At 53.6% G+C, this 57,671-nt stretch carries 35 protein-coding genes (2 of these 35 only partly in view); 10 read left to right on the top strand and 25 right to left on the bottom strand.

From position 1 onward, the window contains the following. From KK078_RS04390 to KK078_RS04410, 5 genes are all read right to left on the bottom strand, one after another. On the bottom strand, positions 1-1,035 hold the 5' portion of the coding sequence (locus tag KK078_RS04390) for a glycoside hydrolase family 9 protein (protein ID WP_254089033.1). The gene continues 777 nt to the left of window position 1, outside the view; 1,035 of the gene's 1,812 nt are visible here — the first part of the coding sequence; the start codon lies at positions 1,033-1,035; its stop codon lies off the left edge, out of view. A 91-nt stretch (positions 1,036-1,126) separates the two neighbouring features. Next, positions 1,127-2,440 (bottom strand): MFS transporter, encoded by a 1,314-nt coding sequence (locus KK078_RS04395; RefSeq protein WP_254089034.1) that lies wholly within the window; start codon positions 2,438-2,440, stop codon positions 1,127-1,129. Between the two features lie 64 nt (positions 2,441-2,504). Further along, complete coding sequence (locus KK078_RS04400; RefSeq protein WP_254089035.1) at positions 2,505-3,173, bottom strand: bifunctional 4-hydroxy-2-oxoglutarate aldolase/2-dehydro-3-deoxy-phosphogluconate aldolase; 669 nt, start codon at positions 3,171-3,173, stop codon at positions 2,505-2,507. A 4-nt stretch (positions 3,174-3,177) separates the two neighbouring features. After that, complete coding sequence (locus tag KK078_RS04405; RefSeq protein WP_254089036.1) at positions 3,178-4,176, bottom strand: sugar kinase; 999 nt, start codon at positions 4,174-4,176, stop codon at positions 3,178-3,180. Between the two features lie 26 nt (positions 4,177-4,202). Next, positions 4,203-5,258: a Gfo/Idh/MocA family oxidoreductase gene (locus KK078_RS04410; protein WP_254089037.1), complete on the bottom strand. Its 1,056-nt coding sequence runs from the start codon at positions 5,256-5,258 to the stop codon at positions 4,203-4,205. A 229-nt stretch (positions 5,259-5,487) separates the two neighbouring features. Here KK078_RS04410 and KK078_RS04415 point away from each other — a divergent pair, with 229 nt between their 5' ends. The 5 genes from KK078_RS04415 to KK078_RS04435 all read left to right on the top strand — a co-directional run bounded on the left by KK078_RS04415 (position 5,488) and on the right by KK078_RS04435 (position 11,718). Beyond that, positions 5,488-7,137, top strand: coding sequence for a UxaA family hydrolase (locus KK078_RS04415; protein WP_254089038.1), 1,650 nt, complete (start codon positions 5,488-5,490; stop codon positions 7,135-7,137). A 197-nt stretch (positions 7,138-7,334) separates the two neighbouring features. Further along, on the top strand, positions 7,335-8,783 hold the full coding sequence (locus tag KK078_RS04420; protein ID WP_254089039.1) for a hypothetical protein: 1,449 nt from the start codon (positions 7,335-7,337) through the stop codon (positions 8,781-8,783). Between the two features lie 30 nt (positions 8,784-8,813). Beyond that, positions 8,814-9,896, top strand: coding sequence for a sensor histidine kinase (locus tag KK078_RS04425; protein ID WP_254089040.1), 1,083 nt, complete (start codon positions 8,814-8,816; stop codon positions 9,894-9,896). Beyond that, positions 9,893-10,948 (top strand): histidine kinase, encoded by a 1,056-nt coding sequence (locus KK078_RS04430; RefSeq protein WP_254089041.1) that lies wholly within the window; start codon positions 9,893-9,895, stop codon positions 10,946-10,948. The genes KK078_RS04425 and KK078_RS04430 overlap by 4 nt, the downstream gene beginning before the upstream one ends. Then, on the top strand, positions 10,945-11,718 hold the full coding sequence (locus KK078_RS04435; protein WP_254089042.1) for a LytR/AlgR family response regulator transcription factor: 774 nt from the start codon (positions 10,945-10,947) through the stop codon (positions 11,716-11,718). The genes KK078_RS04430 and KK078_RS04435 overlap by 4 nt, the downstream gene beginning before the upstream one ends. Before the next feature lie 256 nt (positions 11,719-11,974). Here KK078_RS04435 and KK078_RS04440 read toward each other — a convergent pair whose 3' ends face one another. From KK078_RS04440 to KK078_RS04475, 8 genes are all read right to left on the bottom strand, one after another. Beyond that, the gene (locus tag KK078_RS04440) at positions 11,975-12,310 is read right to left on the bottom strand and encodes a cupin domain-containing protein (RefSeq protein WP_254089043.1); all 336 of its coding nucleotides are present in this window, start codon (positions 12,308-12,310) and stop codon (positions 11,975-11,977) included. Between the two features lie 24 nt (positions 12,311-12,334). Further along, positions 12,335-13,321, bottom strand: coding sequence for a pectinesterase family protein (locus KK078_RS04445; RefSeq protein WP_254089044.1), 987 nt, complete (start codon positions 13,319-13,321; stop codon positions 12,335-12,337). Positions 13,322-13,324: 3 nt separating this feature from the next. After that, on the bottom strand, positions 13,325-14,938 hold the full coding sequence (locus KK078_RS04450; protein WP_254089045.1) for a glycoside hydrolase family 43 protein: 1,614 nt from the start codon (positions 14,936-14,938) through the stop codon (positions 13,325-13,327). Positions 14,939-14,952: 14 nt separating this feature from the next. Next, the gene (locus KK078_RS04455) at positions 14,953-16,200 is read right to left on the bottom strand and encodes a DUF4861 domain-containing protein (protein ID WP_254089046.1); all 1,248 of its coding nucleotides are present in this window, start codon (positions 16,198-16,200) and stop codon (positions 14,953-14,955) included. Between the two features lies 1 nt (position 16,201). Then, positions 16,202-17,407 (bottom strand): glycoside hydrolase family 88/105 protein, encoded by a 1,206-nt coding sequence (locus KK078_RS04460; protein ID WP_254089047.1) that lies wholly within the window; start codon positions 17,405-17,407, stop codon positions 16,202-16,204. Positions 17,408-17,437: 30 nt separating this feature from the next. Beyond that, a complete protein-coding gene (locus KK078_RS04465) occupies positions 17,438-19,771 on the bottom strand; it encodes a glycosyl hydrolase family 28 protein (RefSeq protein ID WP_254089048.1) in 2,334 nt (777 codons plus the stop codon). 86 nt (positions 19,772-19,857) lie between these two features. After that, complete coding sequence (locus KK078_RS04470; protein ID WP_254089049.1) at positions 19,858-21,534, bottom strand: RagB/SusD family nutrient uptake outer membrane protein; 1,677 nt, start codon at positions 21,532-21,534, stop codon at positions 19,858-19,860. Continuing rightward, positions 21,534-24,650 (bottom strand): SusC/RagA family TonB-linked outer membrane protein, encoded by a 3,117-nt coding sequence (locus KK078_RS04475; RefSeq protein WP_254089050.1) that lies wholly within the window; start codon positions 24,648-24,650, stop codon positions 21,534-21,536. The genes KK078_RS04470 and KK078_RS04475 overlap by 1 nt, the downstream gene beginning before the upstream one ends. A 309-nt stretch (positions 24,651-24,959) precedes the next feature. Here KK078_RS04475 and kduI point away from each other — a divergent pair, with 309 nt between their 5' ends. From kduI to KK078_RS04500, 5 genes are read left to right on the top strand one after another with little or no spacing between them, the layout of a single operon-like run. After that, entirely contained in the window at positions 24,960-25,790 is an 831-nt protein-coding gene (gene kduI, locus KK078_RS04480; protein ID WP_254089051.1) for a 5-dehydro-4-deoxy-D-glucuronate isomerase, read from the top strand. Continuing rightward, positions 25,787-26,575, top strand: a complete 789-nt coding sequence (locus KK078_RS04485) for a gluconate 5-dehydrogenase (protein ID WP_254089052.1) — start codon at positions 25,787-25,789, stop codon at positions 26,573-26,575. Before kduI ends, KK078_RS04485 begins: the two co-directional genes overlap by 4 nt. A gap of 26 nt (positions 26,576-26,601) precedes the next feature. Then, positions 26,602-27,627 carry a LacI family DNA-binding transcriptional regulator gene (locus KK078_RS04490; protein WP_254089053.1) on the top strand — a complete coding sequence of 342 codons (1,026 nt, stop codon included), beginning with the start codon at positions 26,602-26,604 and terminating at the stop codon, positions 27,625-27,627. Positions 27,628-27,662: 35 nt separating this feature from the next. Next, positions 27,663-29,066: a glucuronate isomerase gene (uxaC, locus tag KK078_RS04495; RefSeq protein WP_254089054.1), complete on the top strand. Its 1,404-nt coding sequence runs from the start codon at positions 27,663-27,665 to the stop codon at positions 29,064-29,066. 11 nt (positions 29,067-29,077) lie between these two features. Continuing rightward, on the top strand, positions 29,078-30,472 hold the full coding sequence (locus tag KK078_RS04500; RefSeq protein WP_254089055.1) for a tagaturonate reductase: 1,395 nt from the start codon (positions 29,078-29,080) through the stop codon (positions 30,470-30,472). 109 nt (positions 30,473-30,581) lie between these two features. Here the strand turns inward: KK078_RS04500 and KK078_RS04505 are convergent, their stop codons facing one another. The 12 genes from KK078_RS04505 to KK078_RS04560 all read right to left on the bottom strand — a co-directional run. After that, complete coding sequence (locus KK078_RS04505; RefSeq protein WP_254089056.1) at positions 30,582-31,127, bottom strand: hypothetical protein; 546 nt, start codon at positions 31,125-31,127, stop codon at positions 30,582-30,584. Then, positions 31,105-37,071, bottom strand: coding sequence for a DUF6443 domain-containing protein (locus KK078_RS04510; protein ID WP_254089057.1), 5,967 nt, complete (start codon positions 37,069-37,071; stop codon positions 31,105-31,107). Before KK078_RS04510 ends, KK078_RS04505 begins: the two co-directional genes overlap by 23 nt. An 8-nt stretch (positions 37,072-37,079) precedes the next feature. After that, complete coding sequence (locus KK078_RS04515) at positions 37,080-40,673, bottom strand: hypothetical protein (protein WP_254089058.1); 3,594 nt, start codon at positions 40,671-40,673, stop codon at positions 37,080-37,082. Positions 40,674-40,968: 295 nt separating this feature from the next. Then, the gene (locus KK078_RS04520; RefSeq protein ID WP_254089059.1) at positions 40,969-43,188 is read right to left on the bottom strand and encodes a glycoside hydrolase family 3 N-terminal domain-containing protein; all 2,220 of its coding nucleotides are present in this window, start codon (positions 43,186-43,188) and stop codon (positions 40,969-40,971) included. A 97-nt stretch (positions 43,189-43,285) separates the two neighbouring features. Continuing rightward, complete coding sequence (locus KK078_RS04525; protein ID WP_254089060.1) at positions 43,286-45,295, bottom strand: glucoamylase family protein; 2,010 nt, start codon at positions 45,293-45,295, stop codon at positions 43,286-43,288. A gap of 90 nt (positions 45,296-45,385) precedes the next feature. After that, positions 45,386-46,627, bottom strand: coding sequence for a LamG-like jellyroll fold domain-containing protein (locus KK078_RS04530; RefSeq protein ID WP_254089061.1), 1,242 nt, complete (start codon positions 46,625-46,627; stop codon positions 45,386-45,388). Positions 46,628-46,676: 49 nt separating this feature from the next. Continuing rightward, on the bottom strand, positions 46,677-48,191 hold the full coding sequence (locus KK078_RS04535; protein WP_254089062.1) for a RagB/SusD family nutrient uptake outer membrane protein: 1,515 nt from the start codon (positions 48,189-48,191) through the stop codon (positions 46,677-46,679). Positions 48,192-48,203: 12 nt separating this feature from the next. Beyond that, positions 48,204-51,185, bottom strand: coding sequence for a SusC/RagA family TonB-linked outer membrane protein (locus tag KK078_RS04540; protein WP_254089063.1), 2,982 nt, complete (start codon positions 51,183-51,185; stop codon positions 48,204-48,206). 295 nt (positions 51,186-51,480) lie between these two features. Continuing rightward, complete coding sequence (locus KK078_RS04545; protein WP_254089064.1) at positions 51,481-53,379, bottom strand: 7TM diverse intracellular signaling domain-containing protein; 1,899 nt, start codon at positions 53,377-53,379, stop codon at positions 51,481-51,483. A gap of 7 nt (positions 53,380-53,386) precedes the next feature. Beyond that, positions 53,387-54,766, bottom strand: coding sequence for a glucoamylase family protein (locus KK078_RS04550; protein WP_254089065.1), 1,380 nt, complete (start codon positions 54,764-54,766; stop codon positions 53,387-53,389). 117 nt (positions 54,767-54,883) lie between these two features. Next, complete coding sequence (locus KK078_RS04555; RefSeq protein WP_254089066.1) at positions 54,884-57,259, bottom strand: TonB-dependent receptor; 2,376 nt, start codon at positions 57,257-57,259, stop codon at positions 54,884-54,886. 141 nt (positions 57,260-57,400) lie between these two features. Beyond that, a protein-coding gene (locus KK078_RS04560; protein WP_254089067.1) for a glycoside hydrolase family 95 protein crosses the window boundary here: on the bottom strand, positions 57,401-57,671 show its 3' portion. It continues 2,051 nt past the right edge of the window; 271 of the gene's 2,322 nt are visible here — the last part of the coding sequence; its start codon lies off the right edge, out of view; it ends in the stop codon at positions 57,401-57,403.

Raw genomic sequence — 57,671 nt, forward strand, 5'->3', positions numbered from 1 at the left:
CTGATCGTATATTTCCCGTGGATGTTGTTGTGCCCATTGCCAGGCCTGCTCGGCCGCCTGCAGACAGGAGTCGGCCAGCCCGGGCAGTTGTTTGAACGGACGTAGTACGCGACTGGCCTGGGCCATGACCGCGGCAAAGTCGAGTGTGGCGGCGGTGCCTTTTTGCACGACATACCGTGGGGCGTGGGCCGCCCCGGGCATGATCATGCCGTCAAACTTTGCATTGGTGAGTTTATGGTATACGCCGCCGTCGCCGGGATCTTGCATCGTGAGCATCCACCGAAGGTTCCAGAGGATCTCATCGAGGGCGTCGGGCAGGGTGTTGGCTTGTTCGGGAATGTCGAGCGCGAGTATGTCGAGCAAAGCTGCATAGTCTTCATACGCCGAAAGCAACGTGCCCATCGTGATGCCACTGTTGACAATATATTTATTATAGTCGCCCGCGTCGTACCAGCCGCGTGGGGATCGGATGACGGTGCCCGCGGGGCGGGCAGGTGATGCCGCCGATGGATGTACCACGACGCTGTCGTCGGGATGGCCTGCAGGGCGGTGCCAGGCTTTTGCATAACGCTCGGGCAATGCGATCGATGCGCGTTGGTAATAGAAGCCTTTCCAGACGGCTCTGGTTAAGCTGCGGTGGACATCGGCGGCAATGGTGAAGGCGTAGGATGTGCCGACGCCGGGTACTATCAGGCGGTACGTGCCCGGGGTTTGGAAGGTGGTGAAGTCTGCGGCGCGCGTAGGTTCTTTGGAGAGCTCGGTAGGACGTGTCGCGGCCAGGCTCGATTCGAAGACCTTTGCTTCATCGCGAAGGCGAACGATATAAAAACTCGCGACGGGCTTCGACGTTACGACAATCGCGACTTTTGGGGCGGCAGGGTAAAAACCCATCTGGTTGAGACGGATGTTCTGGTCGCCGGTGTCGGGGAGCCCGATCGCCGGGGAGACGGTGTACCCCGGGTCTTCGCTCGTTTGGGCGAGGATGGGGGTAGCGAAAAGTAACAGTAGCTTGAAAATTACGTTCATCCGAATCATACACAGTGGGTATGAGGATGAAATTAGTAGTTGTAGGGTAATAAAGAAAACGCGGCCGTTTTATCTGCCGCGTTTTCTTTGATGTTTGATCTTATACTTTGATCCGCTCCATGCGCGGCACCAACAAATGCATGATCAGCCATGCCAGCAAGTATGTAGTGCCACAAATGGCAAACATGATATAATACGCCGTTTCAATTTGCCCGATCCCACGATAGTATACGAACATATCTTTCTGAACGAACAGCGTCAGAAAAATCCCGCCAATACCACCACACATGCCACCGATACCCGTCACAGAGCCCACGGCCCGCTTCGGAAACATATCGGATACGGTCGTAAAAATATTCGCGCTCCAGGCCTGGTGTGCCGATGTAGCAAGCCCTATGATAAGCACAGCAAACCACATATTCATCGAGCCCAGCAGCTGCGCAAAAACAATGGGCATGACCAGGAAAGCATAGATCAGCATCGACGTCTTACGAGCTTTGAAGGTAGCCATTCCCCCACGAATGAAGCGCAGTGGCAGCCATCCGCCCCAAACGCTACCCACGGTGGAGATCATATATACCACGGCTACCGGTACGGCGACATCCGTACCCGTAAGGCCGTACTCGCTGTTGAGGAAGTCGGGCAGCCAGAAGAGGTAGAACCACCAGATGGGATCGGTCAGGAACTTGCCGATCACGAAGGCCCACGTCTGACGGTATTGCAATAATTTAAACCAGGATATGCGCGGCGCGTTATCATCGGAGGCTTCTACGACGCCGGCTTCTTCGTCGGTCTGGATATACGTACGCTCGGCTTCTGTCAGTTTCTTGTTGCGTGCCGGCACCTCGTATAACAGAAACCAGGCGACCACCCAGATAAACCCGAAGGAGCCTGTGATCACAAAGGCCCATTCCCAGCCCCACGCGGCGGCGATGAACGGCACGGTGAGCGGCGCAACGATCGCCCCGATGTTGGCCCCCGAGTTGAAGATACCGGTGGCGAGGGCCCGCTCTTTCCTGGGGAACCACTCTGCCACGGTTTTGATCGCCGCTGGAAAGTTGCCGGATTCTGTCACACCCAGCGCGGCGCGGGCGACCATAAATCCAAACGTGCTTTGTACAATGGCGTGTCCAACGGCGGCAAGGCTCCACAGGAAGGTCGCCAGGAGGTAGCCGATCTTGGTGCCGAGCTTGTCGATGACGCGGCCGGCGCCGAGCATACCCAGCGCATAGGCAACCTTGAAGGCGATCTCGATATCGGCGTAGTCGCCGTCGTTCCAATGAAACTCGCTGGCCAACTCCATCTTCAGCAGGCTTATCACCGACCGGTCGAGGTAGTTGATGGTAGTAGCAAAAAATACCAGGGAGCAGATCGTCCATCGGTATTTCCCTACGGTTTGGTTTAGGTTTTCCACGGGGTTAAAGGGATTTGGTTGTTCAGTATTTTTTATGATAACGAGAGGGTATCTGTGCATTGCGTCATCGCTGCCGGATCTTCCGGATGATGCCTAACGCAGCCGCTACCTGTTGTTCGAGCTGCGCCCAGTTCCTTCCGGCGATGATGTCTTTGGTGAAGAGCTGTGACCCCAGCCCTACACACATGGCTCCGGCCTGGAGCCAGGCCGACATGTTTGCTTCCGTGGGCTCCACCCCACCTGTGATCATGAGCTTCAGGTCGGGCACCACCGGGGTGATGGCCGATACAAAACCCGGGCCGAGCACCGAGCCGGGAAATACTTTGATCACCCCCGCGCCCAGCTCTTTGGCCGTAACGATCTCGGTCAGCGTCGCGCAGCCGGGGATCCACAGCATGTTGTGCTCGCGGCATACGGCGGCCATCTCGGGTTTGAGAATGGGCGATATGATGAAGTGCGCACCCGCGTCGATAAACTTACGCGTGGTGGCGGCATCCATGACGGTGCCGATCCCCAGCATCAGGTCGGGGTATTTTTCAAAATACTTCAGCGCGGACTGGAAGACCTCAAACGAGTTGGGACGGCGGTTGGTAAATTCAAATACGCGTACACCTCCTTTATAGGCGGCTTCGATCACTTCCTGCGCGAGGGTGGCGTCGTCATGCGTAAACAAGGGCACCAGGCCGGATTGGCCCATGGCGTCTATGATCTGTTGTTGGGTGAATTTCTTCATGCGCTTAGCGTAATAGTTTTCCTACATTCTCGCCCTTGACGAGGGCCTCTACTTCTTCTGCCGTTACCAGGTTCACATCACCTTCGATGCTATGCTTGAGCGCGCTGGCGGCGGTGGCGAACTCCACCGTGTCGGCATCACTCTTCTGCGTCAGCATGCCGTAGATCAGTCCCGCCATATAGGCATCGCCGCCGCCGACGCGGTCGACAATGTGCGTGAGCTCGTACGGCTGCGACGACACGAGGGTCTGTCCGTTCCACACGATCCCCGTGAGGCGGTTATGCGATGAGCTGACGGAGTCACGGATCGTGGTGGTGATTTTTTTTACCTGCGGAAATGCCTGCATGAACGCGCGGCATGCATCTTCGAATGTCGCACCGGTAACACCGGCGCAGTTCTCCATATCGGCGATGCCGGCCACCACGATGTCCGTGCCGGCAATGAGCGCGGGCATAATGTCTTGTGCCGTTTTACCATACTGCCAGAGATTGCGGCGGTAGTTGATGTCGCCCGATACGGTCAGGCCTTTACGGCGCGCGACGGAGATGGCATCCCAGCACACGTCGGCAGCGCCTTGTGAGAGGGCCGGGGTGATGCCTGTCCAGTGAAACCAGGTGGCACCGGCAAAGACGTTGTCCCAATCGATCATACCGCGCTCGATGTGCGCGAAGGCCGAGTCGAAACGATCGTATATCACCCGCGAGGCGCGTTGCATCGATCCGTTTTCGAGAAAGTATATCGCCATGCGGCCGGGACCGAAGACGATGTGCTGCGTGTCGACGCCGTAACGGCGCAGCGTTTGTACAGCGGCCTTGCCCAGATCGTTGTCGGGGAAGCGGGTGACGTGCGCCGACGGTATCCCAAAGTGGCTGAGCGATGCCGCCACGTTGGCCTCCGAGCCGGCATAGAGCGCCTGAAAGCTGCCGGCTTGCGTAAACCGGGCAAATCCCGGCGTGGACAGCCGCAACAGGATCTCACCGAGTGTAATGACTTTGTTCTTCATGTATCTGTATGCTTTGCGAAGTGATGTTATGACAGGCGCACCGCCTGGCGCAGCCTGTTACTCTCATAGCACGCTTCGATCAATTTTATCCCTTCGAGCGATTCCTGCGGCAACACCGGCGGTTCTTTGCCTTCGCGGATCGCGTTGTATACACCGTGATAGAACTGCAGGTAGTTGCCGGGCTGCGTTTCCACCTGGCCGGTGATGTGCAGCCCCTGCAGCGTCGTGTTCAGTTTACCCCACTGGCCGGCGTCTTCGACGCCCCACCCCGCGCTGCCCGGTGTCTTGCCGTCCTTGAGGGCTTGCTCCTGCGGGTCGAGGCCATATTTTATGTACGAGCCTTCCGTGCCATGCACGCTATAGCGCGGGCCCCCCTCCCGCACGAGGTAGCTCGACTTGACAATAGCCTGGTGGCCGTCGTACTGCAGCCGGATGTCATAAAAATCTTCTACCCGGCCGCCGGGGCGCTGTATGCCGAGCCGCGCGTCTACCGCGCGGGGCATGCCAAAGAGGGTAGTGACCTGGTCCAGCATGTGCGAGCCCAGGTTGTACAGTATACCCGTGCCGGGGCCGCTCTCTTCCTTCCAGGTGTTAGCCTCGATGTAATTGCGGAAGCGGTCATAATGTGCTTCCAGCTCGACGACGGTGCCAACGGCCCGGCTGTTGACGATCTGTTGCAGCGTGAGAAAGTCGCCGTCCCAGCGGCGGTTCTGGAATACGGTCAGCATGCGCTGGTGTTTTTGCGCCAGGGCGATCAGCTGGCCGGCTTCGCCCGAGGTAACGGTAAAGGGTTTTTCGACTACCACATGTTTGCCTGCTTCGAGGGCAGCGGTAACAAATTCGGCGTGCGTAGCATTGGGTGTATTGACAATGACCAGCTCGACGGCAGAATCCTGCAACACCTCGGCTACACTGCCGGCGATCCGTACCTGCGGATAGCGCCGCTGCGCCGTGCGTGCACGACGTTGCACGATGGCCTGCAAGGCAAAGCCGGGATGCGCTTCCAGCAACGGCGCATGAAACACCTCGCCCGACATACCGTAGGACAGGATTGCAGTTGCGATGGGTGTTGTAGAGGCCATAATGGTGTTTCTTTTTTTTAACCTACCAGTTTTTTTCCAGTATCATACAGGTACAGGACGAAAAATAGTAGTCCATGCCCTGAAACGACGGTATGAAAAAGGTATGGCGAGGTAAGTGGAAAAGCATCCTGGATTTGTCGTTATTTGTAATGCGCAACATTAAATTTTGTTGTTATTGAAAAGTATGTAAATTGCGCAATCGATTGCGCAAGATACGTGAATAATTAATATGTCAAACAGATTTCTGAAAATTCATCCCGCCGACAATGTTTATGTGGCGTTGACAGACCTGAAGGCCGGTGAAACACTTACGGTAGACGGCGGCAGGCCGCTGACACTCGTAGACGATGTTCCTGCCAAACACAAATTTACCGAGACGGCCCTGCAGCCCGATGACGAAGTGCTGATGTACGGCACGCTCGTAGGCAAGGCGGTGCAGCCCATTCGCCAGGGTGGCGTGATCGGCACGCATAACCTCAAACACAAAGCCGCCCCCTACTCGGGTCGCACCAAGGCGTATAGCTGGGCGCCACCCGACGTATCGGCCTTTAAAGACAAAACATTTATGGGCTACCACCGCGCCGATGGGCAGGTGGGCACCGCCAATTACTGGCTTATCGTGCCGCTGGTGTTTTGTGAGAACCGGAACGTGGAAGTGGTTACAGAAGCATTTACGACCGAGCTGGGCTTTGGCAAACCGGAAGCCTATAAGGACTATGTTCACGAGCTTGTGCAGGCATACCGCAACGGTGGTACCGCCACGCTCGACACCGTGCCGTTCCAACCGGCGGGCGCGGCGACAGACAACCGCCTTTTCAAAAATATTGACGGTGTAAAATTCCTCACGCACCAGGGCGGCTGTGGCGGCACGAGGCAGGATGCACAAACCCTGTGCAAGCTCCTCGCAGGCTATATTCACCATCCGAACGTGGCCGGCGCTACCGTGCTGAGCCTCGGGTGTCAGAACGCCGAGATCAAAACATTGCAAGAGCGTTTGAAAGAGCTGGACCCGAAGGGTGCCAAACCGGTATTCATCCTCGACCAGCAACAAAGCGGAACCGAGCAAGAGCTGTTGACACAAGCCATTCGCCAGACCTTTGCGGCACTGGTGGAAGCCAATAAGATCGAGCGCAAGCCTGCTCCTCTCAGCAAGCTGGTGGTAGGCCTGAAGTGCGGTGGATCTGATGGATTCTCGGGGATCTCTGCTAACCCGGCCATCGGTCATACATCCGACCTGCTGGTGACGCTGGGCGGCAGCACGATCCTGTCCGAGTTTCCCGAGCTGTGCGGTGTGGAGCAAGAGCTCATCAACCGCTGCGAAGAAGATTCTGCCGGCGAGCTGTTCATTAAACTGATGCGTACGTACTCCAACGCTGCCGAAGCCGTGGGCTCGGGCTTTGATATGAACCCCTCTCCGGGCAACATCAAAGACGGTTTGATCACGGACGCGATCAAATCGGCAGGAGCGGCCAAGAAAGGCGGCACCGCGCCGGTAGCCGATGTGTTGCAATACGCCGAGTATATCAAAAAGCCCGGCCTCAACCTGCTGTGTACGCCTGGTAACGACGTAGAAAGCACCACCGGCACAACCGGCTCGGGCGCACAGATCATTCTGTTTACCACCGGCCTGGGCACGCCTACGGGCAACCCCGTATCGCAGGTCGTAAAGCTCTCGACCAACACCAAGCTGGCCGAGCGCATGCCCGACATCATCGACTTCAACACCGGTTCGATTATATCAGGCGAAAAAACCATCGACCAGGTCGGCGAGGAGATTCTCGACTTCATCATCGAAGTGGCCAGCGGCCGCGTTACCGCCAAATCGGTAGCCCTCGGCCAGGACGACTTCATCCCCTGGAAACGGGGTGTTTCGCTGTAACCTCCTGCCCTAGTATCTGGCGCCGGTCTTCGCCCGTTTCGGGTGGCGACCGGTGCCCGGTATGATGGCTGTCTCCCGACCGCCGTGAAGCTACAGTTCACTACACCCGTTCAACACTTCACGACACATCTCTTTAATAGCCTGAATCTTCTTACCATCCTTGTACCGTTAATCACGGCATAAACTCATTCAGGCATATGAAAACGCGCATCCTGTTGTCATCCTTTATCCTGGCGGTGCTCATTCCGCTGCTGCACCCGGTATCCGGTCAGACCGTATCTGCCAATACCAAAACACAAACCTCTGTCCACATCGACAACGATCGTTACCGCTGGTCGCAGAAAACCAACGGCAGCGAGTTCAACGTGGAGCTGCGCGGCCGCGTGGAAGTGACCGACGACGATCGCGATATCAAGTCGCTGTCAGACGGCGGCTACCTCGAGATCAGCAAGACCGTCTTTGGCAGCAAGCGCTCGGTGGTGATCGAATCGCAGGGCGGCGGCAAGCTGAAACGTTCCTATTACGAGGGCCGCACGCTGGCGTCGTGGGAGGATGGCGGCAAAGCCTGGCTGGCAGACATTCTGCCCACCGTGGTACGCACCACGGGAATCTCCGCCGAGGCCCGCGTGGAGCGCTTCTTCCGGAAGGGCGGCGCAACGGCCGTGCTAAACGAAATCAACCGGTTGGAGGGCGACGGTGTGCGGGCGCAATATGCGGCGCTGCTCATGAAGCAGCCGGTGCCGGTGGCGGAATATGCCGGCATCATCCGCTCCGTTAGCAGCAAGATCGACTCCGATCATTATAAGGCCGAGTTCCTCCGCAACAACATCGGCAAATTCATTCAGACGAAGGAAGCTTCGGCGGCGGTATTCAGCGCCACGTTGCAGATCGAATCAGACCACTACCGTGCCGGGGTGATCAAAGAGGCGCTGCGGGGCGATAACGTTACACAAGAAAATATTACCACCGCATTGCAAGCCGCATCCGAGATCGAGTCGGACCATTATATTACCGAAGTGCTGACAGCGCTCTTACAAAAACCTAACCTGAGCGACGTCGCCATGGAAAAGCTGATCGAAACGACGACGGCCATCGAGTCCGATCACTACAAAACGGAAATTCTCAAACGTGCGCTGAACAAGCCCAACCTGTCGAAGCGTTCGTACGAAAACCTGATCGAGTCGACACGCCACGTGGAGTCGGATCACTACCTGTCGGAGATCATCAAGGAAATGCTGTCGAAGAAGCTGACACCGGAGGTCATCGCCAGCACGGCGCAGATCCTGGGGTCGATCGAGTCGGATCACTACCGGTCGGAAGTGTTGGGTCGGTTGTTAAAACAGGAGTCGCTGAACGACGATCTGCTGGCCACGACACTAGACCTCTGCAAGGCGATGGATAGCGACCACTACAAATCACAGGTACTGCAACAGGCCGTGGCCGAAGTCAAAACCGACGGGCAGCTGGCCTCGGTGTTGCAGGTGGTGCATAGCATGGACTCCGATCACTATAAGACCGAGGTCATGACACGTGCCGCCAACCGGGTGAAGGCCGGTGGTACGCCGCTGAAAGATACCTATCGCGAGGTGGCGCGTTCGATCTCGTCGGAGACCTACTACGGACGGGTTTTACGGGCGCTCGATTGATTTGACCACGCGATTTCGTAATTTACCCCTATGCGCCATCCGCTCCGCCGATTTACCTGGATCATCCTGCTGGCCGTTGTGTTTTTCTTCATGCTCTTCGTGTACCTGCACGTGAGCGAGACGGGAACGTTTCCCGACCTGCAGCGCAGCGGCTCCGGTATACTTTTCAGCATCCTGACCGGAAGTATACTGGCCGTGACCCTATACTTCGCCAACAGCGCGCTGGACCGGTGGATCCCCTGGCGCACGTACTTCACCTCGCGGCTGCTGGTCGGCTATGGCACCGATGTGCTGCTGGCGCTGGGCGTGACCGTTGCTGCCGGTGCGGCATTCCTTTCGGTGGCCGGTGGCAATGTGCTGTGGCCGGGCTTCTCGGCGCGCGATGCGGATCTGTACTGGAAGCTGACGATCCTCTACCTGGCCGCGTTGTTCATGTACAATGTCATCTACGCGCTGCTCTTTTCGTACCAGCACTACACGGTCACGCAGATCGAAAAGCTGCAACGGGAGCGCCGCCAGCTGGAGCTGCAGTTCGAGGCGCTCAAAAGCCAGATCAGCCCGCACTACCTTTTTAACAGCCTGAACACCATCTCGTCGTTGTTGTATAAAGACCTACCGTCGGCCGAACAATTTATCCGCCGCCTGGCGCAGACATACCAGTTTATCCTGACGACGCGCAGCAAACCGTATGTATCGTTGCAAGAAGAGATCAGCTTTGTCGAGTCGTATTATTACCTGCTCCGTATCCGCTTTCAGCAACAGCTGCACGTGGAGATCAACCTGCCGCCCAACATCATGAACAGCAAGATCCCCCCGCTCACCCTGCAGATGCTGATCGAGAACGCGGTGAAGCATAATCCCATGCATACCGACAAGAAGCTGTTCATTTACATTACCGCGCAAGACAACACCCGGCTGAAAGTCATCAACACCAAAACCGGCACAGCCAACGGTGTTACGTCGTTCCAGATCGGCCTGGACAATATCCAAAAGCGCTACCGTTTCTTTACCGACAAGAAGATCGAGATCCGTGACGATGAGAAATTCACCGTATCGCTTCCGCTCATACTCTTTCCGCCCAAGCTGAAACCTCAACTGAACGGCCACGCATGAAACGGTATTTTATTCATCACCCCGTCTTCCGCATCCTGGCGCCCGCTTTTTATGGCGCGTTGGTCTACTTGTTGGTCCTGATGATCAACGACACCGTGGCCCAGATCAACGACCTGTTCAACAGCCAGGAGCTGTACCTGTGCATCGGGCTTACGTACCTGGCCTTTGAATCGTGTCGCTTAGTGATCGTGCTGCAGCATCGCTTTCAACGCGATAAACGTACCGCGCGGCTGATCATGACGCAGGCGCTGGCTACGCTGATCTTGTCCACAGGCCTTGTCATGGTCGGACTGCACTTGTATTTTCAATACGTGATCGGCTTTGGCATGACGAACGAGCAGTTCGCGGTCTTCTTTTCCATCTTTGCCGTAACGGCGGCGCTATACAACCTGCTTTACATCAGCGACTATTATCTCCACCAGGAAAATACGCTCAAGCTACAAGCAGAAATGCAAAACAAAGCAACCCTGGAAGTAGAGATGCAGGAGTTCCAGCACGACATCAATCCGGAGCTTTTGTACGAGAGCCTCGAAAGCCTGATCGGCATTATGTACCGCGACGTAGAGAAGGCGGAAGCATACATCGACTCGCTGGCCACCGCCTACCGGTATGTGCTGACGAACCGGCACCACGAGCTGATCGCGGCAGAAACTGAAATTGACGCGGCACGAAACCTGGTGCGGCTGTTGAATGAGCGGTACTTCGGCCAGCTCACACTCGAAGTAACCGACGACGAAGGCCTGACAGACGCGATGCTGATACCCGGGTCGCTGCCCATCCTGGTAGAGTACATCGTGCGCAACACGATCGTGACGCGTTTCGAGCCGTTGTCCATTACCTGCTACACAGAAGACAACTACCTGGTGCTACAAAGCAAGCTGAACGACCGGTTGATACCGTACGCAGACAGCGAGGTGGCTTTCATGCGGTTACAACGCTCGTACTCGCTCTACAGCGACCTGCCGCTGATCAAGGTAAAGGCGTACCAGGAAAATTATATTAAATTACCGCTGCTTCGTGTAGAGGAAGCTACCCCTTTGGAGGCCCTATGAAAGTTGCAATCATTGAAGATGAACTGCCGGCGGCGGAGAAACTGGAACGCTATCTCGCGAAGTACGATCCATCTATCGTCGTAACGGCCCGGCTGGATTCGGTGGCTGCAGCCGTACCGTGGCTGCAACAGCACCAGGATGAGGTCGACCTGATCTTTGTGGACATTCAACTGATCGACGGCCTGAGCTTCCAGATCTTTCAAGCCGTGCAGGTGCGCAAACCGGTGATCTTTACGACCGCCTATAACGAATTTGCACTCGATGCCTTTAAGGTGAACAGCATCGACTACCTGCTGAAGCCCGTGACGTTTACAGACCTGGCTGCCAGCTTAAAGAAAATGGAATCCCTGCGGCAACAGCTGCAATTTCCGGCCGTGCAGGCACAACGCATCAGCCAGGTGGCGACGGCATCGCCGGGCACGATACACAAGCGCCGGTTTATGGTGAAGGTCGGCGAGCATATCCGCTCCATTACCGCCGACCAGATCAGCCTACTCTACGCCGACGGCCGCGACGTATACCTGGTTACCGGGCAGAACAAAAAGTTCATCATCGACTATACGCTGGAAGCGCTGGAAGACATGCTCGACCCCCAGGTATTCTTCCGGATCAACCGCACCTATATCATCAACATCAACGCGATCAAAGACGTGCTGATCTATTCCAACAGCCGACTAAAGATCACCATGATCCAGGAATTCGACAAAGAGATCATCGTCAGCCGCGAGAAAGTGGGCGATTTCAAGACCTGGTTTGACGGCGCCCAGTAGACAGTGGAGTGTGAATTGTGAGCGCGAACACACCTCAGCTGGCATAAGTGCGCCGCACAAGGAGTGCAGTTGCCGCAAGCGTCAACAACATTCCAGTCGGAGTTGAAGCATAGATAAAGCAGCGCCTATAGAGCTGCTTCAACTGTGCCGCAACCCTGCCGTAACAGTGCCACATCTCTGCTGCAACCCCGACGTTGCCCCGGGATTGCTGGGCGCCAGGAATCCTCCTATGGGCTAGCATGCACCGTACCCTCCTTTAAAGAAAATCGGCACGCAACGGCGTAAAGCTATCAATCAACCGCACATGCTTCGTCAATACCTGAATAGTATGCGGCTTGTTTGACGGAACGCAAAACATGTCGCCGGCCTTCAAGTATGCATCCGGCTCGCCTTCACAAAAGAATATAATTTCACCGGCGGCGACATACGTCGTCTGTTCATGTACATGACTATGCGGCGGGTCGGGCGCCGCCCACGGGCCGTTGTTAAAGTCGATGACGACCGTCATCAATTGTTGTTCGTGAATGAGGTAACGGGTTACTCCCTCCTTTACCTGCGCTACCGCGGCCTTGTCAGCATGAATGACGGGCATAAATATCGTGTATTAAATTCTGCCTCAAGGTACGCTTATCTTCCAATCTCCTAAAATCGCTTCGACCGTGTAGGCAGCCGCTTCGGCGGCCGTGAGCACATGCGCCCACGGTGCGCGTGTATTGCTATCGGCCCCCGGACCGGTAGATGCGTACTCGGCATAATAAGCGGTCTTCTCGGCATCAGGCTTATCCCAATTGTGCCAGCCTTCCTTCTTAACCTGTTTGTCGAGATAACAACGGATAAAAACCGTCTTGGCCCAGGGGCGCCAGGGCCGGCCCAGGTAGAACGATCCTTCGGGCGCGTCGCCCGTAATCTTGCAGTCGAGGAAAACAAAGCCGTGCGCGGTGGTTTCCAGCGTAGATGCTGCGGTGACATAGCCACCGGGCTTTTTGCAAAAGATCGTACAATGATCAAAGACAGCGGTGGACCAGCCAAAGATAAAATCGACCGTGCCTTCGATATAGCAGTCTTTGTAATATTGCCGGCTTTTCTCTCCGAAGGGATAGAGCGTATCCTGATGGCCAAGGAAACGGCAATGCTGAAACATCACGCGATCGCCGGCTATCCGCATGGCTACCGCCTGCCCTACCGGCCCGGCGCTGTTTTCGAAGGTGATGTTCTCGGCATGGAAGTCGTCGGCAAATACAAAGAAGGAGGATGAACCGGTTGTGCCCATTTCTTCGCCGAAGCGATTTTTCTTCGAAGCATAGTCGTCGTAGGTCACGACGGTCCTGGTCACGCCTTCGCCTGTAAGGCGGACGTTGGTTTTGGACGTTGCCAGCGTGAGCTTCTCTTTATAGACTCCCTTTCGGAGCAGGATCCGTGTTTGTTTCTTGCGGAAATCAGGCACGGCGTTGAAGGCATCCTGAAGCGTGCGAAAATCGCCGGAACCATCCTGCGCTACTATAAAATCATAGGACACTGTTTCCGGTGCCAGTGTGGACTGCGCACGGACGTGCAGCGTGAATATCGCCAGCACGATCGTCCAGGTTATACGACGATTCTTCATGTGTCAGGGCTTTACGGGCGTGACAGTGAACCAATCGAAATCTGCGTAACCGGCGTCGTTCGTCTTACCGGTGCGGGTACAGAAGATCCCGGTCTTGGCGCCAATCCAGCGGCCGGGCTCGGCCTGAAACATTTCGCCGGCGGGTGTATAGGTTGTGCCGTCGGTACTATAGCTGAATTGACAACGGGCTTCTTTGGTAACGGTCACGCGCAGATATACTGTGCTGTCTTTCATTTTTGCTATTGACCTCTCCGTATCCGGCTTGCCGCCGGGAGCGTCCGCGCAACGCGCGTGTACCAGGTGTACTCCTTCCGGGGTATTGCGTAGCGCGAGCATGGCATAGGCCTGTCCGTAAACGATCAGGCCGGCGGCCTCGCCGGGTAGCGTTGAGTGTGGATAAAAAGCGAGCTTGGTGGTGACCGTAAATTCTTCCGCGGGGAATTTCTGTAACAGGATGTTGGGTATATCCCAATAGTTCTTCGCGTCGACGGGTATCGGCGCCGCATAAAGGCGCAGTACGCCTTTTGCGGGATACAAGAACGACCACATGGCCGCAGGGTTTGCTTGCCATTGCCATTGCAGGCCCAGGATGCCACTGTTGAAGTCGTCGCTTTCAGGCGGTGCTGCGATAGATGCCTTAGTCTTTCCGATGTTGGGCTTTTTATGGGTTGCCACAGGTTCTCCCTTGCCATCGCCGTCTTGATCCATCCCGATGACGGGCCAGTCGCCGCGCCACTGCATGGGCTGCAGGTGTACAATGCGGCCGTAGGCGCCCTTATCCTGGAAGTGCAGAAACCAGTCTTCGCCGGTGGGTGTGTTGACCCACGCTCCCTGGTGCGGGCCATTGATCGCGGTAGTGCCCTGGTCCATCACCACACGACGCTCATAGGGACCGTAGATGTTGCGCGACCGCAACACCAACTGCCAGCCGGTAGAGACTCCGCCGGCGGGTGCGAAGATATAATAGTAGCCGTTACGCTTGTACAGCTTCGGGCCTTCGATGGTAGGATCTATGCCGTGGCCGTCATATATCAATGTACCGGCGTCGAGCGTGCGGGTGCCCTCGGGGTTGAGGCGTTTTATCGCGAGTACGCTTTTTATACCGGCGCGGCTCCCGGCGTAGGCATAGACCAAATATACTTTCCCGTTGTCATCCCACAAGGGACAGGGGTCGATCAGTCCTTTGCCGGCTTCTACCAGCACAGGTTCGCTCCAGGGACCGGTAATCTGCGGGGCAGTAGTGACGTATATGCCAAAGTCCGGGTCGGGATAATAAATGTAGAACAGGCCACCGTGGTGCCGAATGGCAGGCGCCCATACACCGTTGCCGTGCTGTGTTTTGGCAAAGTGATCGTAGGGCGGCTGACGCGGCAACGCATGGCCCACGAGCGACCAGTTGACCAGGTCCCTGGAATGCAGCAGCGGCAACCCGGGAACGGCGTCGAAGCTGGAGGCGGTCATGTAGTAGTCGTCGCCGACGCGGATGGCGTCAGGGTCGGAGTAGTCCGCATGTAGTATGGGGTTGCGGTACGTGCCGTTGTTCTGGTCGGAGGTGTAGACCTGGGCCATTGTGGTGATGCTGGCCCCAACGATCTTGCAGATCAGTATAAATCTCATATCGATCATTTGTCTCACTTCACCACCTCGACCTTCACCGGCACTGCCAACGCTGCAGCAACACCGTCCAGATAAGCATAGAATTGCTGCTCCGTCCCGATTCCGCCCGGCTCCCCTACCCAGGCCGCCAGGAAATAATACTCCACCAGCTTGTCTGCCGGTGTTAGCTGCACAAGGTGACTATAGGCATCCGCCGTAAAGCCCGTTCCTTCTCTGGGCTTGAAGAATACGGCAAGCCCGAGGTTATCATCATTCAAACTCTGTTTACCAAATGTCGCCAGATACCCCCAATGTTTGTCATCTCCATTCTTCGTCACCAGCGGGGCCGCTTTATCTTTTACAATGCCGGTACAAAAATGCTCCGGCTTCTGCGAGAACATCAACCGCAGATGACTTATCCGCGTACCCGCATGGATAGACAGTTCCGACTGCACGTCGTACTTCTTGCCCTCCACCTGCCAACCTGCATAGTGCGTTTCAATAGCCGAGTACACCACACCATTTTCCGAGATCCGGCAACGTACGCTATCCGTCTTTTCAATCCGTACAGCCTGCCCATTCGAAAGTATCGCCGGCGACCCGAGCCCCACGGCCTTGCCGACCTTCATCACGTCCATGCCCCACGGCTGCATGTGATGATAGGATTCGAAGCCGTCGAGGCCGATTTGCTGGAGTACCATGTCGGTGGTCTTTTTGCCGAATACGTCTGTGGCGTTGCGTTGATCCAGGTAAAAACGATAGCCGACCTTGTCCGACTCCCAGCCGGGCCCTTCATAACGGATGAACCACGAGTGGTCCTTATGCTCCGGCGGCACATGCAGGGATGTGACGGGTTGGAATCTTCCGCCCATATACTCCCGGCCTTGCCAGGCACCCTCTACTTTATGGGATAGCTCCGCTTGCGTGCGCTTAGGATAGTTGCGCGCGATAGCAGCGGTGGGATGGAACCGGATGGTCAGCGTGCGGGCAACGGAGGGCGCGAGTGTATCGAGAACGAAAGCCACCCCGGCATCAGCGCCACCATGGTTATACTGACTCGGAATTTCGGTCGTGCCGTCCAGGACGGCAAACGCCCTGGGATTGAACTGGGGAATTGACTTTTTTAGTTGCGCAGTTGTAACTAACACCAGGGCATCGGCCCGGCCCGTGGGGCCGGCGTTCGTCACCTTTATGGTGAATGCCTGGGGGAAGTTTTTTTTCAGGTCCTGGGCACTTAGTGCCGATGTTGTCAGGACCGTCAGCAGTATAAATAATTTTTTCATCTTATGGCGTCATGCGTTCCAATTCGATTGAAGCTTGTATAAACGGTCCCACGCCCTTCAAATCATCGACGCGCAAGGGCTCACCGATATAATACGCAAACGAGCCGTCTCTATAGGGACTACCGCCAAGGCCCGCGCCACTGCACGTTTTTGTAAGGTGGATCAGACCATCAGCGTCCTTCTCAATAAAGTTCTTCAACAGTCCGTCATACCCCTTCCGTGCCACAGCGTTGAAGCGTTTGTCGAGGTAACCCAGGCGTGTGCCTTTGGCGATGGCATAGACAAACATGCAACTCGCCGAGGCCTCCCGGTAGTTCCCGGCAACGGTGGGTTTATCGATGATCTGATACCATACCCCGCTCTCGTCCTGATATTTTTCCAACGCGGTCGATAGACGTTGAAGAATGGCGATCACGTCTTTCCGTTTAGGATGGTTGGCTGGCAGGTAGTCGAGCATGTCGACGAGGGCCATCATGTACCAGCCCATGGCGCGGCCCCAGAACTCGGGAGACTGGCCAGTGGTAGGATTGGCCCAGCGCTGTTTTTTGCTCTCGTCCCAGGCGTGGTATAGCAGACCCGTCCGGGCGTCGCGGGCGTGCGCCTCCATCCAGATGAATTGATTGGCGACGTCGTCGAAATCCCTGTCGCGTTTGAATACTTTCGTGTATTCGGCATAGAATGGGCCGCCCATGTACAGGCCGTCGAGCCACATCTGGTAAGGATACCGGTGCTTGTGCCAGAAGCCGCCTTCTTTCGTGCGGGGCTGCCACTGCAGTTGTTCGCGCAGCTGGTCTACGGCCTTTTTGTATTTTTCTTCGTGGGTTTCCTGGTAGAGCGTCAATAGAATGCGGCCGGGGGTGATATGGTCGATATTGTACTCCACCAGGTCGTACGTGCGAATGGTCCCGTCGGCACGGACGAACGCATCCATCATCTTTTTCATGTATTGGAAATATACTTTGTCGCCGGTGTAACGCCACAGGTCGTCAAAGCCTTTTAAGGTCACACCCTGCTCGTAGTTCCAGTTGGCGGGACGGCGGGGTTTCGTGTTGGCTGTTTCCTTGCCGTGCGTAACATATGGTTTTACCGTGAGCGTGTCGGGATGGGTGGCCATGATCGTGGCAGCCATGCGTTGCCCCCAACCCTTCTCCTGTGCCTTGCAGCAAATACTTACCAAACAAATACCGGCAATCCAGGTTGCACGCATAAGGTTCCCTCTTTTTATCATATCGTTCGCTTATTTCCGTCGCACGGCTTTTGCCGATACACCGTTGGTTAATACTATATCTTTTTTTGTGCCCGCGCCGTTGGCGCCGACCAGCTGTATGCCTTTGGAGCGGCTGCCGCTTACTTGTACAAACACATCGTTGTTTCCCGTACGCACATTTTCCAGCACCAGGTCCTGGCTGTCGTGTACTTCTACCACGCTCTCGCTGGTGCATTGCAACGTGGCGTTGCGCAGCGCGACGTGGCTACCCTCTGTGCAGACAAAGCCGGTCTTGCTCCGAATGGCAATATCGCTCAGCGAGATGTTCTGTATATTCATCTCGGGCAGGCCGCGCACAAAGATGGCCGTTTCGGCGCCTTTACAGACGACGTTGCGTATATGAAAGTCGCGGAACTGCGGCGTCGCTTCCGTGACGGGTTCAAAGGCTATAGACGGCTTTTCATCGCCGGCAAACATCGCCAGCGGGTCTTTCGCCATGTAGTACATGTCAAACAAAATGGCCGCGCCGCCGATGCCGCTCATGCGAATGTTGTCGACATAGATCTTTTCTACGACACCGCCTCGTCCGCGCGTTGTCTTGAAACGCAGGCCTACATCGGTCCCCAGAAAGTTGCAGTCGGACACAAAGATGTTACGGGCACCGCCGCTCATTTCGCTACCAATGACAAAACCTCCGTGACCGTGAAAGACGGTGCAGCGTTGTACGATCACATCCTCCGTCGGCACGCCGCGCTTGCGGCCTTCCTCATCGCGACCGGACTTGATACAGATACCGTCATCGCCAACGTCAAAGGTACACTGGTCTACCAGCACGTTCCGGCACGACTCGATGTCTACACCGTCGCCGTTCTGGGCATTCCAGGGGTTACGTACGGTCAGGCTGCGCAACGTGAGGTGTTGCGTAAGCAACGGGTGCAGACACCACGCAGGTGAGTTCTGGAATGTAACGCCTTCCAGTAGCACGCGCTTGCTCCGCACGATGCTGAGCAGGTTCGGCCGGAGAAATTCTCTGATCTCTTCGGCCTTCGCGATATCATATCCCTCGGCTATTACACCGGGACGTTTCACCAGCGAGCCCTTCAACGCCCGCGCGGTAGGATACCAGGTATTGCCCGCTTCGTTTAACACGCCACCGGATTTTACCAGGTGCTCCCATTCGGGTGGCGTAAGCTTGCTTTTCTTTACCGGGCGCCACGCATCGCCCGCACCGTCGATCACGCCGCCACCGGTGATGGCAATGTTCTCTACATCGGCTGCAGACAGCGGCGATTGTGCGCGTATGGCTTCCAGGCCCTCCCAGTTGGTCTTTACCATGGGATATTCTTCTGTACGATCGGTAAATTGGAGTACGGCACCGGTTGAAACATGCAGGTTCACATTGCTTTTTAATGCCACGGGGCCGGTCAGCCACAAGCCGCGCGGTATAAACACCGTGCCGCCGCCCGCCGCATGACACGCCTCCACAGCGCGGCGTATAGCGTCGGTGTTGGAAGTAAGGCCATCGCCTTTGCCTCCATACTGCTCGATATTGAACGTGTCCTTTCGGAAAGCCACCTCCATGACCTTGGGCAGCTCGTATACATATTTGTTACCCACCGGCAGCTGTTTCAATTCTTTCGACAGATCGAGGTTTAATTCACGCAGGCCGGCGGCCACCAGCGATGCCATGCAGGCCGCTCCGTAGCGGGTAAAGTGTGTGTTGTCTTCTTTGCCCTCGGGATAATGTTCCCACACACGAGGCGGCAGATTCAGGAATAGGAGGCGTGAGCCTTCCACGCCATGCTGTACGATCACTTCACGACTTTTTGTGTGCAGGTCCAGCACCGGCACGCGCAGAGCCTTGCCCACTTCTTTTACCACGGCAGGGTAATCGCCATGTTGGTCTACGAAGTTGCCTTGCTCGTCAAACTTCCGGCGCATCACCGGTGTGATCAGCAGCGGGCTCGCGCCTTTGCTGCGGATCTCGGCAATGTAGCGTTCCAGATTCTTTCGGTAATCCGTGCGCGCCGGCGCATAGCGGCTGGTGTCGGACTCTTTGGAGTCGTTGTGACCGAACTGTATAAACACCCAGTCGCCCGGACGCAGCTTCTCATACACGGTACGCCAATGCCCCAACGTGCGAAAGCTCCTGGTACTGCGCCCATTCACCGCATGATTCTCAACCTGCAGCCGGATGTAGTCGGGAAAGATCATGCCCCATCCGGTCTCCGGCGCTACCGACGCGGACTTGTTGGCCATGGTGGAATCGCCGATCAGGAAAATGCGGGGAGCATCTTCTTTTATCGTGAATGAACAGCACACGATCAGGGCTGTCAATACTTTTATTACTACAGTGTTTCTCATCTCACTTCATCATTGCAAAAGACCCCACCGGACACCCATGGCGCCCGGCGGGAATCTTTCATAACCCAAATACTACATGCTGGCCACTAATAGCCAGGATTTTGCTCGTACCCTTCATTTTGATTCAGGTCGAGTGCTTTCTGCGGGATCGGGCGCAGCAGTTTCAGCTGGCCGTCGACGCCCTCAAACGGATTGATATTGTTGCCAAAGTACTTCCGTTTAATGTCGCGGTTATAGAGTTCGGTGCGTTCGACAAGCTTGCCGGTGCGCCGCAGATCCATCCAGCGGTCGTACTCACCCAGCAGCTCGCGGGCACGCTCGTCCAGGATGAAGTCGAGATCGACATCGGCCTCCGTCACTTGCATCTCGGCCACCTTGCCGGGTTTGGCCGCACGGCGCCTCACTTCATTGATGCGCAAGGTCGCGGTGGCTGCATCGCCGGCTTGCAGGTACGCCTCGGCTGCGATCAGGTAAGTCTCCGCCAGACGCGCCAGGTATATATCGCGGGTGCTGCTGCCGCCCAGCGAAAAAGTTGACGTAGGGTCGTCGAATTTGCGCACGGCCGGCGCGCTGTAGTCGATGCCCACGCCCGAAGTACCCATCCAAATATCGCCAAAAGGAATGATACGTGTCTTGGCGCGGCGGGCCGGATCGGCGGCACGCCAGGCGGCCGTGTCGGCCTCCCACGACTGCGGATAGTAGTAGGATATATTCATATTGGCCCGGTCCGCTTTCGATTTGTCATAGAAATCATAATACCGGCTGTAAACCACGTTCATGAATGTCCCCTCCCAGCGTGCATCGTTTTCCGTAAACAAGCTGTGGACATAGGTAGTAGGCATTAATTGGAAGGCCCGATAAGGATAGCCGTTCTTGGCTCCTTCTCCGCCCATATACGGCCCAAACCAATAGTTCTGATTGCTGCCGTCGTTGGCGGCATCTTTAATCGAGCTCTTATCGAATTGAATAGAGAAAAGTACTTCCGCATTTTTCTCCTTGCCCGGCCAGAAAAGATCCTCGAATGAAATCGTCAGCGTTTTGCCGTTGATGGCCTGGTCGGCATAGGCCGCAGCCTTTGCATAGTCGTCATCCGCCGCAAAGGTTTCATAGCCGCGGGTGAGGTGTACCTTGGCCAGGTAGTGCAATACAGCCGCCTTGGTAATGCGGCCAAAGGATGTTGTCGTTTCCGGCACAAGCGCCAATGCCTCCGTGAGATCCTGCAAAATAAAGTCATATACTTCCGCCGCCGGGTTACGCGTAAAGTCATACGCCGGCTCGTCGTACATCTCGGTGACGATGCTCACCCCGCCGAATTGCTGCACCAGCAGGAAGTAATAATACGCCCGCAGGAATTTTACCTCACCGAGGCGATTGTCGCGAGTGGCAGTCTTTTCCGTGCGGTCATAATAATACACGGCGGTATTACACCGGCCGATGGCTTTGTAGCATGCCCCAAAAAAGGTCTCGACCTGCGTGTCGTTGGACGACAGGTTCCGGTATTCGCTGATACCTTCCGGCTGCGCGTTGCGCCCTTCTACAAATTCATCTGTCCCCGCCAGGAACAGCCAGGGAAACTCATATACTTCCCGCAAGGACGCATACGTGCTGCTTACCAGGGCCTCGTAACCGTTGGCGGTTTTATAGAAGTCGGCATCGGAAATGTTCGAAGGGTTTTCTTCGTCGAGGTAGTCATTGCAGTTCGCCAGGCCTGCGACCAGCAGCGCGGCCATTCCTATATTTTTAATCGTTGCTTTCATCGTCATCAGAATTTGAGGTTGACACCAAATTGATAGGTTACAGAGCTGATCCCACCGTTCGCATACGTGGCATCGGCCCACTCCGGATCAAATCCGTCGTAGTCGGTGAACACAAACGGGTTCAGCACGTTGGCATAGACGCGCAAGCTGGAAATGCGCGCGCGTTCCAGCATCGCCGTGGGTACGGTATAGCCCAGGGTGATGTTCTTTACTTTTACAAAGCTTGCGTCGCGGTAGAAACCAACGTTCTCCGTATTCCAGTATTTACCCGAATTCTTGGGCTGTGGATACTCGTTTGACACCCGCGTGGCCGTTACGTTGTTTTCCTGCATATACCAATCCACATCCAGCTTGGCACGGCCCCGGTCTTCGAAGTTCAGGAACTCCTGGTGAAAAGGGCTCAGTACCTGCACGCCCTGGCGGGTGTACAACGACGCCGACAGATCAAAAGCTTTATACGCAATGGTGGTCGAGAAACCACCCGTCCAGCTCGGCATGGCCGTGCCCAGGATACGGCGGTCGGCGGGTGTGATCTTGTTGTCGTCGCCATAGTCCTTCACGCGGGCCTGGCCGGGGGTCTGTCCATATTGCTTTGCCGCTTCCACCTGGTCGGCCTGCCAGATGCCGTCGAACACATAGTTATAGTTCACGTTGATGGGCTGACCGATAAACCATTTGTTGGCGATGTCGTCTACCTTGCCGCCGATGAGCTCGACGATCTCGTTGGTATTCCTGGCGAAGTTGAACGTGGTCGTCCAGGTGAGGGCATCCGTGCTGACGTTGACAGTGGTCAGGGCTACTTCCACCCCCTTGTTGCGTACCTTACCGATGTTATCGCGTACGGTAGGGCCTGTGGGCTTGGACGGATCATTCGGGTCAAAGTATCCGCCGGTTTCGAATGGAATAGACTTGGCAAGGATCACGTCTTTGGTCAACTTGTTATAGTAGTCCACCGTACCGGTTACACGACCGCTAAACAACGAAAAATCCACGCCCGCATCCACTTCCTGCGTCCGCTCCCAGCCCAGTGAGCGACTCACGATACCCGTGCGCGGGTAACCCGCCAGCGGCGTACCACCGAAATCGTAATAGAGTGGAGTCACGGATATATAGGTATCATACGGTCTTACGTTCTGGTTGTTACCCGTCAGGCCGTAGCTCACGCGCAGCTTCAGCGCGTCCACCGGCCGGATACCCGACATAAAGCTCTCTTCGTTGATCTTCCACGCGACCGCCGCCGAAGGGAACGACGCCCATTTGTGTCCCTCTGCCAGTACCGAAGCGCCGTCCCAACGATTCGATACCGTGAACAGGTATTTGTCGCGCCATGCGTAGTTCAACCGCACGGCGTAAGACATCAGCGTCCACTTCTTAAAGTCTGAGTCAGAGCGTTGGTTGGTAGGGTCCGCCGTGGCGAGGTTTTCAAAGCCCGAGTTATAGGGCAATTTGGTCGCCGAGGCGAACACAGTCTCGTCGCGGAACATATTGAGTGAGTACAGGCCCATGGCGTTGATGGCATGGTCGCCGATCACCTTGTTATAGGTCACCTGGTTGTCCCATATATACGAGAACGACTCCAGCGTATTGATCTCGGCGTCAGGCAGCGTGGCGACCCGCCCCTCGGAGTTGGTGCCGAAATATTTGCCCGTCTTTTCGTATTTAAACCGGGGCGAGAACGAGGTGCGTACGCTCAGCCAGCGGATGGGTGTATATTCTACGAAGGCATTCGCCAATGCATAATAGGTGCGCGTGTCGTTCGATGCATTTTCCATATCCACCAGCGGGTTTACCGAGCTGGTAAAATCCGTATACGGAAGGTCTTTCCCGGGTTGTACGATCAATGAGTCGGGATAATCGGTAAAGTAAGGCTTCAGCAGCGGCGACATGCGGAAGGCGTTGACCATGGCATTGCTGCTGCCGGCTTCGCGTTCGGCAATAGATAGGTTTACACTCCCGCCGGCGGCCCAGCGATCGTTCAACGTCTGGCTGACGTTCGCTTTCAGATTGTAGCGCTTGTAGTTGTCGTGCACAATGTTGCCTTCTTCTTCCTGGTAGCCCATGCCCAGCGTATAGCCGAGTTTGTTCTCGCCCATGCCGGATATGCCGATCCAGTGATTCATCTGGCGACCCGTGCGGATCAGGAGGCTTGGCCAGTCGGTGTAATCTTTCTCCGCTACACGCCGGTTGATCTCGTCTTTGTTGGTGGCGTTGTTACCGGCATTGCTGTCGTAGGCTTGTTTGGCCTGTATAAAGCCGGTGATGTACGAGTCCTGGCGGAAGTTCCAGAACTTATCGCCGTCCATGAAGTCGGGCATGCGCACAGCATCGCGCACACCGTAATAACCATCGTAAGAGATCACGGCCTTTTGTTTGACCGAGGCCCCACGCTTGGTGGTGACGATCACCACCCCGTAGGCACCCCGCGATCCGTAGATGGCCGTGGACGAGGCATCTTTCAGGATGTCGATGCGCTCAATGTCTTGCGGATTGAGAAAGTCGATGTTCTCGGTGATCATGCCGTCAACGACATACAGCGGCTGACCACCGCTGAGCGATTGCTGCCCCCGGATCTGCACTTTGAAATTCGCGCCGGGACGGCCCGAGGGATTTGAAATGTCTACGCCGGCTACCTGGCCCTGCACAGCCTCGACCGTACCGAGCGATCCGCGGCGTACGATCTGCTCTGGGTCTACAGCTGCAACGGATCCCGTCAGGTCGGTTTTCTTGACCGTGCCATACCCCACAACGACGACCTCCGACAGCTGTGTCAGGTCTGACTGCAGGTTTACGGACACTGTTGTCTGTGTGCCCACGGTGATCTCCTGCGGTGCATAACCAATAAAGGAGAAGATGAGGACCGCATTTTGGTTGGGGACTTGCAGGCGATAGCTGCCGCTTACATCGGTGGTGGTACCCGTCGTGGTACCTTTAATGATGACCGACACACCGGGCAGCGGTGCGCCGTCTTCTGTCGATGTAACAATACCGCTGACAGTAACGTCTTGCGCATGGGCCTGGTGGACAAGCGTCACCACCAGCATAAACGAGCAGAGAGCAGCCCGGCACAAGCTCCTGGCGGAGCCCCCTGCAGCCGGGGCGGAAGAGTGTAAAATGTGCATCATAGGGTTTGGGTTGTTTGATTGAGTATACTTGCTAAAACATGTCCTTTTTAAAGGTTTTTGAGGCCTTTAAGTCGATTGTGCAATCGTTCGTATTGCGCAATCGATTGCATTTTAGAAAGGATTTTTAACTCCACCAAAGAATATTTCAAATATTTTCTGGATGGATTTTATTTTAAGGAAATTTCACAGCATTAACGGTATTCTATATGGATTGGGACCGATTCCAATAAAATCCTGAAAAAAGTACCCACAGCGGCATTTCACTTTATCCCTTTTTTTTGCTTTATATTGCGCAACCGATTACACATTATGTTGCACACGTCCCGATACGCCCATCACCCCTCCGCCTACAAGACCTTTACCACGGCCCAGCTTCGCGAGGCCTTTTTGGTAGAGCAAGTATTTGTACCCGGTGAGATCTCTTTGGTTTATTCGCATTACGACCGCCTCATCGTGGGCGGTGCCGCGCCTGCATCGCAGCCGCTGTCCCTCACGCCCATCGACGACCTGAAAGCAGACTTCTTTCTGCAGCGTCGTGAGCTGGGCATCATCAACGTCGGCGGTGCCGGCGATGTGCTGGTGGATGGTCAATCCTATACGCTCCAAAACAAAGAAGCGCTCTATGTAGGGCGCGGTATAAAAGAAGTTACATTCCTGCCCGGCGCCGGCAAGCCGCTGTTCTACCTCAACTCGGCGCCGGCGCATGCCGCATACCCGGTACGCAAGGTATCGCTCGCGGACGCCGAGACGGTAGAGATCGGTTCGATCGAAACGTCCAACCACCGCATCATCCGCAAGCTGCTGGTGAACAGCGTGCTCGAAACGTGCCAGCTGCAAATGGGCCTGACGGAGCTGCAGAAGGGTAGCGTCTGGAATACGATGCCGCCCCATACACACGCCCGCCGCATGGAAGCCTATTTTTATTTCGACGTGCCCGAGGGGCAGACCGTGTGTCACTTCCTGGGCGAGCCGCAGGAGACCCGGCATATCTGGATGCAAAATCATCAAGCCGTGTTCTCACCGCCGTGGTCGATCCACAGCGGTGCCGGCACGAGCAATTATACCTTCATCTGGGGGATGGCCGGCGAAAACCTGGACTATAGCGATATGGATGGCGTCAAACCCCCTGAACTGCGATGAGCGCGCTCTTCGATCTTACCGGCAAACGTGCCCTGATCACCGGTGGCACCCACGGACTCGGCATGGCCATGGCCAAAGGCCTGGGGCAAGCCGGCGCACACCTGCTCATCAACGGCCACTCGCCCGGCAAAATGGAGCAGGCCCTGGCGGAATATACCCGCGAGGGCATCCAGGCCTCCGGCTTTTTGTTTGATGTTACCGACGACAAGGCCGTACAGGCGGCCGTTGCGCGCATCGAAGCGGAAGTAGGCAGCATCGATATCCTCGTGAACAATGCCGGCATCATTAAGCGCACACCTATCCTGGAAATGGAAGTCGAAGATTTTAAACAGGTCATCGATGTAGACCTCGTCGGGCCTTTTATCGTTTCCAAGCATGTGGGCAGATACATGGTGCAGCGCCAGGCAGGCAAGATCATCAACATCTGTTCGATGATGAGCGAGCTGGGCCGCAATACCGTCACGGCCTATGCCGCCGCCAAGGGCGGTCTGAAGATGCTGACCAAAAACATGGCCACGGAATGGGCCCGGTATAATATACAGGTGAACGGCATTGGACCGGGCTACTTTGCCACCGAGCAGACGGCACCGATACGCGTGGGGGGCCATCCCTTTAACGAGTTTATTCTCAATCGTACGCCCGCCGGCCGCTGGGGCGATCCCGACGACCTCCGCGGCACCGCGGTATTTCTGGCTTCTGCCGCCAGCGACTTCGTCAATGGGCAGATTATTTACGTCGATGGTGGTATATTAGCAACCATCGGCAAGCCGGCCAACGAGCCGTAAGAACGTGTAAGCATGAAGCGTCAACCATGAAGAAGGAAAAAGCGACCATACACGATATTGCCCGGAAACTGAACATCACAGCCTCCACAGTATCACGTGCCCTGAAAGACCACCCGCGCATCAGTGCCGAAACGAAGAAGGCTGTTCAGAAAACGGCACAGAAGCTCAATTACCAGCCGAATCACATCGCGGCCGCCCTTCGCAATGGCAAGAGTAAGATCATCGGCATCATCGTACCGACGGCAGACCGGAGCTTCTTCTCCTCCGTCGTGCGCGGCATCGAAGAGATCGCCAATGGCTCGCAGTACAATGTCATGATCTGCCAGACGTACGATAACTACGAAAAGGAAGTCGCCACCGTCGAGGCCCTGCTCAACGCCCGTGTGGACGGCGTCATTGCCTCGCACGGTAAGGAAACGCAGAACTTCGATCACTTCCTGAAAGTAAAAGAACGCGGCATCCCGCTGATCCTCTTCGACCGTTCCAACGACGAGCTGGAGGTGAGCAGCGTGGTGATCGACGACTTCCTGGGCGCTTACAAAGCCACCGAGCATTTGATCCAGCAAGGCTGCCGCCGTATCGCACATTTTACCAATACGCGCAAGATCAGCATCTTCAAAGAGCGTCTGCGCGGCTACCGTGAAGCGTTGCTCGACAACGGCCTGCCGTATGACGAATCGCTCGTGATCGAAAGCAATTTACAACTGGAAGACGGCCGCAACAGTGCCGAGCAACTGCTCAAGCTGCGCGAGCGGCCCGATGGTATATTTTCCGCCAGCGCGCTGGGCATAGTAGGTGCACTGCAGGTGTTAAAAGAGAACAACATTGCCGTGCCCGACCAGGTGGCCCTGGTGGGCTTCAGTAATGAGACCTATACTTCCTTTACCGACCCCTCGCTCAGCACCGTAGAGCAGCACAGTATGCGCATCGGCAACGCCGCCGCCGAGATCTTCCTCGAAGAGGTCAACGCCGACCAGAAAAAATTCATCCCCCAAAAAATCGTCCTCAAGCCGGAGCTCATCATCCGGCAGTCTTCCCTGCGGAAGAAATAATCCCCAGTATCATCACCCGGACAACCCATCGCGCTATGAAGCATTTCCTGACCGAAGACTTTCTGCTTACAAACGATTTCGCTCAAACGTTATACCACCGGTACGCCAAAGATCTCCCCATCATCGACTACCACTGTCACCTGTCGCCACAGGACATCGCCGGCGACCGCCGGTTTGAGAACCTCACCAAAGTGTGGCTGGAAGGTGATCACTACAAGTGGCGCGCGATGCGCACGCTGGGCATCGACGAAAAATACATCACCGGCAACGGCTCCGACGAAGATAAGTTCAGGCAGTGGGCTACGACCGTTCCCTATACCATGCGCAACCCGCTGTACCACTGGACGCACCTGGAGCTGAAACGCTACTTCGGCGTCGACCAGCTCCTCACGCCCGAGTCGGCAGATGCCATTTACCAGCAGTGCTCCGACCAGCTGCGTCAGGATGAGTATACCACCCGCGGCTTGCTGACGCGAATGAAAGTCGAAGTTGTCTGCACCACCGACGACCCCGCCGATACGCTGGAATATCATCAGCAGATCAAACGCAGCGGGTTTAACATGACGATCCTGCCGACATTCCGCCCCGACAAAGCGTATGCCGTGGAAAACCCGGTAACGTATAACGCCTATCTCGAAAAGCTATCGGCTGCCGCCGGCGTAACGATCAACAGCTTCAAGTCCCTGATCACGGCGCTGGAAAATCGCATCGAGTTCTTCCATAGCCTGGGGTGCAAGCTTTCCGACCACGGGTTGGAGCAGCTTTACTTTCCCGAAGACAAACAGACCTTCTCGGCAGAAACGATCTTCGCCAAACTGCTGAAGAAAGAAGTGCTGACAAAAGCAGAGGTTCAGTATATCAAATACGCCACACTGGTAGAATTAGGCCGTCGCTATCACCAGAAGGGCTGGACACAGCAATTCCACCTCGGCGCGCTGCGCAACACCAACGAGCGGATGCTGCGCCTGCTCGGCCCCGACACGGGCTTCGACTCGATCGGCGACTTTACACAAGCCGTGGCGCTGTCCCGGTTCCTGAACGAGCTCGACAGTTCCAACCAGTTGGCCAGGACCATTCTCTACAACCTCAATCCCGGCGACAACGAAGTGATGGGTACCATGATCGGTAACTTCAACGACGGCTCTGTCAGGGGCAAGATCCAGTTCGGCTCTGCCTGGTGGTTCCTGGACCAGAAAGATGGTATGGAGAAACAGATCAACGCATTGTCCAACATGGGCCTGCTCAGTTGCTTCATCGGCATGCTGACGGACTCGCGCAGCTTCCTCTCCTTCCCGCGCCACGAATACTTCCGCCGCATTTTGTGCAACCTGATCGGCCGCGATGTGGCCAACGGCGAGCTACCCGCCGACGAAAAATGGCTGGGTAAGATCGTGTCGGATATCTGCTACCACAACGCAAAAAATTACTTCAACTTCTAACCAGTTGGTTCATGCCTCAGCTCAATCGCCACACGGCCGACCGGCCACAGACGCTCCCGGTAAAAGTACTTCAGTTCGGCGAAGGTAATTTTCTCCGCGCCTTTGTCGACTGGATCATCGACATCATGAATGAAAAGACGGACTTCTATGGCGCCGTCAACGTTATACAACCCATTGGCCGGGGCATGGCCGCACAGCTCAGCGAGCAGGGTGGCTTATATCATGTCGTGCTAAACGGCTTACAGCAAGGCCGCACCGTTTCAGAAACGCGGCTTATCACCTGTGTGGCGGATGCATTTAACCCGTATGATGATTATCAACGCTTTCTGGAAAGCGCACGCAACCCCGACCTGCGGTTCATAGTTTCAAACACCACGGAGGCCGGTATTGCCTTCCATGCCCCCGACGCGGACCCTGATACACTCGCCGAGAGCTTCCCGGGTAAGGTGACGCAGTTGTTATACCATCGCTTCCAGACGTTTCACGACGATGCTGAAAAGGGCCTGATCCTGATCCCGTGCGAGCTGATCGAAAAGAACGGAGACAAGCTGCGCGAGACGGTGTTGCAGTATGCAGACCACTGGAAGTTGCCGGCCGCTTTCAAACAATGGATCCAAACAGCCAATACGTTCTGCAACAGTCTCGTGGACCGTATCGTGCCGGGCTTCCCGAAAGATACCATCCACGAAATTCAACAAGCCGTTGGTTATACCGACAACCTGGTGGTCACCGCCGAACCCTTTCACCTCTGGGTGATCGAGGCCCCGACATCCGTACAACAGGCTTTCCCCGCAGATCAGGCCGGCTTGCAGGTAAAGTTCGTACAAGACCTGACGCCTTACCGCACCCGCAAGGTGCGCATCCTTAACGGTGCGCATACAGCCCTGGTGCCGGTAGCATACCTCCGCGGCTTGCGCACCGTGCGCGAGGCCGTAGAAGACCGTTATAGCGGCACGTTTCTGCGTGAAGCGATCTACGAAGAGATCATCCCCACACTCGACCTGCCCGCCAGCGAGCTGGAGCAATTTGCCGCCGATGTACTGGAGCGTTTTCAAAACCCGTTCATTCGCCACGAGCTGAGCAGCATAGCATTGAACTCGATCTCCAAATATAGAGTACGGGTGTTACCGTCGGTGCTGGAGTATCACAAACGCACGGGTGCACTACCCGAGAAGCTTTTGCACGCGCTGGCAGCCCTCATCCTGTTCTACAAAGGCACCTACCAGGGCGAAACATTACCGGTCAACGACACGCCGGAGATCCTGGAGTTCTTCGCACGTGTGTGGAAGACCAGCGATGCAGACTACGCCGTGCGCGAAACGCTGGCGAACAAAGCCTTCTGGGATCAGGACCTGACCCTGGTGCCCGAATTGCTGGCGCGCGTGACGCATTATATCCATGCCTAGGAGACCACCGGCAGCCCGGTGGTCTCCTAGGCATAGAGTACATTGGCTACACTTAAAATCGGACTCGATAAGTTGATCCGAAATTCATGGAGGCACAACTAGGATAATCTTATGATTTTTTCTTAATCAAATAATTCATCAACTCAAACCAATAGGCCATTCCATTCGTGTCATCCTCTTTAAGTAATCGCTGCAATTCTCCATCTAAAGAGTAGATCCTCACGGTTCCTATTTTTTTAACTAAAAAGAACTCCGCACTCTCTGAACTTGTGATACCTTTGCATTTGCCTAAAAAATATGTGGTTCCAAGAATATTGATGCTTTTTTGCTTCTCGATATCTGCCACTTTAAAAACTCCTGAACTTATTTCTTCACTAGCATTTTCTTTTGTTGTCCTTGTTAACTTGTAGAAGCCATCTTCACCCACAGCTAATCGGTATCCGATGGGCTTTGCCCCCATTATTAGATAAAAAATATCAATGTAACTATCAGACGTTTCCACCTCTGTCTTTTGCTTTTGAAAAGCAGCCAATTCTGATATATCAACAAGATCGTAATCCACCTTTGTAGCCTTACATTGCCCAACGGCGAATGCACTTGCAGAAAAGGTTAAAACTGCCGCTAAGGCGAGTCTATTCAATTGGGTGAACTCCATGTTCTTGATGAATATCAATTTTCTGATTATAGTAGTTTGCATCACGAGGCAGCTCAAGAACATCATAAGTAGTTACCCTTAATGTTTTTTGCATCTGTCCATTGACATCAAATTTCATAACGGACTTAAAGCCGGGAGAGTATTCGCTTCTTAAAGAAATTCCGCCGTATGCCGCATTGCCTGATCTCATTAATTCCGATTTGACGATATTCTCAATATGGGATGCACCTCTTTCGTTTGTTTCATGAGTCTGAGCAAAAGCGTCTATATAACTATTCATGCTGGCTCTATCAGCTCCTGTTATAGTCGGTTCAGGCAATTCTAATCCTTGCTGTTGCCTCCATCCATGACCAGTCTCATGAGCAATTCCTGATATTTGCGTCGCTGACTGACTTCCTTCCGCGTCCGAATTAACATTAACTCTCATATAAGTTTTCCCATCTTTTTGCTCCGTGTTTCCATATGCCCCACTCGTACTGACGTTATTAGACTCCGACTTATAGACAAAAGTAGCCCTGTCCTTGCGCAAATCCTTATGCATCTTACCAAATGAGTCGGAGTTCTTTCGCATTTGCCTAATTTCCCTTTTAAACTCTCGATGCTGCTCTCGGGTGACACCGTCGCCTCTCTCATATCTTACTTTATCGCCCAATGGATCGGGGCGAAGTATTGGATTTCCATCCATTCCTAAATATGGACTTTCCTGGAAAGATGGTTTAGGGTCAACCTGCCACCATCTGCCAACTACGGGGTCATACATTCTATAAAAAGCCGAATAAACTTCAAGATTAAGGTCATTCTGTTCCTCAATGCCATTAAATTTATAATTCTGTCTAATTGAATTCTCTCTATTGTATGAGTTAAAAGTCGATCCAAACGGATAATAGTCGTCGGCACTGATAATCTCTGAAGGTGTATAACTAACCGATGCGTCATCAAAGTATACATTAACGAACGTCGGATGTTCATTACTCAAAAATATGTAGGCAAAGCCACCCACCGGCGCACGCGCCGTTACGGTGACGAGATCGTGAGGTTGCTTTACCGTAGGGCTGGTTTGCTCACCCACAGTGGATACTTGATCCCATGCGGCGTCAACGAAATTATAGTTCCTATCAAAAAAAACGATCGTAATGAATGCTTTGGGAGCGTCTTCATCGTCGGCATTGTGATCGCCTCCCGGTACTATGCCAGCATAGCTGTTAAGCCCGTTGTATAACTTCAATTGCTCACCTGTCGAGGAAGGTGAAACACCAAAAGCGCTCGCTAGTGAAATGATTAGAGAATTTGTGTTGGATGACGTACTGAGATTCATATACTTCGCGGATGCGCTGGCAGAAATCTGATCGCCCGGCATCACAGAAAACGACTTACCGAGGCCCACCCGACCATATTGGCCTCCATTCAGCAGTTGTGTTTTTGTATAGGTAGTACCAGCGTCCGTGTGATCAACCAGGTCGAACGTGTTAGTGGTGTAGTTTTGGAAATCAGGGCTAGTGGGGGTTTCAAAATTTGTACTGTAGGTGGTTGTACTCTGTGGCTTAGTGGTGAATGTTAGCTGTACGTTGCCTAGGTGGTCTTTGAGGTAATATTGATACTCTGAACCGGCAGGAATCACACGACCTTCGGTATGATTTACAAACAGAAGAGAATTATTTTCATAAATGAGCTCGCCAATATAATCTGTGGTCTTGCTCGTTGCGCCGCTGACAACCTGCGATAGCTTTGCTCCTGTTGCATCATACACATAGCTGATCTGATCTGTCCCTTTTAGGACTTGTGAGGGCAAATTCAGGTGGTTGTAACGGATGCTCCCTTTTGTCAACAGACCTTTGTTCTTATCCTTGTCCAGATTACCATTCAGGTCATAACTGTAATCATCCGTTCCGGTGTTTCCGTTGATAAATCCCTTCAATGGGTCCTGTGTGTCGTTCACGTACGATAGCAGATTACCTACATATCCATATACAAGGTCATCTATTAGAACACCGCCGAAGCTTTTACGCTTCAGCTTTTTAATATTCCCGTTTCGGTCATACTCCGTTATGGCCTCCCCAAAAGCATTGTTATTAGAAATCCACAGGTCGTTGCTAAAGTCAAAATGATCGGCATTTGTGAACCTGCTCATCGGATCATACGAGAAGCTATAAGCTTCCCTCGTATTTCCCGTTCCAACTCCCTTCATCCAACGGATCGATGAAATGTTTCCGTTAAATGACGCTGTAGACGAAAAACCGCTTGCCACATCGTCATAATTCAGATCCATTCCAAAGTAATCCAGTGTCGCATCGCCAGGCTGCTGCGTGGTAATGTCGCTTCCATTGATCCGGGTAAGCCAACCTCTACTATTGTAAGCATAGTCTATCGACTGCTTAAAGTCAGTATCGTTGGTGCTATGCAATTGTTTATCAACCAGCTGACCTAACTCGTTGTATCGATTTTTAACAATAGTAACATCATTGGCATTGTCATACGAATGCTTGTGTGTCAGCAGTCTGCCCGAGTGATCATAAGTAAACGTTTCCTTTACGCTTACCGTAGCAGCATTGACAGCATAATCGCGCTTCGAGTATAAAACATTGCCAACAAAATCGTAGACCGTTCCCGAACGAACCGTACCCTTTATATGATCACTCACCGTTTGGATTAATCGATATTTGCTGTCATAATAGCTGACTGTACGCAGCCAGCTTTGCGACGTGAGGTTTTTGACCAGATTTGCAACCTGTTGTCCGTTTACGAGGGCATTCGCAGCCTCCTGTCCTGGGAGTCCTTGTGTAGCATAACTGTATTCCGCTGGTGCATTAAAGCTATCATAGGAATCATAGTAGTTCGCAGTAAGATAGGGAGCGGTGTCGGTTACTCTTGGAAAGGACTTGTTGTTATAGCCCAGCACATTACCACTGCCATTGCCGATGTAGGTTTCAAACCAATCCGCCTGATTTGCCGTAAGATTATTGTAAAAGGCGTCCACGCGTCCCTGCATGCCGGCCTGGTCCAGCGTTAGATCCGCCGTATAAATACCGGTAAGCACTACACGGTTAAAGGCATCATATTTTGAAAATAGCCACTTGTTGAGGTTGGTGACTCCGTCCAAGCGAAGGTTACCATCTTGCGTTAACACAACCCGATCGCGATTATCATATACCAAATAAGCGGGAAGTGCTCCCGGTACCTGCTTCTTTGTCATTCGTCTACGAGCATCGTAGCTATAACGGAACGCCCACTTCTGCAGAAACGATTCTTTCGTAGCATCTGTAGCACCCGACTGATAATACTCCGTTGCCAGGCGCGCAACACCCTCGGGCTGGATCACCGCTACAAGATTATCGAAAGCGTCATATATGTAATAGGTGCTGGCATAATTTGTGTCATTAATGACTGTCGCACCCGCAATAAGCTGTTTACGGCGAAGTACGACCTGTCTATCCTTGTTTGAATACACAATACTTTCAAAACCATTCTCGTCTTTTATCTTGTCTTTCCAAAGTTGCGCCACCCCAAAATAATTGGGTTGAGTAGGCGTGGCGGTGGATGTTGCATTCACAAGTCCCAGCGGATTAGCCGATGTGGGTGGCGTATAACGCCACTCTAGAACTTCGCCTGCAGCGTTGAACTCGTGTGAATACTTTATAGTATGGTCGGTAGATGAATACGAGTCGGTATTATTGGGTTGCCATGGAACGCCTGGAGCGCCCTGTTTAATAACGCGGTTTAATGGGCTGGCTTCGAGGCGGGCTTCTGAAAAGGGATTAGTATTGTCGACAACGTCGTTGTCCGATCCTGGCGCATAAAATGCCTGTGCATCACCTATATAGTTGCCAGAGGCATTAATGATCCCGGCAACATCTTTATACCAGCCATTACTCCCCATGGTAAACGGTTCGTATTTAAATTGCTCTCGGCCAAAGCCGTCATAGGCCACCGGTTGAACTATATCCTTGTGTGAGGGAGATGCTTTCCAGGCTACCTTCTGTACCAAACGTCCCAGTCCGTCGAAATAATCCGTATTTGTATATTTTTGACCAACCTCAAGGGCAGTTATAGCTGTCTTTGTTTTGATATCGCGAACCAGTACCGTTTCGGTCCGTACGTAATTGATACCGTTGCCAATCTCAAATGGTTCATCGCTCCAATCTTCCACGCCCGGGTTATCGATGTCGTAGATATGAATTCGGTAGTTGTCACCGAAAGGCAACGGATCTGGAATAATGCTCTGGATTGATCCAAAATACGGAGTACTACCTGTGGGAAACACTTTTTGATTCCCCATGTACAACTCTACTGCGATGCCATAAACACTATAGAGCGCCGTGTTGTATATGATAGGAATTGCAGCCCCTGGCTGATAGACCTCACCGCCATTAGGAGTGATGAGCCATTGGGTCGAACAAAGCGCCGGTCTGCCGACCGAATTTGCAGAGGATCCGCTACCGTTTCTGGCGCGCACCCGGTAGTAATAAATTGTGTTTCCGGGCAGTCCGGTAATGGTAAGACTGGTTCCCGTTGCCGGTAGGTCGCTGAAGCCCGGTATCAGGGTTGAAAATGTGCTGCTCGAAGAAACATCAACCTCGTATCCGGTTACAACGCCCGAAACTGGTGACCAGTTTGCTGTAAACGATGTAGTAGTAACATTGGTAACCGGCAAAGCTACAGGTGCTTGTGGTAGCGTGAGCACCGTCACAATATTCGAGTTTGCTGATTGTCCAGCGCCGTTGACCGCCCGGAAACGATAATAGTAATAAGTCGCAGAGGCGATGGAGCCGTAAATCGCAACAATCGCCCCACCCCCGGTTAGAGCAGTTGTAGACAGGTTATTGTAATAATAATGAAAGGAAGAAAAATCACTCAAAGTAGAAATATCAATCACGTAATCGGAAGCCCCCGAAACAAGGCTCCAGTTAGCCATAAACGAAGACTCAGTCACACTGGTGGCAGCATTGGCGACTGGCGCCACAAGAGTCGTCGACTTAGATCCTATTGCCGAATTTGCCGAGTTTCCGCTTCCATTCTCGGCCCGAACACGATAGTAATAGATTGTGTTCGGCGAAAGCCCCGAAAGGGAAAGACTTGTGCCACTTGTGGAAATATTGTTATAACCCGCGACAAAGCTCGAAAAATCTGAATTTGTCGAAACATCTACACGGTACCCTGACACAACGCCCGATACGGGCGCCCAATTTATAACAAATGAATTTGACGAAACGGATGAAGCAGCATTCAGGACGGGGGCAAGTGGCAGCGTCAGTACCGTGATAATATTCGAGTTTGTAGACTGACCGGAGGAATTAATAGCGCGAAGACGGTAGTAATAATAAGTGGCTGGATAGATCGAATTGGTAATTGCAGCGCTGGTGGCACTGCCTGTAAGCGTCGATGTTGACAGGTTATTGTAAATATAGACAAACGATGAAAAGTTACTAACTGTCGAGACATCGATCACATATCCGGTAGCGCCAGCCACGGCACTCCATTTTGCCGTGAACGAATTCGAATAGACGTTGATTGCAGAGTAGGCAGTGGGCGGTGCCAATGCAACAACTGAAAAATAGTTACTCCAAGCCACAACCGAAGGTGAAGCGTAGTCGAATACTTTAACTCGATAATCAGTCCCCGGGCTGTACCCGGCAGTACTAACGGAGTAATTTGTGTTTGGATATATACTGGTTAGCGTGGTGATTTTTTGGGCTCCCTTGTATATCTCAGCGACTACGTAGCTAATCGACACTGACGAGGAGTACCTGACGGTAAACGATGCTCCGACGACAATGCTCTCTCCCCCTGCAGGCGATGTCACGGTAATCTGTGCCGTAGCAGAAGCCCAGGTAAGAAAAAAAACGAGTACCATTACCAATGTCCTTACTCTTAAAAAGCAACATTTAGTCATGAAGGCATTTTTTTTATTTAAAACACCAGCACACCGACAAAATTTAAATATACTCATGACTGCTATTATTTATAATGATACTCATATGACTTCATGATATTACCCTCATGATCGGTAATGTAGGACAACCGGCTACGATTGTCGTATTTATAGAACGTAAATTTTCCATTGTGATCCTGGATCGAGCTGAGTCCCACCAGGGGAATATGAAAGAAAGATCGGATGTTGCAGTCAGCGGGATAAACCCGAATCTCATCGACCACAGTATGCGGAATACTATAGTTATTCTGAAAAATATCGCGTTGATACTGCCATAGGCCATTCGATCGATACCAATAATCGATATAGTATACTTTCGTATCAGGCTTTGTAAACGGCACAACGGCTGGATCTGTGCCGTGGTAGTAACCGCCCGTTTTGCCATCATTTGCACCAGAAGAATTGTATCCTTCGTAAAAAATCTGGTTCTTCTTGGCATTAACAGCGACAATAGCAGGTAAATTCAGTATCGATTGATACATATAAGTAGTTATCGATCCATCAGCGCTCACTACCTCCACGGGATTGTGATTACCATCAGTCGATAGTATCGAGGTCACATTTTTGTAATTCGTCGTTCCATCAAGGCTATTCTGATAAAGTGTCGCGACGCCAAATCCGTTCTTTAATTCATAGTTCCATAGTTCCGATTTTGCCGGAGTGGAAGCACTGCCAGACAGAGTGTTCTCATCTATCTTCACCGTTGCTTTCAGCTGGTTTTTAGCAACCATCGTAGCAAAGGGTTCTGTCGAGGCAAAATCAGTGGGATATTTGTACGTAGATTCTTTTCGTGTACCGTCACTACCATATCTGGTTTCTTTGGCAATGGCGTGGTATGCATTATAGGTATAGTCCACTTGTTCAATCAGCTTCTGCGAACCGTTGTAGTGGGTAGTCTTAGTGGTAATGGGCCGCGGCTTTGAGCTGTAGATCGGATACGTGTGAAGAAGATAGGATGCCACATTTGTGACACCATGATTCGTCAGCGTGCCGGTCACGCCTGTCGATACTTTTTCACCCATAATTCCATAGGAGAATATCTGGTCTACAAACTCAAACGTCGTGGAATCGACCTTCACCCTTTGTCCGGTGGCGTTTAGCATTTCATTCATAAGCTCCAACCCATTTTCTACACGATTGTTGCAGGGAGCGAGGCTGCCGTTATTGCAATCCAACGATGAATTCCAGAAGCGTGTTACGATTGATCCCGTATTGGCAGTTCCCTGGATAAGCGATTCCGTAACTTTTGAATACCCAACATAATTTCCCTGCGGGCCCGTGGCTACGCCGGCAACGGCGGTACCCGCGAAGGAGATCTTTATTTTTTCGTAGCGGAACACAACATTTTGAATATCTTCATCACGCCCCCAGTCGAATCCTTTATAGGTACGATAGAAATTCGGGAAATCCATGAGCTCGCCTCCAGCGTAGGTAAGTACTTTGGTTTTGGCAATATTATTTCCGTCCATGTCCTTTATCTTTTTCACGCGCATGCCCCCTCCTTTCGATTCAAAATTTCCCGCAGGAACACCCTTATATTCCACCGTAATGGACACAGTAGCAGAGCTTCCGGCCCCCGTGTGTACACAGGTTTTAACATTGCCCTCGCTGAAAACTTTGGCGGTATAATTTCCGGCGGGTAGAGATATTGTTTTAGCTTCGCCGACTTCTGTACATGGCTCCTGACCTTCGGGTGGAATCGGGTCACCCCACTCCCGGAACCTCCTTTCAAAAACCACGGTACCGCTGGAATTTACGATCTGAGCCTTATAGTTTATTGAGGGTGCCTGGTTATCGTATAATTTAAGGTCCATTTTAGTATTTACCGCAACGGTCTGACTTTGCTGAAGCGTAAAGGGTGTGATCGACGTTCCCGATGTAGAAACACTGGACGGTGTTCCATAGTAGGTCACATTTGCATAAGCGTATTGAAGTGTATTGTCTGTGCTTGACAAAAGCTGCAAATTGCTGAAGGTATTCGATTCATACTCAAATTCAGTACTTCCCCCCGTAGGATAGATGATCTTGTTCAGCAGCCACGCCTTGGAAAAATTGATGTTCGCCCTTCGGTCTTCAATGCCGTAGATTTTATATTGCTCGTAAACTCCCATGGCGTCAACCGGTGTTTCAATATAAAGACGATTCAGGTCGGGCATAAAAGTGGCAGCATTCGGGTTTCCGTTATAGTATCCCCAATAGTCTACGCCAAACGCCATCTTTGCTGGAAGATTGACCGTTTCATCATAGAAAAACTGATAGGGTCTTTCCTGATCGGATATTGTCAATGATCTGAGCTTGAGTCTCTTCATCTGAACATCTGCTTCGGTCAGTCCTGCCGTCGTACAATCGCACGTAAAAGCGGTTCCACTGGCGTAACTGAAATTAGGGCGCGTGCTCTCAACACCGGAAAAGTATACATTGTTATCGAAGTCAACTACGCGAACAACCTCTTCATTGGTGTTCCGTATCTCAATCCGCGACAGGCGCTTTTCGTTCATGATGTCCTGCCGACCTTGCCAGGTTGTAAGTAATTTTCCTCCTGGGAAGGTGATCTGACTCAAGAACACAGGTATGTAGCTCTGCTGTGATAATGACTCTGTGTATTGAAGCGCCGCCGCTTGTCCCTCGTTCAAGCTGTTGTTCGTATATCCGTCAACAGATTCGCTATAGCTCGCCAGGTTGCATACCCGGGTGCCCGTAGCATAATCGAATGAGATTGTTTGATTGTTCGGAAGCACGATGGAGGTCAAATGGTAGTTGTTGAAATCCGGTGACTTCGAGCTTCCGCCACCCGAAGCGCTAATGGGTGATGAGAAACCACTGTGCTCTTCCGCTTTAAAAAAATTGTATACTTCACCATTCTCGGTTGTAATAACCCACCCTGAGCCCGCGGATGAAGTTGAGGAAGTTGAGGCCACATACTGAATTTTTACCTTACTTCTATCAAGCGGCTGGAAGGACTGTGAAGATTTATCGTAAAAAAATTTTCCGGAATACGATCCAAAAGAGTAATAAAAATAGTCCGGTTCGGTGTCCACTAAACGCGCAAAATCCGGTTCAAATGGATCCGTAAAAAAAGGGTGTATGGAAGGGTCGCACTGACCCTGAGCGTTGTAGTAGCCCAGTTCGGATTCCACAGCATTCCCATCACCAGTAACGGTATGATATACATTAATAAAGGGAAAAAATCCATTGCCTTCAACACACGAATAATATGAATAGTCAGGAACAGATCCATGCGCCGGAGTAGGAGTATCAATGTATCCGTAGTCGATGAACTGCGGATCTGGCAAATCATTTCGGTCATTTACAATATGCGAAATACTGCCTCCCATATTGATGGACCATCCCAGGCCCAAAGGGCCGGATTCGTCGGCTACTTTTATGCCCGATGAATGATAGGAGATTGCAATAGGTAATTCAAAATCCTTTGCTTTGATCGTATAAACAGGAATATTGATATTGGCAGTGCCGGTGTACTTTCCTACCGGAATATCACCATACCTTATCAGTGCCGCGGCTTGCGGCGATTGCGGTATCGGGCTGTAGTTTCGAAGTTGTGCGTAACACGAAAGAGGAAGCAATACAATAACGGTCAGGGCAGAAGATAGCATCTTCATGGTCTCTTGATTTGGTGGTTAGATAGTGAAGCCAGATCCACTCCAATCACCGTAAACAACGTGCATTGAGAGAGTCCGCTTTGGGGTCAAAGATAAAATATTAATTGTCTCCGATCGACATAGACACCGTGCGTGTACAAAAAGAAAAACGAGTAGAGCAAGCTAACCCAAAGACATACATAGGCATTTTCTTTCACAAGAAACAACTTTTGCAAAGAGAACATTTCCCATATTGGGTCAACCGGAAGCAAATTGAACGAACTGGCGGCTGCATTTAGGGGAACGGAGTGGCTGATCAGCGCAGCGCAAAGGTTGCTCCCTGCACGTCACGCACATTGGTTCCTACAAATACTTCAAACTTACCGGGCTCTGTACCGAACGACATATCGCGCCGGTAAAACGACAGGTCGTGCGCGGTAAGCTTGAACGTTACCGTTTGAGATGCGCCCGGCGCCAGTTCAATTTGCTGAAAACCTTTTAGCTCCCGCACCGGCCGGGTCACGCTGCCGGTCACGTCGTGCAAATACAGCTGCACCGTTTCTTTTCCCGCACGCGCGCCAGTGTTGGTCACCGTGCACGTAACCGTAAGCTCGTCTTGCTGTGTCATCTCCTGTTTATCGACCTGCACCGGGCCATACGCGAATGTTGTATAGCTCAGCCCGTACCCAAAGGGATAGAGCGGGTCGTTGCGTTCGTCGAGATACTTGGAAGTATACTTGTTGTTGGGGTCCATGGGGCGCCCGGTATTTTTCATACCGTAAAACAACGGGATCTGGCCTACCGAACGGGGGAATGTAACCGGCAGCTTAGCCGAGGGGTTATAATCACCAAACAACACATCGGCAATCGCCTGGCCGCCGACAGTGCCCGGGAACCATGCTTCCACGATAGCCGGTAGATGTGTGTCCATCCAAGGTATGGTCAACGGCCGGCCGTTCAGCAACACGGCCACCACCGGCTTACCGGTTTTATAGATCGCCTCCACAAGCTGTTGTTGCACACCAGGCAAATTAAGCGATGCACGGCTGGCAGCCTCTCCTGTCATCCAGGCGCCTTCCCCCACTGCCAGGATCACAACATCGGCTTGCTGCGCTGTGCGCACGGCTTGCGCGATGGATTGTGTACTGTCATTGTCAATGGCACATCCTTTTGCATAGAGTACCTGTGTGCCGGGCGACACGGCTTGCTTCACGCCTTCCAGCAGCGTCGAGGCCTTGTGCCAATCGCCGGCGGCACACCAGGAACCGATCATTTCCTTGCGCGCATCTGCCAACGGGCCAATGACCGCCAGCTTCTTTACATCTTTCTTCAGGGGCAGCAGCTGCTTATCGTTCTTCAACAATACCATCGACTTACGGGCCACATCGCGTGCAGCTTCCAGATTAGCAGCACTCATGAGCGTTTCTTTTTCGCGTTGTTCGCTGCTGTAGCGATAAGGATCGTCGAACAACCCCAGCTCAAACTTCTTACGAAGGATGCGACGCACGGCCTCGTCGATCAGGCTTTCTTTCAGTTTGCCAGCCTTTACCAGCTGCGCCAGGGCGTCGTTGTAGAAACCGGCCTGCATGTCCATATCCACGCCGGCTTCCAACGCCAGGGCCGCCGCCGAGGCGGTGTCTTCCGCAATACCGTGCGGGATCATTTCCATGATCGAGGTATAGTCGGTTACAACAAAGCCGGTAAAGTTCCATTCCTTGCGAAGGATGTCGGTCATCAGGTATTTACTGCCGGTGGCGGGCACACCGTCTATTTCGTTGAAGGAGGTCATAACGGTAGCGGCTCCGGCATCGAGGGCTGCTTTGTAGGGCGGCAGGTACGTTTCCCGCAGCACACGGTCAGACATATCGGTGGTGTGATAATCACGGCCGGCCTGTGCGGCGCCATAGGCGGCAAAGTGTTTGACGCACGCCATGACACTGTTGAGGCTCCCGAGGCCATCACCTTGTATTCCCTTGACGCGGGCCGCGGCGATCTTCGCCCCCAGGTACGTATCTTCTCCGGCTCCCTCCGTGATCCGGCCCCAGCGTGGGTCGCGCGCGATGTCGCACATGGGCGCGAACGTCCAGTGCAGGCCGTTTGCCGAGGCTTCGTCGGCCGCTACGCGTGCCGATTTTTCAATGGCCGCAAGATCCCAGCTGGCCGCTTCGCCCAGCGGCATGGGAAAGATGGTGCGGTGACCGTGCACAACGTCGTACCCAAACAGTAACGGTATGTGCAGGCGCGTTTCCTTCACGGCGATCTCCTGCAGCTTGCGCGTATAAGCGGCGCCGTACGCATTGAAAATCGCCCCTACCCGACCGGCTTTAATATCTTCCTTATAGTTTTCGCGCATCGTCGGTCCCGTTACGTCGATGTCGCTCGTAAAGAGGGTAAGCTGGCCGATCTTTTCTTCCAGCGTCATGAGCGCGAGCACAGAGTCGACGCGTGTCGCGGTGCCTGTCGACTTTTTTTCTGAGGTTTGACAGGCTGTGCACAACAGCACCGCAGCCAGCGTTAGTGAACTGAGTTTGTTCATAGCTATAAAAGTTAACGGAGTGCCCGTACACCTTCGCAAGTCTTCCCTATAATCAGGAAGACGTTGCGCAAGGCGGGGCTCCAACCGGAAGTATCATTTATTCTTTACTAAAGTCTAATGTTGCAAAGCCGTTCTGCACTTCGGGTGCCGACATAAATAGATTCCACAGCAGTCCGGTGCGGTAATTTTCAATCATGACGATGATCGGCCCCTGGTCTATGGCCAGAAACGAGTCGGCCGTCCATCCCTGCGTCAGGTTAAAAGCATCGTAGAAGCCGTATTCACCCCACAGCCGATCGCCGACGGAGTAATAGAAGAACTTCAACGCCTTCATCGATTCTTCCGGCGTATAGGGAAATGACGACAATGCCGCCGTGGGGCTGATGGTACCGTTGTCGTTGGAGGGCGAGTGCGCATCGTATCCGCGCTGGCTGTCATCACTCGAGGTAAGACCCCAGCATTCATCGCTATATCCTACGTAGCCGTTCGGGTTGGCCACACAATAGGCGTGGTTGATCTTCGAAGCGTTTACGTTCTGTTGCCAGTAATCGGCGTAGTCGTCTGAGAAATGTGGATCGAGGCCGAGATAGGAATAATGCACCCAGAACAACGGACTGGGTGTTCCCAAGGGAAGCATATAGCCATAGTATGTGTTGCCGGTGTGGATCTGACCGTTACGTCCATAGCCGTTGGTATAAACGGATTTCGGAATACCATGCGTCGGCGATGCTGCCGCCAGAAAATACGTGATCTGCTGTTCGAAGTAGCCGTACATGGCAAAGTTCATTTGCCAATCATAATCCGGCGACCAGTGCCAGTATAACACCTGCTCGTTGTTCTTGCGATACCAATCCCATTCAACGCCTTGCCATAAGGTAGTGATCCGGTTAATGAGGTCGTTGCCGGTAGTATCAGATGGTTGTAAATATTGTCGGAAAGTAAGGAGACCTTGTACGAGGAACGACGTCTCTACCAGGTCGCCACCATCGTCTTTCTGACTGAACGGGACCACGGCCCCGGTACTGCCATCGATCCAATGCGACCAGGCGCCATGAAACCGATCGGCGTCTTCCAGGAAGGTTACGATCTTGTTCATGCGTGCCACGCCCTCGGCGCGCGTAATAAAGTCTCGTTCGATGCCAACAATCAGGGCCATGATGCCAAAGCCTGACCCGCCACTTGTCACGACATCGCCCGAGGTGTTGCGCTCCCGCGCCAGGCCGCTGGCAGGATGGGCAAAATCCCAGAAGTATTTAAACGTTTGTCGCTGCACCAATGTGAGCAGCGCATCGTCAGCGATCACGGGATGATCGGGCGTTTCGCTCGGGGCGGTATAAAAAGATTTTGTAAAGTTCTGCAATACCTCGCCTCCTACACCTTTCACGTTGGTATTGAGGGTCAGGGCGTAACGCTGCAGGTCGCCCAGGATGCCTGGGAGCGTGATCGTCACCTTTCGCTTGTCCTCCGACACCGACAAGCTTGTCGGCACTGCGGCTGACGGCGTGGCAATAAAAATATTTTGCGATACGACAGTAGCGACATCTACCGGCTGGGAGAAGGCTACTTCGATCGTGGCTGCCGTGAGCGGCACGTTGGTCACCCGGGGAACTGAAAGTACTTCCGTACCTCCGATCTTCAAGGAAGTAATGGTAATGGTTGAGGCAACCGTGGTAAACTCCACCGTATGCCCGGGATATACATCGCCTGCTACGCTTTGCAGCCCATCGGTCATGACAAGCTGATAGGTGGTACTGTTTACCAGGTCTGCTGCTGGCGTTAGCGTTACCGTTTTATCACCATTGGAATAGGCATAGGTTACCGGTACCGTTTCGTCGGAAGTCTTGATCTTCAACCTAACGGCGCCCTCCACGGTAGACCTGTCCAGCGCCGCGGCAAAGGTTGCCAGCAGGGGTTCATCGATCGGCAGCGCTGTATTGCTGGAAGCGTTAGCTAGGTTCAGCACCACGTTGCCTACCTGCGCAGCTGTCAGCTGCAGCACGCCGGGCTCGTCGGGGTCATTGTCGTCGTCATCGCCACACGATGACAGCGACCACCCCATGATCAAAAATATCGCACATAGCCAGGCATTGCGTTGAAAACAAGTCATGATGCTTTTATTTAAAAGGAAAGAAGGGAAAGGCCTCCGGCAATACCGGAAGGCCTTTACCAAACCAAACTAAACGTATTGAACTATAACCTACGGTTTCTCCGAGTTATACATGACTTCGATTTCTTTGTCTGTCAACACCTTGTGATAGATGCGTACATCGTCTAGCTGCCCTTTAAAGTGATTGTGGTTCGGATTGCTATAAACCGCGTAATCAAAGGCGGTGGATGAACGATCTGCCAGAAAGCCAAAGGCAAGGTTTTGGCCTACTCCTTCTTGTACTTTAAACTTCATGCCTTTAACACCCAGCTTGGCCTCACCTGCCGGCCACTTGTTAAAGTCAAAGGATTTGGCAAGTTCGCCGTTGATATAGGCAGAACCTACCTTTGTCGTACCGTTGTACATGAACACAAAATGCGTCCACTTTTGCTGTACTACAGCGGCGAATCCACCCTGACTGGTATAATCTTTCGAATAGGTATAGCCCGGCCACTGACCTTCGCCATATATGCCGCGACCATCGATCCACGTATCTTCGCTGGCCGTGCTGCCGTCAGCCAACTCGTACTGAGCAGCCAACTTACCGTCGTTCTTATTAAGCTCAAACTGGAAGCCATTCAAACCACCAAGGCCAACTACAAAATTGCCTCCATGGTGCGCGGAAGAGTCGGGTTTTACCCATAGCGAGAGCGCAAAATCCTTGGTATTGGTAAAATCCGTACCGTTGGTGATTTCCATGATGGACGTCGTTCCATTGAAGGTGGCCGCCATTCCTGCATTGGCATTACGACCGGCCGTGTAGGTAACGTCTATAATATCGGTAGCTGCAGCGTCGTGATTGCCGATCACATCGTCACCGTTGTTCTCAAACATCCAGTGCGCCAACGCTCCCTCCGGGGCAAACGTACCCGCTGTTGTGAAGCTACGCTCTGCCGCCGTAAACGCTACACCGCTGGTGGACTTCAGTCCTGCACCTACGCTGAGGATATACTGCACACCACCGCTCATACCGTCCACTGGCGTGATCGTGATGGTTTTATCGGATACGTCAATATCCAGGTCGACAGTAGCATTGTCAAATGTGCGTTTCAGCATGATGTTCGATGACGTTGCCGTGCTGGCGTCGACGTCAGTGTTAAACGTTGCGGTCAGGTCTGCATCCACCGGCACTTCGGTAGCCGACGTTGCTCCGTTCAGATCTTTGGAGTCCGCCATGAGCGATGCGATGGTAAACGTCGTGGGCGCATCATCATCGTCATCACTACAGCTGTAGAACACCGCCAAACCGGCCAGGCAGGCTAGCATTGCAAAATACTTAATCGTGTGTTTCATAGTTCATTCGTTTTTGGTTATTCTCTATTTTAGGATAGTTGTATATCGTTTACCAGTTAGGGTTGTTCAGCCAACCGTTCAGGTCTGCTTCGGTCTGGGGTATCGCCAGTAAATTGTGTTTGTCTGCCCGGTAGCCATAGGGTGCCAGCACGGTCGCTGCTTTGTTGGTCCGGATCAGATCCCAGAAACGCAGGCCTTCCAATGCCAGCTCGACGCGGCGCTCATGCAGAATGATCTCGTTCAGCGCGTCGGCGTTGGTTTCCGTGATATCCGGGAGTATACCCGGGTTTTCTCCGCGGGCGCGCGCACGTACTTCGTTGAGGTAGTCGAGCGCATCTTCCGGCTTGCCGTTTTTATTCAATGCCTCCGCCGCCATCAGCAGTACGTCGGCATAACGAACCAGGCGCCGATTGTGCCCGAACTGATCGGGCACCCGCGTGCCGGGTGTCCATACCTTTTGATTATAACACTCCTTCTCCTGAATGCCGTTGGGAAACCCGGGATATACCAGGTTGTTGGTGTAGCTGTCGGGGGTGTCGGTATCGCCGACGATCTTGATACCATCCTGCCACTCGCCGACGTCGAGTATGGTCGAATCCAAACGCGGGTCGCCGGGCTCAAACGCGTTGATCAGGTCGAACGAAGGACGGTTAAAGCCCCAGCCCCGATTGGGAATACCGCGTACGCCCTGTACGTTGCCATACTGGTTGCCACCCACGGGCAGGCCCTCCTGCCGGATGGCGCCGACTTCAAAGACGGACTCGACACCCTGCTCGCCCGCTTCACTGTGTGCCAGACCGAACGAAGCCGCCAGCTCATATTGATGGGAGTTGATCACCGCCATGGCCGCAACCTCTGCCTGCGGAAAATTACCGCGCCACAAATAATAGCGCGCCAGCAACGCATTGGCTGTGCCGACCGTCACGCGCCCCAGGTCATTGGCCGACCAGCGGTCGTCATTCCGTTCCCACAGGTTGTCGCGGGCAAACGTAAAGTCTTCTTCGATCAGCGCATAGATCTCCGATGCCGGCGATCGGGGCAGCCCGATCGGCGCGACCACTGTTGTGATCTTGGGAACGTCGCCCCAGGCACGCACCAGGTCTAAGTAAAAGAAGCCGCGCAGCAACCGCGCTTCGGCCACGTAGCGCGTACGCAAGCCTTCGTCCATGACAATAGTAGGCACATTCTCGATCACAACGTTGGCGCGCTTGACACCCTGGTACAAGGTGGAGTACCAGTTCTTGATGGAGGTCTCGGTACCGATGTGCGTAAAGTTGTCATACGGGCCGACGATCGCGCGCTGGTCGGTCAGGTTGCTGCCCTTGTGAGCATCGTCGGACATAATGTCGAGTATGGGGTATAATCCAAAATTATACTCGGGCACACGCAGTGTGCCGTAAATAGCATTGACAGCCTGCTCGGCATCCGAGGCGCTCGTCGGAAAGTTGGACGACACCAGCTTGCCTTGCGGCGGCTTGTCCAGGAAATCGCTGCAGCTGAACGGAATGGCTACCAGCACAATGATCATTACCTGGTAGCACAAGACTAGTAGTATATTTTTCATACCTATCGCTTCTTAAAATGTCAGGTTCAAACCACAGGAATAGATGCTCACGACGGGGTACGTACCGCGATCGACTTTGTTATCGAGCGGATTTTCGTTGGCGATCTCGGGCGAGAAGCCCGTAAAACTTTTTGCCGTGAAGACATTGGTGCCGCGTATATATACCCGCGCCGTCTTTACAGCCAGCCGGTCTGTTACGGACCTGGGCACGGTATAACCCAACGTGACGTTGCGCAGCCGGAAAAAGTCGGCGCTTTGCACAAAACGCGATGACGGCAGGAAATTCACGCCGCCTTCCGAGGGACGAGGCTCGCTGTTGCTCGTACCTTCGCCACGCCAGTAATCCATTACGTGGGACTCAAAATTATAGAGGTCGGGACGGACCGTTTCTTTATAGTTCATGATCGAAGCCCCCGACTCACCCTGAAAGTCGATCGCAAGATCGAAGCCTTTGAAGTCCAGGCCCAGGCTGATGCCGTAGAGCAGCGTCGGGATCGGCGACCCGAGGGATGTCCGGTCGTTGTCGTCCAGCTCATTATCGTTGGTGATATTGACAAAGCGTACGTCACCCACCCCGACGTTATCCATGTGCGGGTAAGCATTGAGCTCGCCCTGGTTCTGGAACAGACCATCCACCTGGTAACCATAAAAGCTGCCGATGGGCTCTCCTACCACACTGCGGGTAATCGAGTTGGGACCAAGCAGCTCCCCGGACACGCTGCCGCCGCCCTGTATCTTCAAGACTTCGTTGTGAATGGTCGTACCGACGGCACCTACCCGGTAGCCCAGGCCGTTGCCAAGCTTACTCTCCCAATTCAGGTTGAACTCAACGCCCCGGTTCCGGATCTCGCCGGCGTTGAACGTGATCTGTGCGCCCGAGCCGTTACCGAGATAACCCGGTACTTCCAGCGGGATCAGAATGTCGGACGTTACACGCCGGTAATAATCGAGCTCGACTTTCAACCGGTTGTTTAAGAAGCCCGCTTCGATGCCGGCATCTGTCTGCGTAGTCGTTTCCCATTTCAACTCGGGGTTACCCGTAATGCCGTAAGTAGCACCGGAGAAAAGCCGATCGCCCTGGCCGAACACCGCGTTGACACCGTTGTCTACCAGCGAGTATATCTTGAGGTATTCGATCTTTTCGTTGCCCGTCTTACCCCAGCTGGCACGCACCTTTAAGTTGTCCAGGAACGTGACATCCTGCAGAAAAGGTTCTTCGATAATATTCCAGCCCACAGCTACCGAGGGGAAATCGGCATAGCGATTGACTTCCGTGAACTTGGACGATCCGTCACGGCGGAACGTAGCCGTAAACAGGTATCTGCCTTTATAGGTATAGTTCGCACGGGCCAGGTACGAGATCATGGAGTAGTTGTACTTCGGGTCCGCGCCATTGACATCTTTTTCGCTGTCGATGATCGTGATGGGGCTGCCCTGATTGAAATACCAGAAGTCCTCATCGTCGCGCAGGATATTCTGCGACTGCAGGCGCAAAAATTCCGACGTCGTATTCTGCATCGTAAAGCCTACCAACGCATCCACATGGTGGTCGCTGAAGTTCTTCGAGAAGTTCAGCGTGTTCTCCCACAGCACGGTGGCCTGATCTTCGAATTTCTTTATCAGCAGGTTTTGCGAACGTTGTTGCTGCGGCGACACAAAGAATACCGGGGTGAACGCGCGGTTCTTAAAATACTTGGCATCTACCCCCAGGCTGGTGCGAAACGTGAAGGCATTGTCGAGGAAATTCACCTCGCCGAACAAGTTGCCCACACCGCGAATGCCGCGGTCGCTGTTGTTGGTATACTCTATATCCGCCAGGGGGTTGCCGACGTTGGGCACAGCGTTGAAATTCCCGTTGGCATCGCGCGGGGTCACCACCGGCAAGGCCCGGTACGTGGCAAAAACGGCGTTGCCGCCGGTGGTCTGCTGCTTGTAGGGAGTAAGCGTAAAGTTATTGCCAAAGCGAATGTTCTTGCTCAGGTGAAAAGTGTTGTTGAGCTTCAGTGTGATGCGTTCGTAACTGGACTTCCCGACAATACCGTCCTGCTTAAAATAGCCGAGGCCGATATAGTATTGGATCTTCGGCGACGCACCGGCCGCGGAAAATTGATAGTTCTGGATCGGTGCGGTTTTAAAAACCTCGTCCTGCCAGTCGGTATTCGGCACAGCATCGACGTTGTTATAGGAACCCGGCTCAAACTGGTTGACATACGTGGCAAAGTCGCGGCCGTTGAGCATGTCGATCTTATTCTGGAACTGCTGTACACTGTATTCGGCCGATAGGCTGATCGTGGGATATTCCTGCCCTTGTACGCCACGCTTGGTAGTGATCAGGATTACGCCGTTGGCACCCCGGGCACCGTAGATGGCCGTGGACGACGCGTCTTTCAACACTTCCATCGACTCGATGTCGCCGGCGTTGAGAAAGTCGATATCCTGAACGATAACGCCGTCCACCACATAGATGGGCGACGAGTCGTTAAACGTCCCCTGCCCGCGGATGCGGACGACGGGCGCTGCACCCGGCGCACCGGTCGAGCTGGACACCTGCACGCCGGCTACCTTGCCTTGCAACGCTTGCATGGGCGACACAGCCGGCACTTTGGTCAGGTCCGCCCCGCGTACCGACGACACGGCACCCGTCAGGTCCGACTTCTTCACCACCCCGTAACCGATCACAACTACATCGCTCAGCGTTGTAAAATCGACTTCGAGCGCCGCGTCCACGACCGTCTGAGTGCCCACCACAACCGACTGGGTCTTGTACCCCACGAAGGTGAACGTAAGCGTCGTTTCTTCCGGCCCGACGTCCAACGAGTAGCGCCCCTCCACATCGGTGGCGGTGCCACGGCTCGTTCCCTGAACAAGAACATTGACTCCGGGCAGCGGGCTGCCGTCAGACGCATCCGTCACCTGGCCGGTAATGGTCCGGGGCTGCGCCCAGGCCGGCACTGCTAACACACAGATAATCAACAGCGTAAGGATTCTTTGCATACTTCATTTCGCAAAACAGATGTTGGTCTAGGGGGCTGTTCGCGGTAGTGAAGTTTGCATTTGGCAAGAGAAACCAGGAATTATTTCGTGGAAATGAGATCAAAACAACGTTTCCACAATCGGTTTAACATGGGGCTTTTTTCCAGAAGAAAAACATCGTTTCAAACGATTTCAGGAACCTTGAGCATAACTGTTGGCAGGGTTTTATCAGATTAAAAACATAACATGGAAAATGGCTCGAGAAAGCACAGTTCCGCCACTTTTGGCAGCTGGGGTATGGCACTGGCTGCGGATACTAGACGCTGGTTGCCAACGGCCGGCGTTTCTCAGGGGCCGCCGTTTGGTCTATAATAACTTCCTGCCACCGCGACGCATGTGGTCGCCGGCCCCGCGATTCCAGCTCCAGCAGGCGCTCGATCACTTTGTGTTTAAATCCCCACAACGTGTTCACCCGCAGATCCAGTTGGGTGGCGAGAGCCTCCAGGGTGTAGTCCTTATTACCGACTACAGCCAGGTAGGCAATGTAAAAGGCCTTTTCTACCGGGAATTTGATGCTATGAAAAATGGTGTAGGCGGTAATGGACTCATTGTAACCACAGCGGGTACAGCGGCGGGCAAACTTCTGACTGCCGTCAAAATACTTTTCATTGCCACACTTCCGGCAGTGGAAACCCTCCTGCCATTTTAGGCTTTCCAGGAAACGGTAGCACGCCAGTGTATCCGGATATAACGTTTTGAACTGCCCGTAATCCATGGTTTTTTCCAGGAGCCGCTCGTTCAACGCTTCTTTCAGGCTGTTCTTGAGCTTCCAGTTGTCGAGGTCCAGCAACGAATTGATCTGGTTGATCTCGTACGACTGCCGCTCGAGCTTGATGTTGGTCTCTTCCAACTGCCGGTTCTTTTCGTGCAGTTCGAGCGTACGCTCCTGCACCTTCCCCTCCAGCTCGCGCGTCACCTTGTCTTTCAGCTGCATGTTGACTTCGTGCTGGTGAATGATGCGCCGCAGCGCACGGTCGCGCATGTCTTTTAAGATCCGGATGCGATCGCCCATGGCAAAGGTCAGCAGCAGCATCTCCACCACAAAGCTGAAGTGCAGGCTGTAATGCAGGGGCGTTGTAAAGGGCAGGATATTAAAGTAGACCAGCGCCCGGATAAAAAAGCCAAAAAATAAGATCCCGTAGGCCAATACAAAGAACCGCGCCGGACGGTAGCCTTTGTTCCAGACGGTAATGCCGGTATAAAAGATAAGCGACAACGGCACGATCTCGATGTCGCGATAGGTAAGCAGGTGCGGCAGAAATACGAACTCTACCACAAACCACGCCGAGCGCAGCCCGATCATCCAGACCAGCCAGCGGTCGAGCCGGGGCGCATGGGAATGCGTACTCAAAAAACGCCGCGTAAAGACCAGACTCCACAAAATGACGGAATACAACGTAATGCCCACGGCATAATCGTTCCACTCCGGGTGCGAAGGCCACAGGTATTGAAATCCCACGCCGTCGTAGCTCATGGCGTAGGCCGCTACGCTGAGAATGTATAAAATGTAATAAATGTTTTTGATCTCCTTGATGGCCAGGTATACCAGGAAGTTATACAGGCTGATGATCAGGATCATGCCGTAGAACGTGCCGAACAAAAAATATTCGTTCAGCGCATAGTAGATAAACCGGTCCGCCGAGCGAACACCGATGCGCAGGTCGGCAAAGGCATGCGACTGCACGCGGAAATAATAATACATCATCGTGTCGGCCTTTACATCCAGCACGATCTCGAAGTTCTTGTGACGCAGCGGCCGCTGGCGGAACGGCTGTTTGTCACCCATCACCACGTTTTGATACGAACCGTCCAGCTGCGGCACATAGGCTTCGATGTAGTCTATGGTCTGGTCGTAGAATTCCAACATCCATACCTTGCGGCTATGAGCATGATGCCGGATCGGCAGCCTGATCCAATACGAAGCATCGGGCACAAAATCTTTGTTCTGATACGCGGGATGCTGCTGAAAGCGATTGGAAAAGCCGTGCGACGATATTTGCCAGAAAGAGAGCGAGTTGGTCGCGTCTCGGTAAAAGGTCAGCTCGTAGGGCATAAAGTTCCGCTCGGGAATACTGTCGTTCAGCACAAACGTATCTTGCGCCGCCAGTCCCCCCGCCGCCATGACCAGTATCAACACTGCCACCCACCGCATCATATTGCTTCTATTTTTCGTCTAACCATCCTCCCGTAAACCCGGCCTTTTTCAGGCCCGCCCGGATATAGGGGCTCTTCTTCATGATCTTCCACAAAAGCTCCGAACGGTAATTCTCGAGCTGTAGCACGATCGGCCCCTGGTCAATGCCCAGATAATCTTTATCAAACCAGCCCACAGTGCCATTCTCGTACACAATGCTCTGGTTAAACGCGTCCTTGAAACCATAGCGGTCGTATACCTTGGTGCCAAAGCGCCGCTTCATGTTCTGCAGGGCCGGTATGCAGATCTCCGGCGCAAAGGCCAGCGAGCCGCCGGCCGCGGTCGGCGCGATGGTGCCGTCATCCTGCAGGTAAAACTGCGATGCGCCCCGTGCATTGTATCCCTGAAATGCCACGTTGGGATTCTGTTTGCCGTCGTTGCCCGGACCGTCGCACGCGGTAAGACCCCACGTATTTTCATCGTAACCGACAAACGCAGCGGCGTTGTTGATGCAATAGGCACGGTTGGCATACGTGGCGCGTTTGGAGTTTTCAAAGTAATCGATTCCTTTCTCACGCATATAGGCATCCTGTATACCGCGGAAGTCGATATACATGTGTGAATATTGATGGCCGAACAACGGACCGAAGTTTACAAACTCCTGACCCTGGTATTTTGTCCACTGATAGGTGTCCGTCCACGCCTTCCAGCTTTCGGCGGGGATGGTGTGGGTGGGCGAGCCCAGCGCCAGGATGTACAGGATCATACCTTCGTTATAGCCACGCCAGGTCGCCTCGATAAACCCGCGCTCGGGGTGCCACCCCATGCTCATAACATCTTTGTCTTGCATGGCCCAGTCCCACTCCACCGCCCGGTACAACGTATCGGCCAGCGCACGGATGTGCGTTTCGGTCGTATCGCCGCCATCAAAGTACGCCTGCGCGGAAAGGATACCGGCCATCAGCAGCCCGGTATCGATGGTAGACAGCTCTACCTGCTGAAACCGCAGGCCCGTCTTCATATCGATAAAGTGGTAAAAGAATCCTTTGTAGCCGGCTACACCTTGTGCAGCTTCCCCCTTGGGCAGGCCTTGTAAGAATCTCAATGTACGCAGCGTACGCTCGGCGGCCTGCACGCGCGTGATATACCCGCGCTCGACACCGGCCAGGTACGCCGACAGTCCAAACCCGGTCGCGGCAATGCTCGAAAAACTTTCGCTGGGCCACCGGTCGGGTACCTGTCCATTTTCTGCGTTGGCAGTCTCCCAGAAGAACGAGAAGGTTTGATGCGAGAGCGAGTCGAGAAAAGGCGTTGCGGTGGTGGTATCGCCGGCGGGCTGTTTCGGCACACACGCCCAGCATACCGCCAGGAGTAGCCATACAGCGGCCGTTCTTCGAAATAAGGTCATAACACGACAGGGTTGTTGTAGTCAAGGAAAGATCGGACTAAAAGCGGATATTGCCAAACCACAAAAAAAGCCTCGCCGTACAAGTACGACGAGGCCTCCCCAAAACGTTACTATATATTAAAATCGTACCGTCATGCTCACCAGGAAGTTGGCGGTTTTCTGCGGACGTACGTAAAAGCCATCGCTCACCCAGTATTTTTTACCGGCAACGTTGTTGGCCTTGAACGACAGGCGGTATTTGGGCGTGTTGTAAAACAACGTTGCGTCCAGCACCGTATACTCCGGCAGCGTAAACCGGTTTATATTATCGGCAAATACATCCGACACGTACATGACCCCACCGGCCGCACCCAGCCCTTTTACAGCGCCTTTCAATAAAGTATAGCTTAGCCAAATGTTGCCGACATGCTCCGGGGTGCCCAGCGCCCGTTTACCGACGATCGTCGCATCGGCTTTCGTAAACGAATTGTCGTTATAGCCATAACCGCTCACCAGGTTGAACCCCGGCAGCGGGTTGGCAATGATCTCGACTTCTACACCTTTACTCTCCTGCGTGCCGTCTTGCACAGTAAACGCGCGGCCGTCAACAAGCTCCTGCCGCGTGGTCTTCGTCACTTCGATGTTGTAGTAGCTGGCCGTCGCGCCCAGCTTGCCTCCCAGGAGGTCCAGTTTTATACCACCTTCTGCCTGGTTGGCCTGCTGCGGTTTAAAGTTGCTCACCGTACCGTCGGGCTGCGAAACGCTCGCCACATTCTTGAAGCCGTTCATGTAATTGCCGAACAGCGATACCTGGCCGGGCACGACCTGATACACCACACCAAACTTCGGCGACACCGCCGATTGGCCATAATCGCCCGTAGTCTGCTGCGTCAGATTATTCTTCGTGCCTTTGCCGGTAAACCGGTCTACCCGCAGACTGGCCATCACCAGCAGGTTTTCGGTAACATTCAGCACATCTGAAAAGTAAGCGCCGTACGTGTACTGCTTCGTGTGGTTTTGAGGGGTAGTAGACGCCGCCACCGTGTTATCCACTTGCTCTACATACACCGGCGCAACAGTGCCGCGAGGGTCCACAACATCCAGCGCCACGGCGGTATATTTCAGGTCGCGGTATTGATCCATGAAGTCCAATCCCACCACCAGGCGGTTGCGCATGTTGCCGATCATAAAATCGCCGGTAAAGTTTTGCTGAAGATGCTTACGGCCGAGCTTGTCCGGAGTATGAACACCGACAGTGCGCGCAACCGTAGTGTCCGACGTCCAGTTCATGTAAAAGATATACATATTGTTATAACCGCCGGTGGCCCAGGCATAGTTGGTAGTGGACGTCCAGTGCTCAGACAGCTTGTATTCGGCCTGCATAAAAATATTGTTCGAATACATCTTGGCAACGAACGAATTGTCGATCAGCGATCGCTCGTGGTTGATCTTCAACTTATCGTAGGAATTCACATTCGTGGCGCCGCCGATGCTCCAGCCGGTACTGGCGGTGCCGCTGAAATTCTGTAAGTCGGCATCCAGCCGCACAACGAGCCGGTCGCTTACCCGGTACGACAGGCTGGGTGCGATCATAAACGTCGTGCCGTGGCCCTGATCCTGAAAAGTATTCTCTTTTTGATACGCCATGTTCACCCGGAACAAGAGGCTGGAGTCGGCATTTACGGGCGCGTTAAAATCGGCCGTCAGCCGGCTGAGGTCGTAGCTGCCCTGGGTGTATGACACCTCGCCGCCCAGGTGGTCGAAAGGTTTCTTGGTCACATAGTTCACCAGGCCGCCGAAGGAGATCATCGACGCGCCAAACAACGTCGACGCCGGCCCCTTGATCGTCTCGACACGCTCTACGGTAGCCAGGTCGATGGTGGTCCGGATGTACGTGGCCATGCCGTTGCGCAGGTTGTCGCTGGTCTGGAAACCGCGCGAGAAAAAAGCGGGAATGCCGGCGCCCGTCTTCGCCGGCGCAGCACCCGGCACGTTGCGAAACGATTCGTCGAGGGTAAGCGACATCTGTTCGCGGATCAGCTCCTTGTCTACGACGTTATATACCTGCGGATTCTCCATGTACTTGAGCGGAAGACGAGCCACGTTGTTGCTCTCCTTGCGCGAAGTAATGGTATACTTATCACCGACGATCACGACTTCGTTCAGGGCCAGCGCACTGGCCGCCAACGTCAGGTCTGCTGTTGCCGTTTCGCCCGCGGCGACAGTGACTTGCTGTACGCGCGGCTCCTGTCCGGTAAACGTAACCGTCAGGGTATAAGCGCCCGGTGCAAGGTTGCTGAAATGGTACAGACCGTCTTTGTCTACGCGGGTAGCCTTCCCTCCGCTCAATACTACCGTAGCATATTCAGCCGGTTGCCCGTCGCTGGTGGTTACTTTCCCTTTGATGGCGCCGCCTGTCTGCGCCAGTACGCCGGCAGTTGTAAAAAGAAAAAGCCCGGCGAGCGCTGTCCATAAACAAAAGCGCCGTCCCGGGCCGGATAAAGATCGTATCATAACACAGTGTTAGTTTTCGCCGCGAATATAGGCAGCGACAAAAACTATCCGGTTTGTCAAGGTGTTATTCCCGTCATTTTACCCTCTTCAGAGCAGTCGGCTTCAAGAACACCTACCCGCCGCAGGGTATAACACCGGATACTACCGTGCTTTCAGATCTTGATTCAAAGTATATACCTTTCCTGTCTCCGTTTGCAGCGTCACCGTTTTATCACCGTACCGCACCTGGCAGGGTCCCCCTGATCTTGACAGCAACGTCACTTCTTGTAGCGCACCGTTGGCCCATGTCATGGAGACCTCAAACCCGCCGCGCGCACAAAGTCCGCGTACATGGCCCGCGGGCCACGCCTTCGGCAACGCTGGCAACAATGTCAGGAAGCCGTCGTGGCTTTGCAGCAGCATTTCAGCAATA

This window comes from Dawidia soli (genome assembly GCF_018598185.1).
Taxonomy (GTDB): Bacteria; Bacteroidota; Bacteroidia; order Cytophagales; family Cyclobacteriaceae; genus Ohtaekwangia; species Ohtaekwangia soli.

Bases quoted from the DNA above. Each gene is read 5' to 3' on its own strand.
- KK078_RS04400 (WP_254089035.1), bottom strand. From the start codon at position 3,173: ATGAAGAAATTCACCCAACAACAGATCATAGACGCCATGGGCCAATCC.
- KK078_RS04405 (WP_254089036.1), bottom strand. From the start codon at position 4,176: ATGAAGAACAAAGTCATTACACTCGGTGAGATCCTGTTGCGGCTGTCC.
- KK078_RS04410 (WP_254089037.1), bottom strand. From the start codon at position 5,258: ATGGCCTCTACAACACCCATCGCAACTGCAATCCTGTCCTACGGTATG.
- KK078_RS04415 (WP_254089038.1), top strand. From the start codon at position 5,488: ATGTCAAACAGATTTCTGAAAATTCATCCCGCCGACAATGTTTATGTG.
- KK078_RS04420 (WP_254089039.1), top strand. From the start codon at position 7,335: ATGAAAACGCGCATCCTGTTGTCATCCTTTATCCTGGCGGTGCTCATT.
- KK078_RS04425 (WP_254089040.1), top strand. From the start codon at position 8,814: ATGCGCCATCCGCTCCGCCGATTTACCTGGATCATCCTGCTGGCCGTT.
- KK078_RS04430 (WP_254089041.1), top strand. From the start codon at position 9,893: ATGAAACGGTATTTTATTCATCACCCCGTCTTCCGCATCCTGGCGCCC.
- KK078_RS04435 (WP_254089042.1), top strand. From the start codon at position 10,945: ATGAAAGTTGCAATCATTGAAGATGAACTGCCGGCGGCGGAGAAACTG.
- KK078_RS04440 (WP_254089043.1), bottom strand. From the start codon at position 12,310: ATGCCCGTCATTCATGCTGACAAGGCCGCGGTAGCGCAGGTAAAGGAG.
- KK078_RS04445 (WP_254089044.1), bottom strand. From the start codon at position 13,321: ATGAAGAATCGTCGTATAACCTGGACGATCGTGCTGGCGATATTCACG.
- KK078_RS04450 (WP_254089045.1), bottom strand. From the start codon at position 14,938: ATGAGATTTATACTGATCTGCAAGATCGTTGGGGCCAGCATCACCACA.
- KK078_RS04455 (WP_254089046.1), bottom strand. From the start codon at position 16,200: ATGAAAAAATTATTTATACTGCTGACGGTCCTGACAACATCGGCACTA.
- KK078_RS04460 (WP_254089047.1), bottom strand. From the start codon at position 17,407: ATGCGTGCAACCTGGATTGCCGGTATTTGTTTGGTAAGTATTTGCTGC.
- KK078_RS04465 (WP_254089048.1), bottom strand. From the start codon at position 19,771: ATGAGAAACACTGTAGTAATAAAAGTATTGACAGCCCTGATCGTGTGC.
- KK078_RS04470 (WP_254089049.1), bottom strand. From the start codon at position 21,534: ATGACGATGAAAGCAACGATTAAAAATATAGGAATGGCCGCGCTGCTG.
- KK078_RS04475 (WP_254089050.1), bottom strand. From the start codon at position 24,650: ATGATGCACATTTTACACTCTTCCGCCCCGGCTGCAGGGGGCTCCGCC.
- kduI (WP_254089051.1), top strand. From the start codon at position 24,960: ATGTTGCACACGTCCCGATACGCCCATCACCCCTCCGCCTACAAGACC.
- KK078_RS04485 (WP_254089052.1), top strand. From the start codon at position 25,787: ATGAGCGCGCTCTTCGATCTTACCGGCAAACGTGCCCTGATCACCGGT.
- KK078_RS04490 (WP_254089053.1), top strand. From the start codon at position 26,602: ATGAAGAAGGAAAAAGCGACCATACACGATATTGCCCGGAAACTGAAC.
- uxaC (WP_254089054.1), top strand. From the start codon at position 27,663: ATGAAGCATTTCCTGACCGAAGACTTTCTGCTTACAAACGATTTCGCT.
- KK078_RS04500 (WP_254089055.1), top strand. From the start codon at position 29,078: ATGCCTCAGCTCAATCGCCACACGGCCGACCGGCCACAGACGCTCCCG.
- KK078_RS04505 (WP_254089056.1), bottom strand. From the start codon at position 31,127: ATGGAGTTCACCCAATTGAATAGACTCGCCTTAGCGGCAGTTTTAACC.
- KK078_RS04510 (WP_254089057.1), bottom strand. From the start codon at position 37,071: ATGAGTATATTTAAATTTTGTCGGTGTGCTGGTGTTTTAAATAAAAAA.
- KK078_RS04515 (WP_254089058.1), bottom strand. From the start codon at position 40,673: ATGAAGATGCTATCTTCTGCCCTGACCGTTATTGTATTGCTTCCTCTT.
- KK078_RS04520 (WP_254089059.1), bottom strand. From the start codon at position 43,188: ATGAACAAACTCAGTTCACTAACGCTGGCTGCGGTGCTGTTGTGCACA.
- KK078_RS04525 (WP_254089060.1), bottom strand. From the start codon at position 45,295: ATGACTTGTTTTCAACGCAATGCCTGGCTATGTGCGATATTTTTGATC.
- KK078_RS04530 (WP_254089061.1), bottom strand. From the start codon at position 46,627: ATGAAACACACGATTAAGTATTTTGCAATGCTAGCCTGCCTGGCCGGT.
- KK078_RS04535 (WP_254089062.1), bottom strand. From the start codon at position 48,191: ATGAAAAATATACTACTAGTCTTGTGCTACCAGGTAATGATCATTGTG.
- KK078_RS04540 (WP_254089063.1), bottom strand. From the start codon at position 51,185: ATGCAAAGAATCCTTACGCTGTTGATTATCTGTGTGTTAGCAGTGCCG.
- KK078_RS04545 (WP_254089064.1), bottom strand. From the start codon at position 53,379: ATGATGCGGTGGGTGGCAGTGTTGATACTGGTCATGGCGGCGGGGGGA.
- KK078_RS04550 (WP_254089065.1), bottom strand. From the start codon at position 54,766: ATGACCTTATTTCGAAGAACGGCCGCTGTATGGCTACTCCTGGCGGTA.
- KK078_RS04555 (WP_254089066.1), bottom strand. From the start codon at position 57,259: ATGATACGATCTTTATCCGGCCCGGGACGGCGCTTTTGTTTATGGACA.